The organism is Thermosphaera sp., from assembly GCA_038827615.1.
GTDB lineage: Archaea > Thermoproteota > Thermoprotei_A > Sulfolobales > Desulfurococcaceae > Thermosphaera.
Genome location: JAWBNK010000001.1, coordinates 1,086,530 through 1,143,047 on the forward strand (window position 1 = coordinate 1,086,530; position 56,518 = coordinate 1,143,047).

General features: G+C 47.6%; 69 protein-coding genes and 3 tRNA genes (1 of these 72 only partly in view). 61 read left to right on the forward strand and 11 right to left on the reverse strand.

Annotated elements, in window-relative coordinates:
* From rpsB to rpl7ae, 6 genes are all read left to right on the forward strand, one after another.
* Positions 1–601: the 3' portion of a 30S ribosomal protein S2 gene (gene rpsB, locus QXH45_05970; GenBank protein MEM2078791.1), read on the forward strand. 62 nt of this gene lie to the left of the window's left edge; only the last 601 of its 663 coding nucleotides appear in the window; its start codon lies off the left edge, out of view; the stop codon is at positions 599–601.
* Positions 602–611: 10 nt separating this feature from the next.
* Entirely contained in the window at positions 612–1,472 is an 861-nt protein-coding gene (gene amrB / locus QXH45_05975; protein MEM2078792.1) for an AmmeMemoRadiSam system protein B, read from the forward strand.
* Between the two features lie 81 nt (positions 1,473–1,553).
* Positions 1,554–2,669, forward strand: a complete 1,116-nt coding sequence (gene fni, locus QXH45_05980) for a type 2 isopentenyl-diphosphate Delta-isomerase (protein MEM2078793.1) — start codon at positions 1,554–1,556, stop codon at positions 2,667–2,669.
* Complete coding sequence (locus QXH45_05985; protein MEM2078794.1) at positions 2,666–3,175, forward strand: DUF2118 domain-containing protein; 510 nt, start codon at positions 2,666–2,668, stop codon at positions 3,173–3,175. Before fni ends, QXH45_05985 begins: the two co-directional genes overlap by 4 nt.
* The gene (locus QXH45_05990) at positions 3,135–4,895 is read left to right on the forward strand and encodes a glutamate--tRNA ligase (protein ID MEM2078795.1); all 1,761 of its coding nucleotides are present in this window, start codon (positions 3,135–3,137) and stop codon (positions 4,893–4,895) included. Before QXH45_05985 ends, QXH45_05990 begins: the two co-directional genes overlap by 41 nt.
* 92 nt (positions 4,896–4,987) lie before the next feature.
* On the forward strand, positions 4,988–5,371 hold the full coding sequence (gene rpl7ae / locus QXH45_05995; GenBank protein ID MEM2078796.1) for a 50S ribosomal protein L7Ae: 384 nt from the start codon (positions 4,988–4,990) through the stop codon (positions 5,369–5,371).
* 34 nt (positions 5,372–5,405) lie between these two features.
* Here the strand turns inward: rpl7ae and QXH45_06000 are convergent, their stop codons facing one another.
* On the reverse strand, positions 5,406–5,675 hold the full coding sequence (locus QXH45_06000) for a 30S ribosomal protein S28e (protein MEM2078797.1): 270 nt from the start codon (positions 5,673–5,675) through the stop codon (positions 5,406–5,408).
* 118 nt (positions 5,676–5,793) lie between these two features.
* Here QXH45_06000 and QXH45_06005 point away from each other — a divergent pair, with 118 nt between their 5' ends.
* Positions 5,794–5,979: a 50S ribosomal protein L24e gene (locus QXH45_06005; protein ID MEM2078798.1), complete on the forward strand. Its 186-nt coding sequence runs from the start codon at positions 5,794–5,796 to the stop codon at positions 5,977–5,979.
* Positions 5,980–6,010: 31 nt separating this feature from the next.
* On the opposite strand, the gene infB is transcribed toward QXH45_06005, so the two are convergent.
* The gene (gene infB, locus QXH45_06010) at positions 6,011–7,828 is read right to left on the reverse strand and encodes a translation initiation factor IF-2 (GenBank protein MEM2078799.1); all 1,818 of its coding nucleotides are present in this window, start codon (positions 7,826–7,828) and stop codon (positions 6,011–6,013) included.
* Between the two features lie 94 nt (positions 7,829–7,922).
* Between infB and QXH45_06015 the strand changes: the two genes are divergently transcribed.
* From QXH45_06015 to QXH45_06095, 17 genes are all read left to right on the forward strand, one after another.
* Positions 7,923–8,576: a 30S ribosomal protein S6e gene (locus tag QXH45_06015; protein MEM2078800.1), complete on the forward strand. Its 654-nt coding sequence runs from the start codon at positions 7,923–7,925 to the stop codon at positions 8,574–8,576.
* Between the two features lie 66 nt (positions 8,577–8,642).
* A complete protein-coding gene (locus QXH45_06020) occupies positions 8,643–9,893 on the forward strand; it encodes a translation initiation factor IF-2 subunit gamma (protein MEM2078801.1) in 1,251 nt (416 codons plus the stop codon).
* Between the two features lie 17 nt (positions 9,894–9,910).
* Positions 9,911–10,303: a 30S processome protein Utp24 gene (locus QXH45_06025; protein MEM2078802.1), complete on the forward strand. Its 393-nt coding sequence runs from the start codon at positions 9,911–9,913 to the stop codon at positions 10,301–10,303.
* Positions 10,304–10,389: 86 nt separating this feature from the next.
* A complete protein-coding gene (locus QXH45_06030) occupies positions 10,390–10,941 on the forward strand; it encodes a DNA-directed RNA polymerase (protein ID MEM2078803.1) in 552 nt (183 codons plus the stop codon).
* Positions 10,942–10,953: 12 nt separating this feature from the next.
* Positions 10,954–11,160, forward strand: coding sequence for a transcription elongation factor subunit Spt4 (spt4, locus tag QXH45_06035; protein ID MEM2078804.1), 207 nt, complete (start codon positions 10,954–10,956; stop codon positions 11,158–11,160).
* Entirely contained in the window at positions 11,153–11,641 is a 489-nt protein-coding gene (locus QXH45_06040; GenBank protein MEM2078805.1) for a DUF359 domain-containing protein, read from the forward strand. Before spt4 ends, QXH45_06040 begins: the two co-directional genes overlap by 8 nt.
* 16 nt (positions 11,642–11,657) lie before the next feature.
* Positions 11,658–11,990, forward strand: coding sequence for a 30S ribosomal protein S24e (locus QXH45_06045; GenBank protein MEM2078806.1), 333 nt, complete (start codon positions 11,658–11,660; stop codon positions 11,988–11,990).
* A 10-nt stretch (positions 11,991–12,000) separates the two neighbouring features.
* Positions 12,001–12,165, forward strand: a complete 165-nt coding sequence (locus QXH45_06050; GenBank protein ID MEM2078807.1) for a 30S ribosomal protein S27ae — start codon at positions 12,001–12,003, stop codon at positions 12,163–12,165.
* Between the two features lie 47 nt (positions 12,166–12,212).
* Positions 12,213–13,292, forward strand: coding sequence for a KEOPS complex N(6)-L-threonylcarbamoyladenine synthase Kae1 (kae1, locus tag QXH45_06055; protein ID MEM2078808.1), 1,080 nt, complete (start codon positions 12,213–12,215; stop codon positions 13,290–13,292).
* Positions 13,277–13,957 (forward strand): KEOPS complex kinase/ATPase Bud32, encoded by a 681-nt coding sequence (locus QXH45_06060; protein MEM2078809.1) that lies wholly within the window; start codon positions 13,277–13,279, stop codon positions 13,955–13,957. The genes kae1 and QXH45_06060 overlap by 16 nt, the downstream gene beginning before the upstream one ends.
* A complete protein-coding gene (locus tag QXH45_06065) occupies positions 13,944–14,519 on the forward strand; it encodes an XTP/dITP diphosphatase (protein ID MEM2078810.1) in 576 nt (191 codons plus the stop codon). The genes QXH45_06060 and QXH45_06065 overlap by 14 nt, the downstream gene beginning before the upstream one ends.
* 61 nt (positions 14,520–14,580) lie before the next feature.
* Entirely contained in the window at positions 14,581–15,072 is a 492-nt protein-coding gene (locus tag QXH45_06070) for a 30S ribosomal protein S15 (protein ID MEM2078811.1), read from the forward strand.
* Positions 15,073–15,127: 55 nt separating this feature from the next.
* The gene (locus tag QXH45_06075) at positions 15,128–16,270 is read left to right on the forward strand and encodes a hypothetical protein (GenBank protein ID MEM2078812.1); all 1,143 of its coding nucleotides are present in this window, start codon (positions 15,128–15,130) and stop codon (positions 16,268–16,270) included.
* 7 nt (positions 16,271–16,277) lie between these two features.
* Complete coding sequence (locus QXH45_06080; protein MEM2078813.1) at positions 16,278–16,514, forward strand: hypothetical protein; 237 nt, start codon at positions 16,278–16,280, stop codon at positions 16,512–16,514.
* 47 nt (positions 16,515–16,561) lie between these two features.
* Positions 16,562–17,203, forward strand: coding sequence for a 30S ribosomal protein S3ae (locus QXH45_06085; protein MEM2078814.1), 642 nt, complete (start codon positions 16,562–16,564; stop codon positions 17,201–17,203).
* A 59-nt stretch (positions 17,204–17,262) separates the two neighbouring features.
* Positions 17,263–18,498, forward strand: a complete 1,236-nt coding sequence (locus QXH45_06090) for a sugar phosphate nucleotidyltransferase (GenBank protein ID MEM2078815.1) — start codon at positions 17,263–17,265, stop codon at positions 18,496–18,498.
* A 43-nt stretch (positions 18,499–18,541) separates the two neighbouring features.
* Entirely contained in the window at positions 18,542–18,907 is a 366-nt protein-coding gene (locus QXH45_06095; protein ID MEM2078816.1) for a DUF2095 family protein, read from the forward strand.
* Here QXH45_06095 and QXH45_06100 read toward each other — a convergent pair.
* Positions 18,904–20,124: a redox-regulated ATPase YchF gene (locus QXH45_06100; protein MEM2078817.1), complete on the reverse strand. Its 1,221-nt coding sequence runs from the start codon at positions 20,122–20,124 to the stop codon at positions 18,904–18,906. The genes QXH45_06095 and QXH45_06100 overlap by 4 nt on opposite strands.
* An 88-nt stretch (positions 20,125–20,212) precedes the next feature.
* Here QXH45_06100 and QXH45_06105 point away from each other — a divergent pair, with 88 nt between their 5' ends.
* The 5 genes from QXH45_06105 to QXH45_06125 all read left to right on the forward strand — a co-directional run bounded on the left by QXH45_06105 (position 20,213) and on the right by QXH45_06125 (position 22,642).
* Entirely contained in the window at positions 20,213–20,875 is a 663-nt protein-coding gene (locus tag QXH45_06105) for a 50S ribosomal protein L15e (protein MEM2078818.1), read from the forward strand.
* Positions 20,842–21,309, forward strand: coding sequence for an RNA-binding domain-containing protein (locus tag QXH45_06110; GenBank protein MEM2078819.1), 468 nt, complete (start codon positions 20,842–20,844; stop codon positions 21,307–21,309). The genes QXH45_06105 and QXH45_06110 overlap by 34 nt, the downstream gene beginning before the upstream one ends.
* Positions 21,310–21,360: 51 nt before the next feature.
* Positions 21,361–21,963, forward strand: a complete 603-nt coding sequence (locus QXH45_06115) for a ribonuclease P (GenBank protein ID MEM2078820.1) — start codon at positions 21,361–21,363, stop codon at positions 21,961–21,963.
* Positions 21,956–22,420: an Rpp14/Pop5 family protein gene (locus QXH45_06120; GenBank protein ID MEM2078821.1), complete on the forward strand. Its 465-nt coding sequence runs from the start codon at positions 21,956–21,958 to the stop codon at positions 22,418–22,420. Before QXH45_06115 ends, QXH45_06120 begins: the two co-directional genes overlap by 8 nt.
* Positions 22,421–22,557: 137 nt before the next feature.
* A tRNA-Leu gene (locus tag QXH45_06125) sits at positions 22,558–22,642 on the forward strand.
* A 126-nt stretch (positions 22,643–22,768) separates the two neighbouring features.
* Here QXH45_06125 and QXH45_06130 read toward each other — a convergent pair.
* The 3 genes from QXH45_06130 to QXH45_06140 form a co-directional block, all read right to left on the reverse strand.
* Positions 22,769–23,740, reverse strand: a complete 972-nt coding sequence (locus QXH45_06130; GenBank protein ID MEM2078822.1) for a DNA methyltransferase — start codon at positions 23,738–23,740, stop codon at positions 22,769–22,771.
* 91 nt (positions 23,741–23,831) lie between these two features.
* Positions 23,832–24,020, reverse strand: a complete 189-nt coding sequence (locus QXH45_06135) for a hypothetical protein (GenBank protein MEM2078823.1) — start codon at positions 24,018–24,020, stop codon at positions 23,832–23,834.
* A 52-nt stretch (positions 24,021–24,072) separates the two neighbouring features.
* Positions 24,073–24,975 carry an SDR family oxidoreductase gene (locus QXH45_06140; GenBank protein ID MEM2078824.1) on the reverse strand — a complete coding sequence of 301 codons (903 nt, stop codon included), beginning with the start codon at positions 24,973–24,975 and terminating at the stop codon, positions 24,073–24,075.
* A gap of 129 nt (positions 24,976–25,104) precedes the next feature.
* On the opposite strand from QXH45_06140, the gene psmA reads away from it, so the two are divergent.
* The 11 genes from psmA to QXH45_06195 all read left to right on the forward strand — a co-directional run bounded on the left by psmA (position 25,105) and on the right by QXH45_06195 (position 32,983).
* Positions 25,105–25,857 (forward strand): archaeal proteasome endopeptidase complex subunit alpha, encoded by a 753-nt coding sequence (gene psmA / locus QXH45_06145; GenBank protein ID MEM2078825.1) that lies wholly within the window; start codon positions 25,105–25,107, stop codon positions 25,855–25,857.
* A 66-nt stretch (positions 25,858–25,923) separates the two neighbouring features.
* A complete protein-coding gene (locus QXH45_06150) occupies positions 25,924–26,625 on the forward strand; it encodes a ribosome assembly factor SBDS (GenBank protein MEM2078826.1) in 702 nt (233 codons plus the stop codon).
* Positions 26,622–27,362 carry an exosome complex RNA-binding protein Rrp4 gene (gene rrp4 / locus QXH45_06155; GenBank protein ID MEM2078827.1) on the forward strand — a complete coding sequence of 247 codons (741 nt, stop codon included), beginning with the start codon at positions 26,622–26,624 and terminating at the stop codon, positions 27,360–27,362. The genes QXH45_06150 and rrp4 overlap by 4 nt, the downstream gene beginning before the upstream one ends.
* Positions 27,352–28,083: an exosome complex exonuclease Rrp41 gene (rrp41, locus tag QXH45_06160; GenBank protein ID MEM2078828.1), complete on the forward strand. Its 732-nt coding sequence runs from the start codon at positions 27,352–27,354 to the stop codon at positions 28,081–28,083. Before rrp4 ends, rrp41 begins: the two co-directional genes overlap by 11 nt.
* Positions 28,084–28,950, forward strand: a complete 867-nt coding sequence (rrp42, locus tag QXH45_06165; GenBank protein MEM2078829.1) for an exosome complex protein Rrp42 — start codon at positions 28,084–28,086, stop codon at positions 28,948–28,950.
* A 16-nt stretch (positions 28,951–28,966) separates the two neighbouring features.
* Positions 28,967–29,227, forward strand: coding sequence for a 50S ribosomal protein L37ae (locus tag QXH45_06170; protein MEM2078830.1), 261 nt, complete (start codon positions 28,967–28,969; stop codon positions 29,225–29,227).
* 4 nt (positions 29,228–29,231) lie between these two features.
* On the forward strand, positions 29,232–29,771 hold the full coding sequence (locus QXH45_06175) for a ribosomal biogenesis protein (protein ID MEM2078831.1): 540 nt from the start codon (positions 29,232–29,234) through the stop codon (positions 29,769–29,771).
* Positions 29,758–30,063 (forward strand): hypothetical protein, encoded by a 306-nt coding sequence (locus QXH45_06180; GenBank protein MEM2078832.1) that lies wholly within the window; start codon positions 29,758–29,760, stop codon positions 30,061–30,063. Before QXH45_06175 ends, QXH45_06180 begins: the two co-directional genes overlap by 14 nt.
* A complete protein-coding gene (locus QXH45_06185) occupies positions 30,002–30,373 on the forward strand; it encodes a prefoldin subunit beta (GenBank protein ID MEM2078833.1) in 372 nt (123 codons plus the stop codon). The genes QXH45_06180 and QXH45_06185 overlap by 62 nt, the downstream gene beginning before the upstream one ends.
* The gene (locus tag QXH45_06190) at positions 30,360–30,683 is read left to right on the forward strand and encodes a DUF3194 domain-containing protein (GenBank protein ID MEM2078834.1); all 324 of its coding nucleotides are present in this window, start codon (positions 30,360–30,362) and stop codon (positions 30,681–30,683) included. The genes QXH45_06185 and QXH45_06190 overlap by 14 nt, the downstream gene beginning before the upstream one ends.
* 89 nt (positions 30,684–30,772) lie before the next feature.
* Positions 30,773–32,983, forward strand: a complete 2,211-nt coding sequence (locus QXH45_06195; protein ID MEM2078835.1) for an elongation factor EF-2 — start codon at positions 30,773–30,775, stop codon at positions 32,981–32,983.
* Here the strand turns inward: QXH45_06195 and QXH45_06200 are convergent.
* Positions 32,973–33,200, reverse strand: a complete 228-nt coding sequence (locus QXH45_06200) for a hypothetical protein (GenBank protein ID MEM2078836.1) — start codon at positions 33,198–33,200, stop codon at positions 32,973–32,975. The genes QXH45_06195 and QXH45_06200 overlap by 11 nt on opposite strands.
* A gap of 103 nt (positions 33,201–33,303) precedes the next feature.
* Between QXH45_06200 and QXH45_06205 the strand changes: the two genes are divergently transcribed.
* Positions 33,304–33,435: transfer RNA gene (locus tag QXH45_06205), tRNA-Asn, on the forward strand.
* A gap of 12 nt (positions 33,436–33,447) precedes the next feature.
* On the opposite strand, the gene QXH45_06210 is transcribed toward QXH45_06205, so the two are convergent.
* Positions 33,448–34,719: an MBL fold metallo-hydrolase gene (locus QXH45_06210; GenBank protein ID MEM2078837.1), complete on the reverse strand. Its 1,272-nt coding sequence runs from the start codon at positions 34,717–34,719 to the stop codon at positions 33,448–33,450.
* A 114-nt stretch (positions 34,720–34,833) separates the two neighbouring features.
* Here QXH45_06210 and QXH45_06215 point away from each other — a divergent pair, with 114 nt between their 5' ends.
* The 6 genes from QXH45_06215 (at position 34,834) to QXH45_06240 (ending at position 39,480) form a co-directional block, all read left to right on the forward strand.
* Positions 34,834–35,208, forward strand: coding sequence for a nascent polypeptide-associated complex protein (locus tag QXH45_06215; protein MEM2078838.1), 375 nt, complete (start codon positions 34,834–34,836; stop codon positions 35,206–35,208).
* 4 nt (positions 35,209–35,212) lie between these two features.
* Positions 35,213–37,789 carry a DNA-directed DNA polymerase I gene (locus QXH45_06220; GenBank protein MEM2078839.1) on the forward strand — a complete coding sequence of 859 codons (2,577 nt, stop codon included), beginning with the start codon at positions 35,213–35,215 and terminating at the stop codon, positions 37,787–37,789.
* A 69-nt stretch (positions 37,790–37,858) separates the two neighbouring features.
* Entirely contained in the window at positions 37,859–38,146 is a 288-nt protein-coding gene (locus QXH45_06225; protein ID MEM2078840.1) for a 30S ribosomal protein S26e, read from the forward strand.
* Positions 38,147–38,149: 3 nt separating this feature from the next.
* Positions 38,150–38,605, forward strand: coding sequence for a hypothetical protein (locus QXH45_06230; protein ID MEM2078841.1), 456 nt, complete (start codon positions 38,150–38,152; stop codon positions 38,603–38,605).
* 32 nt (positions 38,606–38,637) lie between these two features.
* Positions 38,638–38,991 (forward strand): hypothetical protein, encoded by a 354-nt coding sequence (locus tag QXH45_06235; protein ID MEM2078842.1) that lies wholly within the window; start codon positions 38,638–38,640, stop codon positions 38,989–38,991.
* 54 nt (positions 38,992–39,045) lie between these two features.
* Complete coding sequence (locus QXH45_06240) at positions 39,046–39,480, forward strand: protein-lysine N-methyltransferase (protein ID MEM2078843.1); 435 nt, start codon at positions 39,046–39,048, stop codon at positions 39,478–39,480.
* Here QXH45_06240 and QXH45_06245 read toward each other — a convergent pair.
* On the reverse strand, positions 39,477–40,253 hold the full coding sequence (locus tag QXH45_06245; protein ID MEM2078844.1) for a tRNA (adenine-N1)-methyltransferase: 777 nt from the start codon (positions 40,251–40,253) through the stop codon (positions 39,477–39,479). The two genes, QXH45_06240 and QXH45_06245, sit on opposite strands and share 4 nt — an antisense overlap.
* 116 nt (positions 40,254–40,369) lie before the next feature.
* Here QXH45_06245 and QXH45_06250 point away from each other — a divergent pair, with 116 nt between their 5' ends.
* Positions 40,370–40,822, forward strand: coding sequence for a DNA-binding protein (locus QXH45_06250; protein ID MEM2078845.1), 453 nt, complete (start codon positions 40,370–40,372; stop codon positions 40,820–40,822).
* Here QXH45_06250 and QXH45_06255 read toward each other — a convergent pair.
* Complete coding sequence (locus QXH45_06255; GenBank protein MEM2078846.1) at positions 40,817–40,996, reverse strand: ribbon-helix-helix domain-containing protein; 180 nt, start codon at positions 40,994–40,996, stop codon at positions 40,817–40,819. The genes QXH45_06250 and QXH45_06255 overlap by 6 nt on opposite strands.
* A gap of 54 nt (positions 40,997–41,050) precedes the next feature.
* A complete protein-coding gene (locus QXH45_06260; GenBank protein MEM2078847.1) occupies positions 41,051–42,493 on the reverse strand; it encodes a phospholipid carrier-dependent glycosyltransferase in 1,443 nt (480 codons plus the stop codon).
* Between the two features lie 63 nt (positions 42,494–42,556).
* On the opposite strand from QXH45_06260, the gene QXH45_06265 reads away from it, so the two are divergent.
* The 13 genes from QXH45_06265 to QXH45_06325 all read left to right on the forward strand — a co-directional run.
* The gene (locus tag QXH45_06265; GenBank protein MEM2078848.1) at positions 42,557–43,825 is read left to right on the forward strand and encodes a hypothetical protein; all 1,269 of its coding nucleotides are present in this window, start codon (positions 42,557–42,559) and stop codon (positions 43,823–43,825) included.
* Positions 43,826–43,856: 31 nt separating this feature from the next.
* Positions 43,857–43,944, forward strand: a tRNA-Ser gene (locus QXH45_06270).
* Between the two features lie 243 nt (positions 43,945–44,187).
* Complete coding sequence (locus QXH45_06275; GenBank protein MEM2078849.1) at positions 44,188–45,120, forward strand: SDR family NAD(P)-dependent oxidoreductase; 933 nt, start codon at positions 44,188–44,190, stop codon at positions 45,118–45,120.
* A 218-nt stretch (positions 45,121–45,338) separates the two neighbouring features.
* The gene (locus QXH45_06280) at positions 45,339–45,551 is read left to right on the forward strand and encodes a hypothetical protein (GenBank protein MEM2078850.1); all 213 of its coding nucleotides are present in this window, start codon (positions 45,339–45,341) and stop codon (positions 45,549–45,551) included.
* Between the two features lie 252 nt (positions 45,552–45,803).
* Positions 45,804–47,009, forward strand: a complete 1,206-nt coding sequence (locus QXH45_06285; GenBank protein ID MEM2078851.1) for a glycosyltransferase family 4 protein — start codon at positions 45,804–45,806, stop codon at positions 47,007–47,009.
* A gap of 10 nt (positions 47,010–47,019) precedes the next feature.
* Positions 47,020–48,267: a glycosyltransferase family 4 protein gene (locus QXH45_06290; protein ID MEM2078852.1), complete on the forward strand. Its 1,248-nt coding sequence runs from the start codon at positions 47,020–47,022 to the stop codon at positions 48,265–48,267.
* An 11-nt stretch (positions 48,268–48,278) separates the two neighbouring features.
* Entirely contained in the window at positions 48,279–48,944 is a 666-nt protein-coding gene (locus QXH45_06295; GenBank protein MEM2078853.1) for a hypothetical protein, read from the forward strand.
* Positions 48,945–49,135: 191 nt separating this feature from the next.
* Entirely contained in the window at positions 49,136–49,918 is a 783-nt protein-coding gene (locus QXH45_06300; protein ID MEM2078854.1) for a hypothetical protein, read from the forward strand.
* Positions 49,919–49,924: 6 nt separating this feature from the next.
* Positions 49,925–51,115 (forward strand): glycosyltransferase family 4 protein, encoded by a 1,191-nt coding sequence (locus tag QXH45_06305; GenBank protein ID MEM2078855.1) that lies wholly within the window; start codon positions 49,925–49,927, stop codon positions 51,113–51,115.
* Positions 51,112–52,428 (forward strand): glycosyltransferase, encoded by a 1,317-nt coding sequence (locus QXH45_06310; protein ID MEM2078856.1) that lies wholly within the window; start codon positions 51,112–51,114, stop codon positions 52,426–52,428. Before QXH45_06305 ends, QXH45_06310 begins: the two co-directional genes overlap by 4 nt.
* Positions 52,429–52,432: 4 nt before the next feature.
* Positions 52,433–53,653 (forward strand): glycosyltransferase family 4 protein, encoded by a 1,221-nt coding sequence (locus tag QXH45_06315; GenBank protein MEM2078857.1) that lies wholly within the window; start codon positions 52,433–52,435, stop codon positions 53,651–53,653.
* 13 nt (positions 53,654–53,666) lie between these two features.
* A complete protein-coding gene (locus QXH45_06320) occupies positions 53,667–55,220 on the forward strand; it encodes a hypothetical protein (GenBank protein MEM2078858.1) in 1,554 nt (517 codons plus the stop codon).
* Between the two features lie 846 nt (positions 55,221–56,066).
* Positions 56,067–56,518, forward strand: a 452-nt coding sequence (locus QXH45_06325) for a helix-turn-helix domain-containing protein (protein ID MEM2078859.1), incomplete at its 3' end; no start/stop codon positions are given.

The following is a 56,518-nucleotide window of genomic DNA, read 5'->3' on the forward strand; positions in this document are numbered from 1 at the left end:
GAAGGTAATTGAACTCCTCGTGCCCGTCGACAAGTACTTGTCGGCAGGAGTTCACATAGGTACCCACATTTGCACTAAATTCATGGAGCCCTTCGTCTACAGGGTTAGAAGCGATGGTTTATTCATACTTGATGTTAGAAAAATAGATGATAGGCTGAGAATAGCGGGGAAATTCCTCGCTAGGTATGAGCCAACTAAGATCGCTGTAGTCTCGGTTAGACAGTACGGGAAGAAGCCCGTCACTAAAATGTGCCAATACATCGGCTGTAAAACCTTCACCGGTAGATTCCTGCCGGGGACATTCACGAACCCCAGCCTTAAATGGTACTACGAACCCGATATCGTGCTACTCACCGACCCGAGAGCTGATGCGCAGGCTTTAAAGGAAGCCGCTGAGATCGGAATCCCGATAATCTCGTTCGCCGATACTGACAATAAAACCGATTTCATAGATTTAGTTATACCTGGGAACAACAAAGGGAGGAAGAGCCTGGCACTGCTCTACTGGATACTCACGAGACAAGTGTTAAGGGAACGCGGCGTCATACCCGCTAACGGCGAATTGCCCGAGCAACCCTCAGAGTTCGAGGCCGAAGTATAGGGGTGGCTTGTTGAAGAAAAGGCTCCCCGTAGTATCAGGATATTTTTACCCCAGTGATAAGAGAGAGCTTGAATCCCTGATCGAATGGTCCTTCACTCATCCAATAGGTCCGGGAACACTTCCAAAGATATCAGCCACGAGAAGGAAGGAAACCATTGGTTACATCTCACCGCACGCAGGCTACATCTACAGCGGCCCTGTTGCCGCCCACACGTATTTTCAAATGGCCATGGACGGGGTCCCCGAGACCGTCATCATACTGGGTACTAATCACACTGGGTATGGCGCATTAGTCTCAATATACCCTGGCGGCACGTGGGAAACCCCTCTCGGCTCCATGGAAGTCGACTCCGAGCTGGGGAAGGCTATTGCCGAGAAAAGCCATATCGCTGAGCTAGACGAGTACGCGCATGTTGAAGAACACTCCATAGAAGTACAACTCCCCTTCATCCAGTACATTTATGGAAACAGGGTGAGGATCCTCCCGGTAGTCCTTGGCCTCCACACTCCTGACACCGCCATGGACCTTGCTAGATCTATCATGGAGGCCGTTTCATCGTTGAAAAGGGACGTTATCCTAGTGGCAAGCAGCGACTTCAACCACTACGATCCACACGAGATAACCGTGAAGAAAGACTCAGACGCCATTTCAATGATACTGAGGCTCGACTCCCTCGGCTTCTACAATACCTTGCTGAGAGAAGATATCTCGGTATGCGGTCCTGGAGGAATCATGGTGTTGATAGAGTATTCTAAACTACTCCTTAAAGAGAAGGCTAGGGCCGAGCTCTTGAAATACGCAACAAGCGGGGATGTCTCAGGGGATAAATCACACGTTGTAGGATACGCGTCAATAAGGTTCTCGTCTTAAGCTCGATTTTTAAATTAGCTTGACATTACTCCTTTATATTGTGCTAAAAAACTTATTCTTCATGGTTGAAGGTGTCAACGGTTGAGTAGTATTTACTCGAGAAAGCTCCAGCACTTAGAGATAGTGGCTTCGAAGGACGTAGATTTCACGGGTAAGTGTTCTGAGTACTTCAACGATATCATCCTAATACATCAAGCAATTCCGGGTTTCAGAATAGATGAAGTCGACACTCGGTTTCCATTCCTAGGGTATGAGCTTAAAGCACCACTTATGATAACAGGTATAACCGGAGGTGCAAAGGAGACTCTCGAGATAAACAGGAAGCTGGCCCAGTTAGCCGCTCAACACGGGATTGCCCTAGGCCTCGGTAGTCAAAGACCGATTTTAACCAGCAACTTCGACCAAGACGTGTTGAAAACCTACCGAGTAGCAAGGGAGGTCGCAGGCAGTGTTCCATTGATAGGGAACATAGGTTTCAACACACTTAAAACAACCAGTATTCAAGACATCAAACACTTGATAGATGCAGTGGGAGTTGATGCTCTGGCAGTACACTTAAACCCAGCACAGGAGGTCATACAGCCCGAGGGAGATACCGACTTCTCGGATGACATAATCTACCGCTTGAGAGACCTTGTTAAGGAAGCAGGCGTTCCCGTGCTCGTTAAAGAAGTTGGGAATGGGTTATCATACGAAGTCGTGAAAAGGCTGTCCTCCGAGGCTGGAATAAGGATCTTTGACGTTGCAGGAGCGTGCGGGACGAGCTGGGTTAAGGTCGAAATGTATAGGAACACTTCAGACTCTATTAAAAAGAATATAGCGCAACTCCTCGGAGACTGGGGCATTCCGACTCCAATATCAATCATCGAGGCTAGATTGGCGAGCAGGGAATCAACCATCATAGCGTCGGGCGGGGTTTGGGACGGCTTAAGAGCTGTTAAATCACTGGCATTGGGGGCTGACATGGCTGGCTTCGCGAAACCGGTTTTGATAAAACTGTTAAGCGAGGGATACGAGGCTGCGTCAAAATACGTTGAAGAATACGTTGAGTCTTTAAAGACCGTCATGTTCCTAATAGGGGCTAGGAGCCTGGGCGACGTTAAGAAGAAACCAGTGGTTCTAGGGGGCTCGATCAAATCCTACATGAGCTCTAGAGGGTTCGACACGGACAAGTACCTGGAGATGCTCAAGAAATGAGCGAGTATTTCTTCCCAGAGGCGTTTGTAGAGAACGGGCTGGGGGAAGGGAGGGTTATCTGCTTAACTGGAACACGGGCTTATGTTTCACCGGCTCGCGGGCTTGCGGGACCAGAGTGCGGCAAAGTTTTCTCAAGCGTTCCCTTCGAAAAACTCGTTGAATTCCTAGATCTTGAAAAATCATGCTTCTTGAAAGACGTAATAATCGTATACATGGATGAGGGTGACCGCTACAGAGGATTCTACGTTCGTAAAGGCGAGAGCGTCCGACTACTAGAGGTCTCGGGATCGATTATTACGATTCACAAGAAGGAGGGTGAGCAAGTCGAAGCTCACGAGAAAATAGGGTTCATAGTAACTAATAAGAGGGAGGTCAGGGTTATTAAATCACCCGTAAAAGGTATATTACTAGCCGTAATAGATCTTACCTGGGAATCACCTGAAAAAGTTATAATGGTGTTGACCAGTGAGCAACCAAGAGAAATCATTGTTGGAAAAAATCCGTGAGGTAGGGTTTAAACACGCATTACTAAACGCTGTAAAGTATAATGGAAAAGCCGACTTGAAGGCTGTTACATCGAAAATTATCGGCGAAATACCTGAGGTGAGAGGTGTTCTCAAAGACTATATTGAAGTAATACGCAGCATCGTCGATGAGGTGAACAAGCTAACCCTTGAAAAACAAATCGAAATAATTAAGAGCAATTGGCCTGAACTACTGGAAGAGAAGAGGGAAGTTAAAGAGAAGGATCTCACTCCATTGCCAAATGCCGTGGAAGGAGCTGTGGTTACCAGGTTTGCCCCCAACCCCGATTACACAATTCACCTAGGCAATGCACGTCCAGCACTGCTCAGCTATTGGTATGCGGAAATGTATAAAGGCAAAATGATTTTAAGGTTTGAAGACACTGATCCAAGGATTAAATCGCCTTATCCTGAAGCATACCAGATGATAAAACGGGATCTCGCATGGCTGGGGGTTAAGTGGAGTCAAGAGTATATTCAGAGCTTGAGGATACCCTTGTTTTACGAAGTAGCTAGGAAAGTCATCGAAAAAAACGGTGCCTACATAGATAAGTGCGGCGAGAAGGAGTTCAAAACCCTCAGAAAGGAGGGGAAGGCCTGCCCGCATAGGAACCTGCCCGTTGAGACCCAGCTTGAAGAATTCGATAAAATGCTATCAGGGTATTATGGAGAAGGAGAAGCTGTTTTAAGAATTAAGACGGATCTTCAACATCCAGATCCAAGTGTTAGAGACTGGGTGGCATTCCGGATCATAGATACTTCGAAGACCCCGCATCCCGTTGTAGGCGAAAGGTATATCGTGTGGCCAACTTATAATTTCGCCGCAGGAGTCGACGATCATCTGATGGGCATTACTCATATTCTACGTGCAAAAGAGCACGTCTCGAACACTGTGAAGCAAAAATTCCTATACGACCTCATGGGGTGGAAGTACCCTGAGACAATCCACTTCGGCAGGCTATCGCTTGAAGGAGTTATCCTAAGCAAATCCAAGATGAGGAAAATGATCAAAGAATCCGGGTTCGAGGCTTACTCAGACCCTAGGCTTGGAACCTTATCGGGCTTGAGGCGTAGGGGGATCACTAGGGACTCCTTATGGAAGATAATAAAAGAGGTCGGGATAAAGCCTGTCGACGCTAAAATCAGCTACGCCAATCTCTCGGCGATCAACAGAATCATCATCGACCAATTAGCGAACAGGTACATGGCTGTCGAAGACCCTGTTGAAATAGTGTTGAGAAACATTCCAAGTGAAATCGAGGCTAAAATACCAGTACATCCATCGCGTAAGACGTATTATTCCTACAAGGTTAGCGACGGATCAGTTGTATACGTGTCCATGAAGGATGTTCCAAGCGAGCAGGGAGGATTATTCAGGCTTATGGGGGTTGGCAACTTTCAAATAACTGGTTCAGCGCTGAGGAACGGGAAGCCCGTCCTGATAGCTCATCTCCACAGTATCTCCCAGGAGGAGGCGAAGAAACATGGCCTCCAAATCATTCAGTGGGTTAAGGAGGATGAGAAAGCCCTGCTGGAGTTATTTGTTCCCGATGGATTGAGACTTGTTAGGAGAACACTTATAGCCGAGAAGCGTATTCTAAGCGAGAAGGCTGACTCCCTCATCCAGCTGTATCGAGTGGGATTTGCGAGGATAGAGGAGGTAAAGGAAACAAGCGTAGTAGCGTTTTTCGCGCACGATTGACACTCGCTAAACTACTCATCCATCCGCAACATTTATAAGATAGGATTCAATTAAAGCCCTTTATGGACGACCAATAGGGAGGAGGATGAAGTATGCCCAAACCATTCTATGTAAAGTTCGAAGTACCGGCTGAACTAGCCGAAAAAGTTTACGAAGCAGTTAAAAAGGTCAAAGAAACAGGTGGAAAGATCAAGAAGGGAACGAACGAGACTACGAAAGCTGTTGAGAGAGGACAAGCAAAGCTCGTAGTGATAGCGGAAGATGTTGACCCGCCTGAGATCGTGGCTCATCTACCGCTGCTATGCGACGAGAAGAAAATACCCTACGTCTATGTTCCAAGCAAGCAGAAGCTTGGAGAGGCTACGGGCATAGAGGTAGCAGCCGCTAGCGCCGCTATCGTTGACGCTGGTGAAGCAAAGTCGTTAATCGATGAAATAGTGAAAGCCGTTCAGGAGCTCAGGGCTAAAAGCGGTTAATAATAGGTTTCTGTTTTTTACAAATAAATTTCAACTACCTCTTCGTGGAAAGCTTTCTAGCCTCCCTCTCAGTTTCTCTCAGGATGACTATGTCTCCTATTCTGACAGGACCCTTGACGTTCCTAGTTATAATTCTGCCCTTATCCCTGCCCTCTAAGACCCTGACTCGTACCTGGATTATCTCCCCGGAGACACCGGTTCTCCCAATGATTTGAATAACTTCTGCTGGAAAACCTATTTCCTCGACAATGTTAACCTTGGGTTGTTCTATCACTACTCTCCCAGGCTTCTGTTGCTCGCTCACACTATCACCTAATTCTCCTTCACATGTAATTAATCCTTATAAGTATTATCGGGGAAAATTTAAAAACCTCGCTAACACATTAACGAGAGTAGGCAATAACGATACCATGGTGGAGAAGATGGCCAGGCTGGCGAAATGTGCGTTTTGCGGGGAAGAACTGGAGCCGGGTACCGGGTTAATGTATGTGTTGAATAACGGCACTATAATGTGGTTTTGCAGTAGAAAGTGCTTCAAGAACTACAACATGAACAGGGATCCTAGAAGGCTGAAGTGGACGTTAAAATATGGTTCCAAGACGAAGTAGCTAGCTCTCGTTCTTCGTCATCAAAGATTATTCAAGTAGGATGAGCCGTAAAACCGTAGAAGGGGTCTTGCTTCCTCTTTATCTCTATTATCTCCTTCAAGACAAGTAGCTCGTCATTGCTCAACTTGTCTTTATGCTTGGTGAGCCAGATATTGACGTGCTCCTTCGGTATGCTAGTGTAGAGAATGTCTCCTTCATCGACATGGCGTCCGATCATTAACCGCCCCTTAATGCTCACGGCTACTTGCTGACCGACTCTAGCCTCCTTGAGAACATTATCCCTATCCCTTATCTGGACCAGCGTGCCAAGCTCAACTCCATCACTCCTCATCAATGTGCATCCTGGCCTCATCACGCCGCCTAAAACCTCAACCCCAACTATGGCTGGATCGCTCCTCCTGAATATGAACCCGGGGAGTATCCTGATTTTCGCCGGCCTCACCAAGGATGAAACTTCTCTCTCAACCTCCCTCTCCTTCAACTCCTTGATCCATTTTCCATAATCCTCGAGCAAACGATATATGATGTTGCTCTGAAACACCGGGATCTCTTCTCTACTGGCCATCTCCTCCGCTTCCGGGAGCAGCTTTACATTGAAAGCTAGGATTACGCCGTACTCGGGGCGAGACTTCTTAACAATGCTTGCCTCTAAGACGTCGTTTCTCGATACATTTCCCACGTCAGCCAGCTTCACTGGTATCTTCTCCCTCCTCATAGCTTCCAGCAGGGCCTCCAGGGAGCCGAGCGTGTCCGCTTTTATAACGACTCCATCGCTCTCGGTCTTAAACCTGAGCTGTGCAACCTCCTCCGAGACGATCTTCAAGTACTCTGGAATTTTCGACTCGTCGGGGATAACGTAGAGGGATGAACCCGCTAGGGCTTCGTCCAGATCCGGGGCTGATATCTTAACGCCCGTCGCGGCGAACACTTCCTCAACCTGGTTGAACCTCCCCTCGTGCATTCTCATGTCCTGGAGGGGTCTGGGCATTAAAAGGGCTCTGACCCGGGTCACGATCGGCTTCGATTTTCCAGCAATGATGAACAAATCGTTTTTCTTCAAGACCCCCTCATAGATTATGACGTCTATAGTCGTCCCCAAGCCCGGCTCCTCCTTAACCTCGAGGACCGCGCCCTTGGCTGGTTCATCACTGGTCACTAGCTTCTTCTTCATGAATTGTTGCACAAGCCCCGTTATCAACGCCAGAAGCTCGCTCACGCCTTCCCCAGTCTTAGCTGATATCGGGATTATCGCCACAGTTCTACGGAAGTCCCGGATCCTGTCGAATCTATCGGCTTCAAACCCGTGGCTGTATAGTTCCCCTACGATCCTGTAAATCTTTTCTTCTAATGCGTTCACAACTCTCTGGGATTGATTCCTTATTGATTCGAGGAATGGCGAGTCAGGGGTCGACTTCCAGCCGTCTATCCTATCGATCTTGTTGGCAGCCACTACGAAGGGTACTTTCTTCTCCTTAAGGATGCTTATGGCTTCAATGGTTTGAGGTTGAAAACCCTCCATGACGTCCACGACAAGGATCGCCATATCCGCTACACTCCCGCCCCTCTTCCTCAAATTAGCGAACAACTCATGACCAGGCGTATCGATGAACAATAGCCCGGGGACCTCGATTTGAAGCTTGGGGAAGTACTTCTTCAAGGGCTCCGCAATCTTCTTTAAGACGCTGGATGGAACGATGCTGGCGCCAACGTGTTGCGTAATCTCTCCAGGTTCCTTCCTGGCAACAGCAGTTCCTCTTATCTTGTCGAGCAAAGTCGTCTTACCGTGGTCCACATGTCCCATGACTACTATGATAGGTTGCCTAATCCACTCTCTCCTCGAACTACTCAAAAAGATCACCAGTTTCAACTTACCCGAATATATAAAAACCTCTTAATAGCTTATTACTGACACAGTCCACCGGGAAACTGGTGGAGGTTGCAACATGCCGGATTTCAAGATAGTAGTAAACGATCCAGAAGCGCCTAAATCCCTGAAAACAATCAAAGTAAAGGTAATGGGAGAAGCTGAAGTCCCCTTCACAGATAAGATGAAGGATAAGTTCGAGCTCCCCGTGCTCAGGGCTAACAGGAAGTTGCTCGAAGAGATTAATCCTGTTCACGGAGTAGTTACGGTTAGAATGAGGCGCCCCGACACAGGCGATAAAATCAAGATAACCGGTAAGCTAGAAGTATCAGACAACGTCCCCGACAACACAGTGCTGGTGAACTCGGAGTTCCTCATCAACTTGTCTGGGAACACCGAGCTGGAGGGAGAAGTGTTCAGGGCAACTTCTTGGCAGGTAAGAGTTAATGATGAGAGGACAGCATCACTAATAGGCTTGAAAATAGGTGACGAGTTCGACGGCACCCTGCTCGGACTGCGCAATGTTAAGTTGAGGATAACAGGCGGAAGCGATATCAGCGGCTTTCCCATGAGACCTGACATCCCAGGTCCCGTGAAGAAGAGAGCATTACTCTCCGGTCCGCCGGGCTTCTACCCGTCGAGGAGCGGTGAGAGAAGGAGGAAAATGGTTAGAGGGAACACTGTAGCTCCAGATACTGTTCAAATAAACACGGTTATTGTTTACTCGAAATAGTTTCTCTAGTATAAAAGCAAGTTCTTGAATAATTCGTAACAGTTAGTAAGATGCTAGGGATACGGCATGCCTTGGGAGAAAAAACAGCCTGAAGTAAATATCGGAGTGGTAGGGCACGTTGACCACGGGAAGACCACCCTCGTTCAAGCACTCACGGGCATATGGACTGCGAGACACAGCGAGGAGCTCAAGAGAGGAATGACGATTAAACTAGGATACGCGGACGGGAACATAGCGATTTGCGAGGACATGAGTCCCCCCGACGCATACACCACCGAGGAGATCTGTCCCAGCGGAAGCGAGTCGAAACTGCTTAGAAGAGTCAGTTATGTGGACGCGCCCGGCCACGAGGCCTTGATGGCGACAATGCTCAGTGGAGCAATGCTGATGGACGGCGCAATCCTCGTGGTAGCCGCCAACGAGCCTTGCCCCCAACCCCAGACAGTGGAGCACTTGATAGCTCTGAACGCAATAGGTATCAGGAACGTTGTGATCGTTCAAAACAAGATCGACGTGGTGACGAGGGAGAGAGCTCTTCAAAACTATAAGGAGATAAAAGAGCTGGTGAAGGGTACTGTAGCGGAGAACGCACCGATTATTCCTGTGAGCGCTTTACATAAGACTAACATAGACGTACTGCTACAGAGCTTCCAGGAGCATATTCCAACTCCCGCGCGCGACCTTAGCAAGCCGCCCTTAATGTTCATCGTTAGAAGCTTCGACGTTAACCGGCCTGGAACAACGTTTGAAGACCTGGTTGGAGGCGTCATAGGCGGGTCATTGATCCAGGGAGAGTTGAAAGTCGGCGATGAAATATCTATACTTCCAGGGGTAAGAGTCCCTGTTGGAGGATCTAAAACCGCTTACAAGTACGAGCCGATCACCACAAGGATCGAGGAGATACGCTTCGGGGAACTACAAACCGATAATGCTAGGCCTGGCGGGCTCGTAGCCATTAGGACCCCTCTAGATCCCTCTCTAACCAAAGCAGACTCCTTAGTGGGCAACGTGGTGTCTCACCCCGACCACCCGCCGCCTATCGCTAGGATCCTCGAAGTCGAGTACAAGGTTTTTGAAAGAGTCGTCGGAGCCAAGGAGATGACAAAGCTCCCGCCGCTTCAACCAAGAGAGAACATTGTGTTAACAATAGGAACTGCAACGAGGATCGGGGTCGTAAACAAGCTGTCGGAGTCACGCATGACCGTCGAGCTCAAGGATCCTGTAGCGGTTTGGGAGAAAGCAAGGATCGCTGTAAGTAGGAGGGTCCTAGGTCGCTGGAGACTTGCCGGCTGGGGTGTTGTTGAATCAGTGAGCTGAGGAAGCCATCCAAGATCGTGTTAGACACTAATATACTGCTCCTTATCGCAGATGGTTTCCCTGTTCTAGAGGAGATCGAGGAACAAGTAGCGTTTAAGCCGGAATACATAGTTCTAGCACAAACCCTGAAAGAGCTGGAAACAATAGGGGGGAGAGAGGGAGGTTTAATGAAGAAGAAATGCGAGCTAGCAATCAAGATTGCAAGGGAGAGGTGCAAGATAGTTGATCATAAGCCGGACGAGTTCCGCGACGCTGACGACGCTATTCTGGACTACGCGACGTCGTACAACGCGGCAATCGCCACTAACGATAGGGAGCTCAGAAGGAGAGCCAGGGAGAAGGGGCTTTCAGAGATATACCTTAGGGAAGAGTCCCAAAGGATTGTGGTTGAAGGATTAATAGAGTATTAAGGATTAGCTTCCAGTATTTATAAAAGGATATTCATAAATAACCATGGTTAGCTTGATTAAAACAATGCCATATAGGTGTTGTGGAATTGTATAATGTAATCAGAGTTAAGGACGTCGTGAGAATACCTCCGTCGAAGTTTGGACGGCCGCTAGAGGAGGTCGCCCTTGAAGAGCTCCGCGAGCTGTACGAGGGAACCGTTGTCGTCTTAAAGAATCCTTTCACAGGAGAGGAGAAGAAAGAGCCCTCGGTGATAGTTACTATCCTCAGGTTGAATGTTGATCCTTCTGGGAAGATAATACCCGGAGATGGTGCGACATACCATAACGTCGAGTTCGAAGCACTAGTGTTCCATCCCCAAGTCAAGGAAGTCGTCGAAGGAGAAGTAGTCACAGTTACGAAGAACGGGCTTTACGTGGATCTCGGAGTACTGGACGGCTTCATCTACATTAATCAGGTAGCCGATGAGAAGGTCTCCTACGACGCTGGCAGGGGCTCCCTGCTCTTAGAGGAGTCTAAGAAGTATATCGAGAAAGGCGATGTCGTCAGAGCCAGAATATTCAATGTCTCCCCAATGCCGGGGAAGGGTTTAAGGGTTCACATGACCATGAGACAACCATCCATGGGAAAGATAGCTTAGGGGGCTGGGATCGTGAGTAAGCGGGGAAAACCCTTCAAGGCGTGCAAAAACTGCAAAACACTTGTCGAGAGAGAAGCTGGGGTGTGCCCGACGTGTGGTTCAAAAAGCTTCACAGACGAGTGGAACGGTGTCATAATAATACTCAATCCCGAGAAGAGCGATTTAGCCAGGAAACTGGACTTAAAGCAGAAGGGAAGATACGTGGTTAAGATTGGGTGAGCCCAGCCATCCTATTCCCTGTTTAAAGCCGCCGGGTTTTCTCAGGAAAACGCTTAGTCTCCCGCAAGGAAAACTGTATGTTTCAGAAAAACCCGTTATTTCCGGGTTAAGCTCGGATGCAACAATAGGGGATGTTGTCTCCTCAAACCATATTTCAAGAGTGAAAATCGTTGATTATAAGACGAAGAGGTTTGAGAAAGTTCGCGGAAACCGCTCAGAGCGCACACCCGTGATCCGCTTGGTCAACCCGGCTGGATGCGTCAGCCTCAATTCATTCGTAATAAACCTCTTAAAGACGCCCTTTACTGCTGAGGTTGTTGGCGAGGAGGACCTGCTCGTCTTTTCGCTGGCTCCCTCGCTCGTTAAATCGGGGAGAGTTCTATACGGGCAACCCAACACGGGGGTCGTAGAGCTTGAAGCTGATGGAGTCAGGATTTTAAAGCTTCTTAAAACTTTTAAGCTAGTTAAAACCGTTATTTAGGTGAAGGTGATTACGAGTGGTTAAGACTATTCAGTTAGACAAATACATGGGCGAGGTCGTCGAAGAACGCTACAACCCGTTGATAAAGAGAGTTGAAGTAGTTATCAAGATTGGCCACCCGGGCGAGGGAACACCGAGCAAGGGGTTGCTGAGAATAGCCTTGTCGAAACACTACGGTAAACCTGTTGAGCAGGTTATAATTAGGAGTTTGGAGACGGAGTTCGGCGTCCAAGTGAGCAGGGTCGAGGCCCATGTTTACGATGACGCCTCTAGGGTTAAACTATTTGAACCCGAATATATAATAAAGCGAAACGATGAATCCCTTCAGAAGATTCAACAATCCCAGTGAGGGTGGTTGAATGCCTTACGTTCACAAACTATATGAGGTTGATTACAAATCCGGTGCGATAAAGAGGAAGAACAAGACCTGTCCGAAGTGCGGGTCCTTCATGGCTTTTCACCAGAAGCCTGTTGCTAGATGGCACTGTGGAAGATGCGGGTACGTTGAGTACGCTCCGAAGTAGCGCGGGATTTTTCAATCAGCTCCCAACTTCAACCAAGAGATGGTTGAATGAACCCCCTCGCCTCCCACAGGATACCCTATGACATCCCGGGGGTCCATGCTCAGGAATTAATTTCCCTCGGCTTTGAGTCAACCAGCCACACATTCGGAGTCGGGATCGTAAGGCTCAGGGGCGGTGCAGTCGAGGTACTGGCAAACGTTAACAGCCAGTATAAGCCGCCAAAGGGGGGTTTACATCCTCGGGAGGCCTCTTATCACCACATGGAGAAAGCATATTCGTTGCTTAAACAAGCCCTGGAGAAGGCTGGGGTGAGCTTGAAAGATGTTTCAGTCGTGAGCTACTCAATGGGTCCAGGTCTGGGTCCATGCCTACGGGTCTCCGCGAGCGTCGCCAGGTTCCTGGCTTCATACTACGATAAGCCTCTTGTCCCAGTTAACCATGCAATCGCTCACATCGAGATAGGCAAGCTCTACAGTGGTTTCACAGACCCGCTCGTAATATACGTCTCCGGCGGGAACACAATGATCGTTGTAGCTAAGGATGGAGCATACAGGGTTCTCGGCGAGACTCTCGACATCCCCCTTGGAAACCTGTTGGATACTTTTGCCCGTGAAATAGGGATAGCCCCTCCCTACGTGGTCGAAGGAAAACACGCCGTAGACTTGTGCTCAGAGTGGAACCCTGATTTCGTCCCACTACCCTACACTGTAAAAGGTAGCGATCTGAGCTTTTCGGGTCTTCTAACAGCCGCATTACAGAGAGCGAGAAATGCTCGAGGAGATAGAAGGACGCTAGGAGCCATCTGCAACAGCTTGAGGGAAACAGCCTTCAACATGCTGGTAGAAGTTGCTGAGAGAAGCCTTATTCTCTCAGGTAAGAAATCTATCCTCCTCGTGGGAGGAGTAGCGTCTAACACGGTGTTGAAATGGAAGCTTGAGAAGCTCTCGGAGATTCACGGCATACCCTACTACGGCACGCCTCCCGATATAGCAGGAGATAATGGATTAATGATCTCCTATACTGGGTTGTTAATGTATCTCAACGGTTTCTCGGTGAAGCCTGAAGAAGCCTTCGTAAGGCAGAGGTTAAGGTTGGACGAGGGGTCTTACCCGTGGCTGGGATTGTAAACTATCATAATAGAGGAGCTGAGGCGGTAATATACCGCGTTAAAATCTTCGGAAAAGACTTCATCGTTAAGAAGAGGCTGGATAAGCCGTATAGGCATGAATTATTCAACAAAGTATTCAAGGAGCATAGGACCAGAGTGGAGGCGAGAATACTCGCTCACTTACGCAGCATAGGTCTCAACGTTCCAGCCCCAATCATCGTTGACGCTAAGAACGGGGTCCTAGTTATCGAATACGTCAAGGGGGTTTCGCTCTCCTCGATAATAGGCTCCCTCAGCGATTCAGAATTGAGTAGGGTAGCCGGGGAGTTGGGGAGACAAGTCGCCATAATGCATTCTAATAAAATCTACCACGGAGATCTAACCTTGTCCAACACCATCTATAGTGGAGAGAAAGTATTCATCATAGACTTCGGGTTGGCCGGGTATAGCGATGACGTGGAGGAATACGCCATAGACCTTCACTTACTAAACCGGAACCTCCTAGCTATGTATCCTTCACTGGCCGATAGATTCATGGCTTCCTTCCTGCACTCGTACAGGGATAATTTCAAGGGTAGCTTCGAAGAAGTTAAGAACAGGTTTCTCGAGATAAGGGTGAGAGGGAGATATGTCGACAGAGAGCTCAGGAAGAGCGTCATGAGGGAGAGGTATGTATCCGAGTGAGGTATTCTTCGCTACTGGAAACAAGCACAAATTTGACGAGGTTAAACCCATAGCATCGAAATACGGGTTTGTTCTCAAGCAGTACCCGGGAGTCAAGTTTGAAGTACAATCAGACGACCTGCGAGTCATAGCCAGAACGGCTGCTATTCAAGCATATGGGGAAGTTGGCAAGCCCATTCTAGTGGAAGACGCCGGCTTGTTCGTGGAGGCTTTAAACGGGTTCCCGGGACCATATAGTAGCTTCGTCTACAAGACGATAGGAGTCGAAGGCCTACTGAAGCTGATGAAGGATATCGCAGACCGAAGAGCATGCTTTAAATCCGTTGCAGTGCTGATTTACGAGCCGTATTTCGTAGTCAAGGAGGGAGAAGTGTGCGGGCACATAGCTCATGAAGCCAGAGGGGACAAGGGCTTCGGTTTCGACCCGGTTTTCATCCCAGACGGCTCCGATAAAACATTCGCTGAGATGAGCATTGAGGAGAAAAACCTGTTCAGCCACAGAGCGAAGGCCGTTGAAGGAGTTTTCTCCTTTCTCAGAGAACACGGGTTACGGACTGAATAAATTTAAAACCCGTTTTTAATATGGATTTCAGTTAGCAGTGCTTTAGAGTCAAGGTGTTCATATGAACAAGAAGAGAGACCGTGGTCAATCACACTCTAACAGGCCGGCGAGAGCTGGTCCGCCGAGATGGCTGAAGCTAGACATGAGCCCTAGCGATGTAGAGCTCTTAGTAGTCGAGCTCGCGAAGAAAGGTTACACTCCATCCATGATCGGCGTCTTACTGAGGGATCAGTATGGAATCCCGCTCGTTAAACAAGTAACGGGGAAGAAGCTTGTAGAGATATTGAGCAAGCACGGCGTCAAAGTCGCTATTCCCGAGGACCTCATGTCTTTAATGCAGAAGGCCGTTAACCTCAGAAGGCATTTAAGCGAGCATCCGAAGGATTACCACAGCAAGAAGGGGTTGATAGAGGTTGAGTCGAAGATCCATAGACTGGTTAAGTATTATAAGAGGATCGGCGTTCTACCATCGGACTGGAAGTACGACCCTGAGAAGGCGAAGCTCCTAATATCCGGCGGTATTTATTCGTTCGCGCAACAGCCCTCTCAATAAGGTTATCCTTATTACTGAATCCCGCCCTTAACTTTTAATCAGCTGGTGTGTTTTCGTGGGTAAGGAGGAGTTCATCAACTTTATCCAGAGAGAACAGAGTTTTAGGATAATTCCAAGCACCGACTTGGACTCCCTCCTGGCCAGCGCTATCATTTTGAAAAACCTGGCTCTCCACGGCTATGATGTTAAAGTGAATTTTGATCCGAAATACATTATTGACGAGCCCGGAGAGCCGCAACTCCTCATCAATCTCAAGCCCGTCCAATCCTCAAAGCAATTTTCACTGGAGCCAATGAGGGATACCAGCATTAGCGGCCTAGTAGTCACTGTACTGGACGAGATGTTCGGTGTTGACAAATGGGATAAGATTCTCGCCTTAATAAGTGGAATATACAGAAACCTTGATACCGGTCAAGATGGTTTCAAAGGCTTAGAACAAAGCATTTCAAACTATCTCTTAGTGAGCAAGGAGATGGGTAAGGAAATAGGCATTAAGCTATGGGGTCATAAAAGAGTCGGCCTCGCAAAGTCTTTTGCGAGAACGTTGATTCCATTCCTTCCCGGTTTCACAGGCCTACGAGACAGGGTAGAGGATTTCCTGAAGAAAGCCACCAAGTCTGCCGATGTAAACAGGCTTCAACCAATAGACATCTCCACAGATGAGGGGCGTTCAACGATAGTTGAGCTTACCAACTTGATCAAAAAATCCATAAACATCCCCCAGGATTATTTGAAAAACTATTTAATGAGGCTAATAGGCTTCAACCACACTATTCTCACAGAAGTGGGGCAGATCGAGCTATTGGAAGTGATGGGTTCCATACTAGTTTTCACTAGTTTAAAGCGCGAAAACGTATTCAAGACCTTGGGCTACGCGCAACAAGCCCTGTTCACTCAAGTACTCTCTATTTATGAGGAGGTCATAGATGAAGTAGCCGCACTTCTCGGCTCAGCGATCCCGGAGCAGTTATTGAACGGCAAGCCGGTCGACGTGGAAGGGTTCATTGAGAGACCGGACTTGATAGTTGATATTGCTAATGAAATGCCGATGCCGAATAGTAAGACCCCTGTATCAATAATATACAACGGAGGGACGTACACGGTTCTTAGAGAACTGTTGAGGATCGGGGTGGAGCCAAGTAAAGCCTATGAATCCTGCGACGAAGTACAAATTTGCGCGGTGACCAGCAACGTTTAGATCAATCGTGAAGATTGCTTCCCCCAGCCAAGTCTTCATTAAATCGGCCTACGGAATGCTACACCCGGATAATGCGATCCCTCCGCGGGATGTCAGCATAGTGGAGAGGTTGGATGACTTGAGCAAGTACGAGATTGTTTTCACAGCTCCGAGAGGACTGAAGGGGTTGAGAACCCTTAAAGGGAGCGTCGATGAGGTTTTAAAGCTCCTTGAAATAGCGGAGAGCTTGGCAATGTTTAAATAACCCCTAAAACGATATAAACCCTACCTAGACGAGAAGAAGTGGTGTTTATGCCGGCGAAGGCAAAGTATACTGCACGCGACAAGTGGAAGATGAAGAAGTGGTTTGAAATACTTGCGCCTAAGGCGTTTGGAGAGATATCCCTGGGGTCTACTCCAGCAGACGAGCCCGAAAAGCTGGTGGGAAGGGTCGTCGAGACGACTCTCTACGATTTAACCGGGGATATATCGCAGGTTCACGTTAAGCTCTACTTCCAAGTCGTCACCGTCGATGGGGGTAAGGCCTACACCAGGTTTAAGGGGCACGAGCTAGCTCGCGACTACATGAAAAGCTTGATCAGGAGGAAGAGCAGTAAGATCCAGGGAATATTCGACGTGACAACTAAGGATGGATTCGTGTTGAGACTTACTATAGTAGCGTTGACGAGTTTCAGGTGCAAAACAAGCCAGAAGAAGTCCATAAGAAAGATAATGAGAGATTACATCATGTCGAAAGCCCCGGAGCTCACAATGGACGAGCTCGTCAACGAGATTTTAAGCGGAAAAATCTCGAACGAAGTAGCAGAGGCGGCTAGAAAGATATATCCGATAAGGAGAGTGGAAGTTTACAAGTCGAAACTACTCATGATCCCCACAGAGGAGGGTCCGAAGCCGGCCGTTGTCATATCCCCTGTTCAATTGAAGTCCAAGTAGCTCGGCAAGTCTTCTTTATAAATCATTCACTTACTCTATTCTATTATTGTGAGTAGTTCATGAAAGCAATTATTCTAGCAGCGGGCAACGGGGTGCGGTTAAGACCGATAACTGAGACAAGGCCGAAGCCATTAATACCCGTCCTATGCAAGCCGCTCATAGGCTGGCACTTAGAATGGCTGAACGCGTTGAACATTGATGAAGCCGTCATCGTCGTTAACTACATGAAGGATAAAATCATAGAGTACGTGAACGGTTTGCCGAAAAAATATAAAGTTAAATACGTTGTGCAGGATCCCCCCATGGGCACTGGGGATGCCGTGATTAAAGCCCTCGAGCACTTGCCCCATGGGGAGGACGTCTTAATAATCTACTCGGATATATTCCTGGAGGACCCGGGTATCTACAAGGAGATTATTGATTCTAGAGAATCGGTCATCCTCGGGGCAATGGTAGACAGCCCGGAGCACTACGGTGTTCTAGAGCTTGAAGGAGGACGTTTGAAAAGCATTATTGAAAAACCAGCCCATCCCCCTTCAAATATCGCTAATGCCGGCGTCTACAAGCTTAACACCAGGGACATTGATGAAAACAAGAACATTGAAGCAAGCATTAGAGGGGAGTTAGAGTTCACTGACATCGTGAATAAGATAGCAGAGAAAAAAGACGTGAGCGTGTTCGTCCTGCCGAGGAATGCTTGGATGGATATCGGCAGACCCTGGCATATAATAGAGGTTAACAAGCTGGCTCTTAAAAACCTGAAGAAAGAGGTGAAAGGAATTATCGAAGAACCTGTTAGAGTGGTTGGAGACGTCTATGTCGGAGAGCGCTCGATAATACACTCTTTCTCGTCGCTGGAGGGCCCGGTCTACATCGACTCGAATGTTGAAATAGGGCCTAACGCTAGGATAAGGCCTTACAGCGTAGTATGCGGGGGCTCTAAGATCGGGTTCAACGTAGAGGTTAAGGAAAGCGTTATATTTGAAAACGTGCGGGCAAGCCACTTGGCGTACGTCGGGGACAGCGTAGTATGCGAGAACGTGAACCTGGGGGCGGGTACTATAACGGCTAACTTGAGGTTTGATGAAAAAACAGTTAAAATGAGGGTAAGGGATGTTGTCGAGGACACGAAGAGGTTGAAGCTGGGCGCGATCATTGGAGGTTATGTGAAAACAGGTGTAAACGTTTCACTCATGCCGGGGGTTAAGATAGGGTCCTACTCGTGGATTCTCCCGGGAACCGTTGTATACGAGGATGTCCCGTCTAAGACTGTTTACCCTGCTAGGCGAGAATAGCGTTATTAGCTTTTAAACATAAGAAATTAATCAGAGGGTAGAGATGAGCTACGAGTTAGATGAGTTCAGGAGGAAGTTCCCCAATCTTTACAGGGAGATCGTGAAAGGCGAGGGCAAGAGTCTCAGCGTGAAGTTTGATCAGAGCTCTCTCGACCCTTGGAGGGGGTACGTGCCCTCAGTAGTCGACTACATTAGAAGATGCAAAACCATCGAAGAAGCCTTCGAAGTCGTGGACTATATGGTGAGGAGGGGGGAGGTCTCTGAGAGCGAGGCTCGCGAACTGAAGAAGATACTGGAGGAGAAGGGGCTGGACTTCTTCGGTGAAAGGAAGGGCGACGACTACTATTATCGTGAGGCGGTCAAGCACTGGGAGAGCCTGAGGAAAACCGCTGAAAAACGCGCTCGTTAAGACTTCGCTGATACTATCTTGACTACGTCGCCGTTCCTTAAGACATGGGTCTCTCCTATCCTCTCCTTCCTCTTAGCCTCAATGGCGTAGAGGAATCCGTCTCCAAGGTCGGTGTGAACCATGTATGCGAGCTCCCGGGCATTCGTGTTCCTCGGGACTAGGTAGGCGTCAGGTAGAACGTTCCCTGAATGATCAGTAAACTTGTTCTGGTCTTCAACCGGGTAGACAACCATTAACCCCAACTTCTCAAACACGGCGTAGTTGAGCAGGTCTTGAACGCCGGTCGACCCATACTTGTCCAACACGTTCGTCTTAATGAGCTCCAACACTTTCGCCTGCTCGCTAGTTATCCTGGACCCTGGTCTAAGGACGAAGCTAGGGTCGCCCGGTAGGTAATCAATGATGTTGGATTGAGCTGCTTTCTTGAGAATCATCTCCGCTAGTCCGCTCACAGGCTTCACGTCGCCACCGTATTTCTTCTTCAACCTCTCGATATTATCGTAAGCGACTGGGTGGTCTATCTTGTTCGCAGCGATAACTATAGGCTTACTTATTTCTCTAAGCCTTACAGCGAACTCCTCGATATCGCTTGCTGACCAGTTTTTGAACGGCTTCGAATCCAGCCCACTGGTTCTCAAGGCTTCGACAACGTGTTGTTTTCTAATGCTGAGCCCTGAGAGGTTCTGGGTTATTAGGTCTAAGGGGTTGGGTGTTGATAATATATTTCTCGATATCTTAGCATCCCATACTCTTTTAATCACGGAGATGAACCATTCATTTATTTCTTTAATAATTAACTCTACCTCCTCCAAGGGGTCTTGAGTCCCGGGTTTCACCGGATTCCCCTCGAGGTCCGTTCCCCCGGATGCGTCGACCACGTGAATTAAGACGTCGGCTTGCCTTAGGTCGTCCATGAACTTGTTCCCTAGCCCCCTCCCCCTACTCGCTCCGGGGATCAACCCGGCAACATCCATTATTTTAACGGGGATAAACCTGTATCCTCTGACGCAGAACCCGCTCCTGGGATTGCACTGTTTCAAGCCCAACTCTACGTGGACGCATGGGGTTCTAACGTATCCTACCCCGATGTTCGGCTCAATTGTTGTAAAGGGGTGGTCTGCTATTTTAACGGGAACCATCGTTAAAGCGCTGAACAGTGTTGACTTGCCGACGTTCGTCTTCCCTACTATGCCAACGATACGCTCCGGTGGAGGCATCCAGGTGCGCACCAGCGTATTATCAGATAACCATACTTTATAAACCCCGTATAAAATCATAATAACCCTTAGTATTGGTGCTTAAGCCATGGCGAAGAGCGTTTACCACTATATCGCAGAGTTTTGGCAGAAGACGTACCAGGGGGAGATGAAGGAGCTACTGAGGCAGAGGCTGATAGAGTGGAGGCGCCAGCCATCCGTAGTGAGGGTTGAAACACCCACGAGGCTGGATAAGGCACATGAACTCGGGTATAAAGCCAAGCCTGGATTCGTAATAGCTAGAGTGAGAGTCAGGAAGGGAGGTCAGAGGAAACCCCGTCCCGTCAGCGGCAGAAGACCTAAGAGAATGGGTGTGTACGGATACGCGCCCGCTAAGAGCATAAGACTGATTGCCGAGGAGAGAGCTGCTAGGAAGTTCCCCGGGCTGGAGGTGTTAAACAGCTATTACGTTGCTGAGGACGGGCGGTACAAGTGGTATGAAGTAATACTCGTAGACCCGCATCACCCATCCATCTGCAGCGACCCTGAGATCAAGTGGATCTGCGAGCCGCAGAACAGGGGAAGGGTCTTCAGAGGGTTAACGAGCCCCGGGAAGAAGATGCGGGGGTTGAGAAAGAGCCGCGGAGTCAGGGGGACGACCAACTATAAGTGGAAGAGGAAGCAGAAGGAAAGGTTATTGAAGAAGAGGCACGAAGCCAGCAGAGGAGCCCGCGACCCATGGCAGGTAGCAGAAAAGATAAACGAGAAGTAGTAGTTAAATCCGTTGAACTCTCCGCTTCATGCCATTCTACTGAAAACTGCGATAAGGTCCGCACTGCCCTTTTTAACCTCATCCCCCCCGAGCTACGCCCGGAAGCTAAGATTGTTGAAGAAGTCCACTACGGCTTCTACGGAAACAAAATCGTGTTGTTGAAAACGGCTTCTAAAGAGGGAAGGGTTTTTCTAAAATATTACTCTGAAAACCTGCCCGCCGTCGAGAAGAGCATTTTATCAGCAAGCTTCAGGCTTAGATACGACGCTAGCACCGGTAGGCTCCACTTGAGGTTCAGCAAGCAGGATGCCTTCATGGGGAGAATGAAGATCCTAGACTCGGACGACATAGTTAAGGTGGTGGTACATTTCTCGAACGCTAAGAGGGAGGAAGACGTTAGAAACGCGCTGAGGGAAATAGGCTTAATATTTTGATAACCCCTGGATCCTAAATAGTGCGGAGTATTTAACACTGGTCGAGCTGTAATGTTCATTGACATCGCCGTTAAGAAATGCGACGAGAAACTAGTTGAAACCGCCAGGATGCTCGGCTACACAATAATAGCCTGTGAAGAATTTAGTAGCGAAAAGGTCGGGATAAACATCGCGAGGAAGAAAACCCTAGCGCCAGGCAATCTCGATAAGCTGAAGAAATCGCTCAAGGAGCTCCCGGGAAATACTATCGTGATCTCCGTAGTCCCCCGCGACACCGCCTCTGCAAGATGGGGCGCACACGATAGTAGAATAGATTCCCTAGTCATGTCTCTAGACAACGTAGAGGTTTTCGATAAGAAACAGTTCTCAGTGATGAAGTACTATGGAAAACCATTGGAGATCTGGCTCAGTGACTTGCGAGAAGCCGATGAAACCACTCTCGCCAAGGTCTACCGCAGAGTTAACCTAGCTCTTAGGAGGAAAATTCCCATCATAGTTGGATCAGGTGCTACTAAATGGAGTGAGCTGGCTCATCCCAGGTCCCTTACAGCATTGTTATCACTCCTCCTCGACTTCCCTGAAGCCGAGGCAATCCTAGCCTTAACAAATCACCCATACCTGATTGTTTCGAGAAAGGTGAGGCGTTTTGGATAGCTTGCTCACAGGCTTACTAACCATCCTATTCCTAGGGCAGATAGTCATCATCATAGTCTTATCTATATATTTGAAGAGGGTTCGCAGAGTATTGCGAGCTTGGAGGAGCCTAGTCGAGAACAGGCAATCCACGGTTTTGAAACCCCGAAAGAGATATGTTGTCTTCTCAATAGTCTGCGAGGGAAAGCCGTCCAAAGAGAGCATCGAAGAACACATTGAACGATTGTTTATTCACTACTACGGGAGAACCGCACACGCTAAAGCATCGCCCCAGCTTATATTCTTCGATGAAGCCTCGAGCAGAGGGGTTTTCAGAGTCAGCCACTTATATGTTAAGCACTTAATCAGCTTGTTCACCGCTCCCTTGGAGAAGGATGAATGCAAATGCTTAATAATCCCCTTGAAGACGACAGGGACGCTTAAGAAAGCTGTTAAGATATTAGAGGGAAAGCATTAAGCTATTTAATAAGAGACTATTGGATTCAAAATAATGGATGATGACGCCGCTCCAAAATGAGGGAATGATTGCTTCGCGACGATCTGATTACTAGCAACGTTTTAAACCCTTGATCACAGATAACTTATTTTGAAAACGCGGGGGTGCCCGAGCTTGGTCAAAGGGGGCGGACTTAAGATCCGCTGGCATAGGCCTGCGTGGGTTCAAATCCCACCCCCCGCATCCCTGATCGCCAGGCTCATCTAGGCCGACGGATCCATTAGCCGCTTCCCGCATATTTCTCATAAGCAACTACTCGTGTGGGGGATTGGTCAGCTCCCCAGGGAAAAGCTGTAGATAATCTTTCTTTCAAACCTCGGATCGCTCATAACCGAGGAACGTGATGTTTGAACTATACTTGTAGGTTTTCCTCTCATCGGGCTTAACGGGTTTCCTAAGTATGTAGAGCTTCTCATGCTTTATCAGCAGGAAATCCCTATCTCTGACCTTCTCCCAAAGCTCTCTCGTCTTCTTCATTCTATGCTGTATCTTGATTACCTCCTCCTTCAGTATGAAGCCGGCATCCAGCAAGGTTCGCAAGACGTGATAGGATATGGGAACGTAGTGCTTGCGAAGCCGCGTATCTCCTATCAAGACAGCCATGAAGCCGCCTGGTTTCAACACCCTGTAAGCCTCCCTGGAAAACTCGCTAAAAACCGTCAGGTAATCCTCCATTCTCCCAGCACAGGATAAATCGCCTGGAGAACATTCAGTTTTCCTATGCTTATACCTGATGATGTTCCAGTAGGGGGGATGAACCATTACCAAGTCTACTTCTCCATCTTTAATCAACGATAGTTCCCTGGAGTCCCCGTGGAAAATCCTGCTCCACGTGCTCCGGGTGTTTCGGGACGCCTCATCATCCCTCCCCTCTAGCTCAACATACTTCTCGAGCCAGTAGAGCCTGTGGAGAGATAATATCGCTGCGGAGTAATTAATGTCGACCCCGATGCAGTTCCTTCCCAGCAGCCTCGCCTCGATACACGTGGTTCCGGATCCAATCATTGGATCGAGAACAAGTTGCCCAGGCCTGCTGAACAATTCGATGACTCTTCTAACTAGTTGGGGTGGCCAATTCCCCCTGTAATCCCCCTTGTGAGACGCCCACTTTCCCCTTCTCGGAAAACTCCACACCGTTGTTGAGACGTCCGATAGTTCAGCATCCAACGGATACAATCTCGTGATCTTAACGGGCTTCAACTCTATGACTGAATCCTCGATCACTATGTGGTTCCTCTCCTCTAGAAACCTCAAGTAGTCACTATAGCTCACTTCTCTCATTACGCAACCATCCACATATAGTGATGTCTACCAAGATGTTAAAAACTCCTTGAAGAGTCTGGGAAAACAGTCGTCTATTTTTGTAGAGCGTTCAGGCTTGTCTTCTTCGACCAATTCTGAAGTAGAACTCGCTCCTCTTTCCAGTCGGAGTCGTGCCAGAGTAGTGGTTCACGCGTCCACGGCAATTGGGGCACTCCAGCATTTCAACGCTATACCATCTCATTCTCCACTGCTTGATTCTCGTGAACTCTCCTTCAAAACCGCAGTAGGGGCATTTCATTTCCAACCCCAATATAATATGTGTTGCAGAAAATATATTTCCTATCCCTTCCCTAGCTCTGAAGAAGCTCCTGCCTCAGCCTATATATTATGCTCTTATCCTTCCTAGCCCTCGAGATAATGGACATTACCACCTCCCCTATCTGGGGGTCGCCGAGTAGTATAGAGATGGAGTTCTTTATCAACTCTTCATCCAAATAAACCATTCTCGACGTAACGCCCCCGTCGATAACGACGTTAACACCAGTCATCCACTCAGCCTCATCGGAGGCTAGGAAAGCAATTAGTGACGCAACATCCTCGGGCTTTCCCACCCTGCCCGCTGGATGCCACGCGTGGTCAAGGGGGGTTAGGCTCGGCTCTTTCGGGGGAACCTGCCACCTGCTCGTGTCAATCCATCCGGGAGAGACTGAGAGGACTCTTATCCTGTACTTTGAGAGCGAGATCGCTAGGGCGTGGGTAAGGGCTATTAACCCTCCCTTCGACGCTGAGTAGGGTTCGGTGTTGGGCTCCGATTGAAACGCCCTCGTAGAAGCTATGTTCACTATTACTCCCCCAGTATTCTTCATATACTTAACGACGTGCTTGCTACACAGCCAAGCCCCCGTCAAGTTAACATCTATAATCCTCCTCCACTCCTCAATGCTCTGCTCCTCAATACTCCTACCGGTGAAGCCTATTCCCGCATTATTAACTAGCACGTCGATTCTGCCGAACCTGGCGAAAACATCTTCTACCGCCCGGGATACATCGTTCTCGCTCGACACGTCTACTCTGTAATACAGGGCTTTAACGCCTCTCTCACTCAACTCCTTAGCTCTCTGGACTCCAGATTGCTCGTCTATATCGAAGATCGCTACGCTGCATCCCTCTAGTCCAAGCCTTGACGAGATGGCTGCCCCGATTCCTCTTGCACCCCCGGTTACAATGCATGTTTTACCCTCAAACCTCGACAATCTCACACCCCTCTCACTCTGTATGTTGGCTGCGAGAGGCTATAATCTTGAATAAGGGATTACTAGTGTAATGGGAAAAGTCTTATTATTCCCTTAAAATGTAGAGTTATTTAAACAGGGTCGATAACTATGGGTCTTTCAATGGCTGCGGCTTACGATAGAGCCATCACGATATTCTCACCCGATGGGAGAATATATCAAGTAGAATACGCGTTTGAAGCTGTTAGAAGGGGCTGGACTACTCTCGGAGTCCGGACGAAAAACGCCTCCGTGGTCGTCGCAGAGAAGCAGAAGATCTCTCCGTTAACTGATGAGAAAGCGATACAGAAGATCTTCAAGGTAGACGACCACATAGGAGTTAGCTTCGCAGGAATGGCGGGGGACGGAAGGATTCTAATAGACTACGCTATCCATCAGGCCCTCATCCACAAGTTCTACTACGATGAGCCAATCCCCGTTGAGTATTTGACGAAGCTGGTCTGCGACGTAAAGCAAGCATACACTCAGCACGCCGGTGTAAGACCATTCGGCGTCTCAATGATCTTTGCGGGAGTTGATGAGAAGGGAACCCAGCTGTTCATGACTGAGCCTAGCGGAAGATACCTCAGCTACTACGGGGTGGCGATAGGCGAGAAGAGCGGCAACGTAACAGAGTTCCTCGAGAAGAACTACAGCTATGAGCTCAGCGCCCCCGAGACCGTGAAACTCGGGTTGTTAGCGATCGCATCTATAGTTGAAGGGAGGCCTCTGCAAGACTACATCGAGGCAGGATACATTGATGTCGAAACGAAGCGTTTCAGAATACTCAGCAAGAAGGAGATAGAGGAGCTAATCGCTGAGTTGGAGAAAGAGGGCCGGTTGAAGCCGGAGAGTAAGAAGTAGTTTTGTTTTTAATAATCGTTTTAATCACGTCTTTTAATATATGGTATTGATGCAATGGTGGTTTTTGTGAAGGACAAGCTAGTTATAGCCAAGTATGAGGCTAAGGGACATCGGTTTGAAATCCTCGTTGACCCCGACTTGGCCCTCAAGATCAAGGAGGGGAAGCAAGTAAGCGTTGACGAAGTCGTCGCCGGAGACTTCATATACAAGGATGCTAGGAAGGGTTTGAAGGCTTCTCCCGAGTCCCTGAAGGCTGTTTTCGGGACAGACGACCCTAGGACCGTGGCGTTGGAGATCATTAAGAAGGGCGAGCTCCAGTTCACGGCGGAACAGAGGAGAAAGCTTCTAGAGGAAAAGAAGAACCAGGTTATCAACCTAATTGCCAAGAACGCTGTCGACCCGAAGACGAAGCTACCTATTCCAGCGAAGAGAATAGAGCTTGCAATGGAGCAGGCGAGAGTCACCATCGACCCTTACAAGCCGGCCGAGCAGCAGGTCGAAGAGATCGTTTCGAAGATAGCCAGGTTCATACCGATAAAGCTTGCTAAAGCATATGTATCGGTGAGAATACCCGCCGAGCACGCCAGCAAGTCCTATAAGACAATCCAGTCTCTCGGAGTGGTGAAGAAGTCGACCTGGGGCAGCGATGGAAGCGTGAGCGTTGAGCTTGAAATCCCAGCTGGAATGCAACAAGAATTCATTGATAAAGTCAACGCATTAACAAAGGGTTCTGCAGAAATAAAAATAGTGAGCGTGGGAGAGAAATGAAGCTCAAGATAATAGTTGCGGATAGGCAGCTCGTCAGGCCCGGTGATACGCTGGCCTATGTCGAGGAAGTGTCAGAACCTATAGGGTTCAGGAAGATACCCGAGAAACACATATACATACTCGGCAACAAAGTATTCAGCGATGTCATCGGAGTGGTCAACGTTAACGGCGAGGATCTACAGGTAATACCGCTCGAGGGCGTCTACATTCCCAAGAAAGATGACTTGGTCATCGGAATCGTGGAAAACGTTGGAGTCACGGCTTGGACCCTGGACATCAGGAGCCCGTATCCGGGAGTGTTAAACGCTAGCGAAGTTATAGAGGGGTTCAATCCCCTGCTCCACAACTTGAGAAACTACCTCGACATAGGGGATTTCGTAGTGGGTAGGATTTCTTTATTCGATAGAACGCGCGATCCAGTTATAACTGTGAAGGGGAAGGGTCTTGGCAAAATCGTTGAAGGCATAGTAGTAGATGTGAAGCCGAGCAAGGTGCCAAGGCTCATAGGGAAGAAGGGGAGCATGCACAACATTCTTACTTCCATGAGCGGCTGCGATATAACGATAGCTCAGAACGGCTTCGTGTGGCTGAAGTGCCCAGATGAGAATAGAGCTAAGGTTTTAATACAGGCGATTAAACTAATTGAGTTAAAAGCCCATGTTCGTGGTTTAACAGAGGAAGTAAAAATGTTTTTGGAGAAGAGGATCGGAGGAGGTGGAAGCAGCGTTGAGCAGTAGGCCTAAGCTGATACGAGATGATGGATTGAGAATAGACGGGAGACGATTCGACGAACTCCGCCCCGTGAGGATCAGGGTTGGAGTCTTGAAGAACGCCAATGGAAGCGCCCTGGTTGAATACGGCGGGACCAAGGTGTTGGCCGCAGTGTTCGGCCCCAGGGAGGCTCTACCTAGACACATAGCGCTCCCCGACAGGGCATCGCTTCGGGTGAGATACCATATGGCGCCCTTCTCGACTAGCGAGAGGAAATCGCCGGCCCCGTCGAGAAGGGAGATAGAATTGTCGAAAGTAATCAGGGAGGCGCTGGAAGCAGTGGTGTTCACCGAGCAGTTCCCCAGGACCTCCATAGATGTCTTCATAGAAGTCCTGCAAGCCGACGGCGGCACCAGGACCGCTGGACTCACCGCGGCTTCAACAGCCCTCGCTGACGCGGGAATACCGATGAAAGACCTGGTAGTCGGGGTGGCAGTGGGCAAGATCGAGGGAAACCTCGTCCTGGATATCAACGAGCTAGAGGATGAGTACGGCGAAGCCGACCTCCCCGTGGGAATAGCACCCAATATAGGGGAGATAATGCTTCTCCAGTTGAACGGCGTGTTAACCCCCGAGGAGTTTAAAGCCGCAGTCGACTTGGCTTGGAAGGGCGCTGAGGCTGTTTACAAAGCCGTGAAGGAAGCCCTTTACGCTAAATACATTAAGGCGTTCGAAGAGGTGAAGTAGATGAGCATTACACCAATTAAAGAACCCATCCTCCCTAGGATGCAGGCTGAGACGATACTCAGACTATTGAAGAAAGGAGAGAGGATCGACGGGAGAGGCCTCCTAGACTACAGGCCTATAAGCGTTTACTTAAACCCGATTGAAAAAGCTGAGGGAAGCGCACACGTTATCCTTGGGACAACACAGGTAGTAACTGGGGTGAAGATAGAGCTGGGAGAACCCTTCCCGGATAGGCCTGACGAAGGAGTGCTACAGGTTCACGCCGAGTTCGTCCCGCTTGCCTCTCAGACGTTCGAGCCCGGTCCCCCCGACGAGAACTCTATCGAGGTCGCGAGGGTTATAGACAGGAGCCTCCGCGAACCAAAGGCGATCGATTTCAAACAACTCGTCGTGGCACCTGGCAGAAAAGTCTGGGTGGTTTTCAACGACATATACTTAATAGATTACGGTGGAAACATTGTTGACGCGAGCATGATATCAAGCATGCTTGCGCTCGCCACGGCGAAGATGCCCTACTATGAGGAGAAAGAGCCGGGAGTCTACGTGGTCGACAACAAGAGGCACACTACGCCTTTACCCGTCAACACGCTTGTGGCTACTGTTACAATGGGTATTCACGACGACGTCATAGTTGTGGATCCATCCGTGGAAGAGGAGCTTGTGTTGAATTCCTTCATAACCATTGCTGTTGACGAGAAAGGGAGGATCTGTGGAATACAGAAGAAAGGAGTGCTGGGGCTTGAAAGAAGATTGCTCGATCAAGCCGTTGAAATAGCGTTCAACCGGGGAAGGGTCATTATAGATTTAATAAGGAAAATATTAAATAATCCCAGTGACTACATGAAACCGTTAGAGAATAATCAGTGATTACGTGGTGGCTGATATGGGGAGAACCAAAGTCGTAAAGATCGCTGGAAGATATGGAACTAGATACGGGTCCACTCTCAGGAAGAAGGTCAGGGACATATTGATGAAACGCTACGCGCCCCACCAGTGCCCGTTCTGCGGGTACCAGGGCAAGGTCGTCAGGGTGTCGACCGGGATATGGATGTGCAGGAAGTGCGGCAACAAGTGGGCTGGCGGCGCATACTTGCCGAAAACCGAGGTGGCAAGATACTTCCCCAATGTTGTGGTTAGGGAGTAAGTTTTTGATCCTAATCACCACGTCTCACAGGTCTTCTCAGAGAACCCGGAGCTTTGTAAAGGATTTGGCCAGCACGATTCCTTTCGCCCTGAGAGTTATCAGGGGTAAGAAGACTCTTCAGGAACTGATTACGCAGACTTATCTACTCAAGTATAAATGGCTGCTGATCGTAGAGGAGAAGAATGGGAATCCGTCGCGGTTGAAATTCTACCACGTTGACCTCGGGGCTTCGCGCCCCGAGGGGAGGGAGGTTGGGTGGGCTACTATTAGAGGCGTTAGATTGTCTCGCGAAAACCCCAGCGCCGTTAAAACGAGCCAAGCCTCGACGATAAGTGTTGACTATGAAGGATGTGTTGGAAACGAGTGCTTCAGCCTAGCAGACCTGCTTCTAATGGTGTTTTCTAGAGCAGTGAGCAGTAATCCAGACATAGTTTTGAGGCTCAGGGAGAACAGGGGGATCGAGGTGAGGTTTTACAGTAGACACAACGTTGAAACAGGCCCCATGTTCAGAGTCGACAAGGTAGTGATCAATGAACGAGTATAGCGTAGAGTATGTCCTGGAAGGCCTCGATGAACGCGTCTGCAAGTCTCTGGAGAAAGCGCTGAAGCCAGAGGCAGCCGGGGCTCCCGAGGAGGTCGTCGTAACGGTCGAGTGCAAGGAGGGCTCACTCCTGCTGGAGATGTCTTCTTCTGAAATAAATATTTTAAGAGCCCTACACAATAGCTTTATAGGATTAATTACCATGTTGCTGGAGATGAGTGAGGGATTCGTGAATGAGCAGGAAAGCGCTTCCGCCCGAGGTTCAACAGTTAATAGTTCAATATCAAACCCTTAAGGAGACCCACGCCAAAATAGATGCTGAGCTTAAGCTGACGGAGGCCGAGTTAACCGACGTCGACACTGTGTTGAACACTGTCAAGGGACTTGAAGACGGAGCTGAGCTCTACAAGGTGGTAGGGCACATCTTGGTGAAGAAGACGAAGAGCGACGTGATAAAGGAGCTGGAGGAGAGGAAGGAGATACTGAGCTTGAAGAGGGATAAGTACAAGAAGCAGATAGACTTCCTGGTGAAGCAGATAAGCGAGCTGGAGGCAAAGCTTAAGGAAGCCCTCGGTAAATACGGGATTCCGGTTGGCCAGGCCTAGGAAGCTCAACCTTAGGATCAACGACATATCTCTCGAAGCAATGGAGGAGATCGCGTCCTCAGTCGAGGATGCCGTCAACGCATACCTTAGAGAACACCTCCCAGTTGACGAGGATTTTTCAATCGTAGTCAGCATCGAGAGAGAAGGAGACTCGTTGAACATTGCCATAGACGTCGGCGTGAGGGGGGCTTTAGGCCACGTTGTCAATTATGAGGAGTTTGTCGAGAACGCGATCCAGTATGCTCGTAAGCAGTTGGAGGAGAAGCTCAAGGATTTCACTGCCCGGGTAAGTAGCGACTCCCCTGAGTAAGGACGGCTTGGTAAATCTTTATAATTCGTTTATAAAATTATTGATTTAAGCATCAAATGCTTATCCATGTGAACATGGGTTGAGGCATCATGGTTAGGTATAAGCAGACTAGCGAAGTACTCAAGATAATGAAGAATGTCGAGCAAGTTAGAAACGTGGGAATAACCGCTCACGTAGACCACGGTAAGACCACGCTCTCAGACTCGCTTCTGGGAGCTGCTGGAATAATCTCCGAGAAGATCGCTGGTCAAGCACTAGCTCTCGACTACTTGGATGTCGAGCAGAAGAGGCAGATGACGGTTAAAGCCGCTAACGTCAGCTTGTACCACGAGTCCAAGGGCAAGCCATACGTTATCAACTTGATCGATACTCCAGGACACGTTGATTTCCAAGCAAAAACCACTCGTGCGCTGAGAGTCATCGATGGAGCAATAGTCGTCGTAGACGCTGTGGAGGGAGTAATGACTCAGACCGAGATGTACCTCCGCGTCGCCCTGGAGGAGAGGGTTCGACCAATCCTATTTGTAAACAAGATTGACAGGTTGATAAAGGAGCTGAGGCTTTCGCCGAACGAGATACAGCAGAGGCTTGTCCAAATAATCAGGGATGTAAACGCCCTCATAGCCAATTACGCTGATAAAGAGTTCCAGCAGGCTTGGCAGCTAGACCCTGCCAAGGGACAAGTAGCATTCGGTTCTGCAAGGGATCGGTGGGGGTTCACAATCCCCATGGCCCAGCAGAGGGGCATCAAGTTCTCGGACGTCGTGGATGTCTACACTAGGGGCAAGGACGCTGTACCCGAGCTACAGAAGGCTGCGCCGCTTCACGAGGCAATCCTCGACATGGTTGTAAAGTTCGTTCCCAACCCGAGGGACGCGCAGAAGTACAGAATCCCGAAGATATGGCATGGAGACCCTAACAGCGAGCTCGCAAAGTATATGATGGAGGCCGATCCAAACGGTCCCTTAGTGATGCTCGTCAACGACGTGAGAGTCGACCCTCACGCCGGGTTAGTGGCGACTGGGAGAGTCTACTCTGGTACAGTGAGACCTGGAGAAGAAGTCTGGCTCGTAAACGCGCGCATCCCGCAGAAGGTCCTCCAGGTAAGCCTCTACATGGGATTGTACAGGGAGCTCGCCGACGAGATCACCGCCGGCAACATAGCCGCGATACTGGGCGCCGACAAGGCTCGCTCCGGTGAAACCGTAGTCTCCATGGCCTACAAAGACTTCATGACGCCTTTCGAGAAGCTTAGAATGATTACCGAGTCCGTGGTGACAGTCGCGATAGAGCCTAAGAACCCCTCGCAGCTTACGAAGCTCATCGACTCGCTACACAAGCTCAGCATTGAGGACCCAAGCCTCATAATCAAGATCAACGAGGAAACGGGCGAGTACTTGCTCAGCGGAGTTGGCACCCTACACATTGAGATAGCTCTGACGCTCCTCAAGGACTTGTACGGGTTAGACGTTGTCTCCTCGCAACCAGTTATCGTGTACAGGGAGACTGTTAGAGACAGGAGCCAGGTTTACGAGGGCAAGTCGCCCAACAAGCACAACAGGTTCTACATCAGCGTTTCACCGCTGAACGAGGAGACGATAAGGTTGATACAAGACGGGATCATCACGGAGGATATGGACGCTAGGGAGAGAGCTAAGATCCTCAGGGATCAAGCCGGATGGGACGCTGATGAAGCCAGGAGGATATGGGCTATAGATGAAAACATCAACCTGCTCGTCGACATGACATCGGGTGTTCAGCACTTGCGCGAGATTAAGGACACGATAGTTCAGGGCTTCAGGCTCGCCATGAAGGAGGGGCCTCTGGCGAACGAGCCGGTCAGGGGAGTGAAGGTAGTGCTGCACGATGCCATAGTGCACGAAGACCCTGCCCACAGGGGTCCAGCCCAGATATTCCCTGCTGTGAGGAACGCGATATTCCTGGGCTTCCTGACTTCGAAGCCCACGCTACTGGAGCCGATAATGAAGCTCGACATCAGAAGCCCCATGGAGTTCATCGGCAACATCACGACGGTGCTGACCAAGAAGCGTGGAAAACTCATCGACGTGCAACAATCCGGTGCGCTTGCTAGGGTGTTGGCTGAGATACCCGTGGCGGAGTCGTTCGACCTCGCAGAACTCCTCAGGAGCGTTACAGCCGGCAAAGCCATATGGGGTCAGGAGTTCAGCAGGTGGTCCTACGTCCCCGACAGCATGCTGAGCGACTTGATCGCGAAGATCAGGCAGAGGAAGGGGTTGAAGCCCGAGCCGCCTAGGCCGGAAGACTTCGTCAGCGTTTAAAATCCTTAAAGCTCTTTTCCATTCTCAAAACATAAACGCTTCCTCCCCACTTCTCGAGAAACCCCTGCCTAGCCATCGTGGCGAGCAGTCTGCCCGCGCTTTTCTCGGAGATGCACAGTATGCCCGCGATCTCTTCGACTTTCACGAACATCTTACCGCGTTCGACAAGCCTCTCGTAGAGTTTTTCAACGTTTACGGAGACCGTGAACTTCTTCATGAACCCCTTTTCAACGAATCCTAGAGATTAAAGTGGGGGAGAGGTAAAACTATTGTTTTCGTATAGAGTTTATAAACCCGCTAAGGATTTATTCAATAATAGCGCCGGGGTAGCTCAGCACGGTAGAGCGCCGGGCTGTTAAAGGGGTTGACGGTACGCCCCTGCAGAAACCCGCGTTAGAAAGCCTGGTATGGCGGATACCCGGTGGTCCGGGGTTCGAGTCCCCGCCCCGGCGCTGAATAAATTCTCACTGGGTTAGGACTAATTCATCCCCCGTCTTAGGGGTTGCGATGTTTACATCGTTGCCTAGTTTCTCGGAGATAGTTTTCCTGAGGACCTCCTGGTCTTCGTCGCCGCCGTGGACGAGGATTACGTTTTTAACGCTGCTCTTGTACCTCGAGATAATCTCTACCAACCCGTCTCTTCCAGCGTGGCTCGAGAAGTCGAACCATTCAACCCTAGCCCTGACCTCCTCGAGATTAAGCTCTGGTATCTTACCGTTCTCGAGGAGCTTGTGACCGTTGCTGGCGGGGGCTTGATAGCTGACGAGAACTACTGCGTTGCGAGGGTCGTCTCCAATCTTCTTGAGATAGTAAACGCTTGGACCTCCCTTGAGCATCCCGGCCGACGCGATTATCACGCAGGGCTTCTTGATGATCTTCTTCCTCTCGCTCGCCTTGACTACGAAGTTTACGTTTTCAACAGTTTTTGTGAACAACGAGGGATCTCTCAGAAACCTCCTGTGCTTCAAATAGATTTCGCTCACGTCTTTAACCATGCCGTCTATGTAGACATCAACGTATGGGAGCTCGCTCGAGAGGAGGGTCATTAGCTCCTGGCTCCTGCCCACGCTGAACGCGGGGATTAACACGGTGCCTCCTTTGTCCACGACCTCCTCTATTGTCTCGACGAACTTTTTCTCAACGATGTGCCTCTTGGGGTGGTTTCTGCCCCCGTATGTCGACTCGATTATTATGGTGTCCACGCTCATAGGGAGGAAGTCCGCGCCTGAGAGTGTCCATGTTGAAATATTGTTCACATCACCCGTGTAGAGGATCCTCTCACCGGTCGAGGTCTCCAGGAACACCATCGTGCTCCCGAGGATGTGCCCGGCGTTTGTGAAGACTAGTTTAAACCCTGATTCAACGGACTCCTGGTAGTCTACGAACCTAGTGCTCGAGTACATTTTCTCGAACTCAAGCATATCGTACTCTATGACGGCGGCGTTGAGCTTTAGGAAGTCGATGGTTAAGAGCCTAGCTATGTCTAGGGTTGGCTGTGTTGAATAAATCCTCGGCCTCCCCGTTATGAACAAGTAGGGAGCGGCCCCCACGTGATCCAAGTGGGCGTGGGAGATGGCTATGGCGTCGATATCGATGGGGCGCACGTGGAGGGGGAGCTGGGGGTTGTCCTTCTCGTCGAAGTTGACGCCGTAGTCCAGCAGTATCTTTTCCTTCCCCTCGATGAGATATGCTGCTCTCCCAACCTCTCTTCCGCCGCCTAAAACCCTGAGCTTCACGGTCAAAACATATCACTCACTAAACAATGCTTGAAAACCCTGTTGATTAAGATATATATCACATCTATTATATGTTTGTTTAAGCGTTGGAGCAGGTGTTTAACTGTGTTTTCCATGAGCCCTCGGGAGCTTAAGCGAATGCTCAAGAAAATGGGGATCGACGTTCAAGAGTACGAGGATGTCGAGAGGGTTGAAATATTTCTGAAAGATAAGAAGCTCGTCATAACAAGCCCCCAGGTCGTTGCCTTTAAGACAGGGGGTCAGGTGGCTTTCCAGGTATCAGGGGTAGTTAGAGAGGAGGCGAAGGAGGCCCCTGTCCAGCCGCAAGGACCCGTTGCTTCTGTCGAGGAAGTGAAGATCTCTGAAGACGATGTAAAGTTCGTCATGGAGCAGACGGGGGCATCCTACGAAGAGGCTCGCAGAGCCCTCGTCAACTCCAAGGGGGATATAATCCAGGCAATACTCTCCATTAAGTCGGGAAAGGGTTAGCTTGATGAAAATAAGTAGGATCGGGTACATAACGTCCCTGCCCTCGGAGACTTATGAGAAGGTTTTGACGAAGCCGCACTACCTTCTCGGAGTATACTATGATGGGAAGATAGAGAAGGCTATTCTCGAATTCGTCGACGAGAGGGGCGAGAAGCTCGTTAAAATGATTGATCCAACCCGGCACAAGCCCTATTTTCTCACACTAGATGATCCCGAGTCGATAAAGGAGAGGATCGAAAACCTAGAGAGAGCGGGCATCGACTCCCTCGAGGAAGTATACAAGATTAATCCCCTCACAATGGAGAAGATCCGTTTCATTAAGGTAGTTACTAGAGACCCGCTGGTCGTGAGGAAAATCAGGAGCAAGTTCAACACGGCTTGGGAGGCTAAGATAAAGTACCATGCAAACTACATCTACGACAATCAGCTCATACCTGGAATGAGGTATGTTGTCGAGGTTTCCAACGGCTTTCAGAAGCTCGTGATGGTGAAGCCGGAAGTACCTGCTACGCTGGTCGAGAAGGTCCGCGAACTATTCAAGAACGAGCCTCGTGAAACCGTATCCCTCGCCGAGGAGCTCCTGCTCATCTTCGAGGAAGCTCCCCCCAGGGTTAAGCGAGTAGCAGTCGACATTGAGGTTTTCACCCCGTTCAAGGGCAGGGTTCCGAGCCCTAAGCTAGCCGAATACCCGGTTATCAGCGTCGCCCTAGTTGGGAACGACGGGTTCAGCAAAATACTCCTGCTCGCTAGAGACTACAAGCACGATTTCGACTACATGATGGAGAATTATCCCAGCAACGCTGAGATAGAGGTCTTCGACTCCGAGAGGGAGATGATCCTGGAGGTCTTCAGGATCATCGGGCAGTACCCAGTGGTTCTAACCTACAACGGGGACAACTTCGACCTCCAGTACCTCTACATGAGGGCGATTAAGCTCGGAATACCGAGGGTCAACATCCCGTTGAAGATTGGAGAAGACATGGTGAGGATCGATACGAGCATCCACCTAGACCTTTACAAGTTCTTCTCCAACAGAGCGGTTAAGAACTACGCTTTCGGGGGCAAGTACCAGGAGGAGAAGCTGGACGCTGTCTCAAGCGCCCTGCTGGGGGTTTCGAAAATAGGTTTCGAGGAGACGATCGGCGACATATCCGCTTCTCTCCTAATAGCTTACAACTACAGGGATGCAGAGATAACGTTGAACCTGACGTTGTTCAGCAACGAGCTCGTATGGAAGCTGATGATCCTCCTGGCCCGCGTGTCGAAGACCAGCATCGAGGACATATGCCGGAGGCAGATTTCAAACTGGATTCAAAACCTCTTCTTCTGGGAGCACCGAAGCCTCGGATTCCTCATACCCAATAAAGAGGATATTCTCAAGCACGTTAGGAGCACGAGCACTAAAGCCATCATAGAGGGGAAGAAGTACGCGGGAGCCCTGGTCGTCGAACCCCCGAAGGGGGCTTTCTTCAACGTAGTCGTGCTAGACATTGCTTCACTATACCCGAGCATCATCAAGCGGTACAACCTAAGCTATGAGACAGTCGACATGAAGTGGTGTAAGAAGACCATAGACATCGTGGATGAAACAGGTAGGAAGCTACACGAAGTATGCGTCGACAAGCCGGGGTTGACCGCTCAGCTCACCGGGATACTCAGGGATTTCAGAGTCGGAATATACAAGAAGAGGTCGAAGGACAAGAACCTGCCCCCCGAACTCCTCGCCTGGTATGAGGTCGTTCAAAGAGCGATCAAGGTCTTCATAAACGCGAGCTACGGGGTCTTCGGGGACGAGAAGTTCTCGCTATACTCTCCCGCTGTCGCCGAGAGCGTTACTGCAATGGGCAGGAAGTCCTTCTACACTATCGTGAGGAAGGCGGCGGATTTAGGGGTTAAAACACTCTACGGGGACACCGACTCGATATTCGTTTGGGCCCCCACTCAGGACCAGTTGAAGAGGCTTCAAACCTGGATCCTCGACCGGCTGGGCCTCGAGATAGAGATCGACAAGGTCTTCACCTACGTTGTTTTCACCGGGCTCAAGAAGAACTACCTGGGGAGGACGGTTGACGGCGGCATCGAGATAAAGGGGCTGGTTGCTAAGAAGAGGAACACGCCGGAGTTCCTCAAGGACTTGTTCGAAGACATCCTGGAGAGGTTGAAGAGCGTTGAAAACCCGCACGACTTCGTCGAATTCGTGGAGTGGCTTGAACGCCAGGTGAAGACGATCCACCACGATATCAAGAGGAGGGAGATCACTCTCGACAGGCTCGCGATAAGAGTGGCCTTGACTAAGACGCCATCGCTCTACACTAAGACTAAGCCTCCCCACGTCAAAGCCGCTTTGCAGCTAATGAACTACGGGTACAGCGTTGAAGAAGGCGACATAATAACGTTCGTCAAGGTGAAGAGCAAGGAGGGTTATAAGGCGATACAGCTCACCAAGCTGCAGGAGGTCGACCCGGACAAGTATATAGATTTGGTTAAGAGCGGTCTCGAGCAATTCCTATCGGCGTTCGGGATCAAATGGGAGGATATCATTGGCTCCGGCGGCTTGGGCGACTTGTTGAGGAGTCGTTGAACACACCAATAAGTTTTATAACACTATTATCCTATAGATTGAGCAAGATTGTTTTCAAGGTGTTTACACATGCCGAAGAAGAGGGAGAGCAGAGGTAGGCATAAAGGGGATAAGGGAAAGGTTGAAATAATTCAATGCGACAACTGCGGCAGGAGGGTTCCAGCCGACAAGGCAGTGTGCGTTACGAGAATGTACAGCCCGGTTCCACCCCAGCTCGCCGAGGAGCTCGAGAAGAAGGGGGCCGTCATTCAGAGATACCCCGTCACCAAGTGCTACTGTGTATCGTGCGCCATCCACTACGGTATTATCAAAGTGAGAGCAGAGGAAGAGAGGAAGCCCAAGTCTACGCCAGTGTAGCGAATGAGGCTCCTATACGTAGAGCTGTCCCCTGGGTTGAAGCGCAAGGATATTTTTGACAGGATCGAATCGGTACACCGTAGTCTATCCTACCGGGATGTCGAAATCGGATTGCTCACGGCTAGGGGAGCAACCTACTTACTTAAAACGCTCAGGTACGACTCACTGGAGGTTCACGCCTCAGCATCCCTCGGGGAACTGCTGAGGGTTTTCTTCAGGGATTGCAAGCGAGTATATGTTTTAAGGGAGGGGGGTGAAGCGTTAAAGCCCGTTGAACCGTGCTACGTGTCTGGAGTCTACTCCGACCCGCCCGACCATCTCGAAGGCGTTCTCGAGTCGGTCGACTACTCGCCCGCGAAGCTGTCACTTGGCCCAACCCCCTACCTCGCCAGCTCGCTCATACCAATCCTGTACCGGCTGAATGAGCTGGAGCATATATTTAATACGTTTGCGAAATAATTAGAATATTAGCGAGGTTGAGGTTGGACCGTATGGTTAAGGTTAAGAAGGTTGTACTAGTCACGGCTCAACACCACCCTTATCATAAGATGTGGTTGAAAATGGCAGAGTCCTTGAGCAAGGCGGTAGGCGCTGAGCTGGAGGTGAGGGAGGAGGATTACGTCTACCTGGTTGAGCATGGAGATAAGGACGAGTTTGGAATGGCTTGGGCTCCCCAAATACTCGCAGAGCTTGATGATGGAAGAGTAGAGTGGCTTCTCTCGCAGCTCCCGTTGAACGAATCCCTCCAGCCCGACGAGTCGAAGGCTCAGGAGGTAATGCTGGAGAAGCTGAAGAATCTGGGCGTGGAGCCCGCTGGGGTAGCAACGGAGCATGAGGGAACTTGAGTTTTGACCCCCTACGTCCCGTACGTACCCACTCCCTACCCCGTGGTCAGGGAGATGCTTAAGATCTCTAGCGCTGGGCCAGACGATATCCTGTATGATCTTGGATGCGGGGACGGGAGGATACTGATCACAGCCGTCAAGGAGTTCCACGTAAAGAAGGCCGTTGGGATCGAGAAGGATTCCGAGAGGGTTAAGGAGGCGTCGGCTAAGATTAAGGAGGCAGGCGTCTCCGACAGGGCGGTGGTGCTGCATGCCGACTTCTTCGACGTGAGCATCGAGGAAGCATCCATAGTGACGCTGTTCCTGCTCACCTCGGTCAACGAGGCTTTGAAGCCGAAGTTTGAGAAGGAGCTGAGGGATGGGTCAAGGATAGTGAGCCACGAGTTCCGAATACCGGGGTGGAGGGAGGAGAGGATCGTGGACGTCAGGGACGATAACGGTTTAACCCACACTATTTACTTCTACGTTAAAGGCAGGCACAGGTTTTAGGAGACGATTATTTTTCGCGCGAAAACGATGAAGCCCGTGTGCCCCACCATGAGGGTTTGAGGCCTAGTGGCTCCCTCCTCGACGCTGTACTCCCTCAGCATCACCTCGTATGCGTGAATATCTGCGAACCCTCCGTGGCTCCTAAGGGATAGAATGGTTTTCTCGACCTGGTTCACCGTGGGCACGTAGGCTATGAGTGTGCCCGAGGGCTTTAGGGCTTCGTAAACGCTTCTCAACGCGTTCCAGGGATCGGGGATGTCCAGGAAGAACGAGTCCAGGCCGCTCACCCCGACCGGCTCCCTCACGTCGCGCCTCGCCAGCCTGACCCTGTGACCCAGGCCGTAGAGCTCCAGGTGGAGCCTAACGTTCTCCAAAGCCTTCTCGTTTATGTCGAAACCATAGACTACTCCCTGGTCGCCGACCAGCTCCGCCAGCGACAACGTTATGACTCCTGTTCCAACCCCCGCCTCCCCAACTGTGCTGCCCGGCTTCACCCCGGAGTAGTATATCATTAGGGAAGCGTCCTTGGGGTATATTATCTGAGTGATCCTCTTCACGGTCGACATGTAGTCGAGCCTCAAGGGGTGGAGGAGCAATGCTTTAACGCCGAGGCTTGTCTCGACTAATCCGCCATAGGGTTTCCCGACTAGTTCATCGTGTCTAATGAAGCCTTTGTCCGTTCCAAGGATCTTGCCGGGCGAGACTTTCACGACGAACTTCCTGGATTCATCGATGAAGACTAAGACCGTGTCTCCTGGTTTCACCGTGCTCATTTCAATCATCTTCAGCACTGGTGTCAATCATCACTGATCAGATATACCAACCTTCAACATCAAGGATTAAATAATTCCCAACCCGCTTATTAAGATACTCGTTGAAAGGTGGTTGAGTGGCAACCTACCTCTTCAGCATAAGACCTGTTTACGCATACAGGATTTTCACGGGAGTCAAGAAGTACGAGTTGAGGAGGTACCTGGGCTTCCAGATAGAGAGGGGGGATGAGATAGTCCTCTACGTGAGCGGCAGGGTTAAATCGATAATGGGGGAGTTCACAGCGGGCAGGGTGATAAGGGGTTCTCCCGAGGAGGTCTGGAGGAGGCTTTCAAGGATACCTGACGCCGGGGTCGGCGAGGGGGATTACAAGTACATAAAGGGTTCGAGGCAGGCGATGGCGATAGAGGTGTTGAACCCGCTGGTCTATCCATCCCCAGTGGACCTTACTACTCTTAGGAGAATAATTCCCGACTTCAACCCTCCGCTGAGCATGAAGATGCTCGATGAAAACGACCCATTGATAGAGTTAATAGTTAGGAGAGTGAGAAGGCTAGCTGAAAAATTATGACAACTCGCCTTCACTGATCCAGAGCTCCTTCTTCAACAAATCCCTGATGGCTACTCTGATGACCTCGCTCCTGCTGCTGTACCTCCCTATTTTGACTAGCTCATCCAATCCTTCAACATATATTTCAGGCATCTTAACGGTTATCAAGCGCATCCTCGATATAACACCAGCCATGATAAGCCCCGTTAGAGAATCGTGCGTCATTGATTTAAAAACCCGGGGATGGGGCTAAGCGATCAGCAGTTTCACCATTGCCTCCTTCAACCGCCCCCAGTAGCCGAGTGTGTCGATCAGCAGATCCCTGTTGAAGACTATGAAGGCTGCCTCGTAGACCAGGGTAGAGTAGACCAGGGGGGCTAGGTGAATGCTGTAGAAGCTGTACTGGCTCCTGCCCCCTATGATCCAGAGGGAGACGTAGCCTGCGAGGACGCCGAGGTAAGTCAGCCACAGCAGTCCAAACCTCCTCTCCCGCAGGCAAGCGGGGGTTAGGATCAGCGCTAGGATCAGGGATGGAGCCCAGAGGATCCAGGAGCCCGTTGCCCTCAGCGCCGAGCCGTCCGGATATATGTAGAGCGGAAACGCGTTCGCCCCCGTGAACCACTCCCACGGCGCCGACGCAACCGGGCATGAGGGCCCAGTGCACTTGACGCTCGCGTGCCACGCGAACGAGCCTATGAGGGAGTGTTTAACCCAGTTTGAAAACCCCATGTAGGAGGCTATTGGGATTGATGCGGCAGTCGTCAACGCCGTGAACAATCCTGCCGCGAGGAGGGCGGTGGTTGCCACTGAGTAGACCAGGGTTGAGAGCGAGGGATTCTTCTTCAAATCCCTCCTAGCGATCAAGAGTGCAACGGGCAGGAGGATGAATAGTGCTGAGAACTTGAACAATCCCCCCACGACGCCGGCGACTAAGGCCTGCTTAAGCCTCCCCCTCACCAAGAGCGCCAGCGACAGGACGGTGGAGAATGCCACGTAGATGTCGAGGAGCATTATGCTGGACATCGCCCTCGTCAAGGGGTCGAGCATTAGGAGGATTGCAACGGCCAGCGATACAGCTTGGTTTCTAGTGAGGCTGAGCACGGCAAGATATGTGAGGACCACAGTTAAAGCCCCTGCGACTATCGCGGGGAGCCTCCAGTGCAACGGGTAGTCTCCGAGACCCCATATGCTCAGCGCGACGAGGTATTTGACGACCGGGGGGTGCTCCCAGTTGATGTACTGGTTGACCCCGCTCGCGTCGGGGAGCATCCAGCCGGGGACTACGTCGACGACGTTGACGTACTCCTTGATCCTGGACAAGTATGATTCGAAAACCTGCTTGGACGGGGCGAGCACGTAGAACCCTTTGAGCTTCGAATAGTCCGCTCTCACAGACACGTTGAAAACTGCTGCATCGCCGCGAAGCCTTGCGTAGTCCACGAATCCGTCGTACACGATGGTGGCGCCGTACGAGGAGTTGGCGAGCCTGGGCTCTACGCGGAATATCTTGTACAGTATGTTCCTCGCAGAGGACACGTACCAGACTTCGTCCGATACGTATCCTCTCCCGCCCCGTTGGATCTCGAGGCTCGTGAACTCGGAGGCACTAGTGTAGAACAGTGCGAAGGATACAGTGAATAGCAAGGTGATGACCAGTATGTTGAAAACTTTTCCCCCGCCCAGCTTCTCCAAGCTTATACGCCACCGATAGTATAATTAACGATTAACCAATATAAACGAGTATTGGTGGCCTTATTGGAGGGTTATTGGAGGATTTATGCGGTCGTCGCCGCCGCGTTGATCGCTTCAATCATTATTCACATGCCCGTCGAGGTTCAGGAACAGGTTTTCCGCGCAGTCGTGAACCCCAGCCCAGTCTACAACGACGTGTACAGTTCTTACTACAAGGGTGTTTTGGCAAGCCCCTGCACCAGTGCAGTGCAGTGGGTTAACCAGGACGCCAGGGCTATGCTTTGCCTGGGCAGGAGGGTCTTCCCGGTCCCGTACCTGGACTACAAGCTGCCCGAGGCGCCGCTGGCGGGTCTCGCCTGGCTTGGGCTGACCGGGCTCGCATACTTGCTCGCCGGAGACGTTCTATCCCCCTCCTACGCTGCCGCCTTGTATATTGTTCAATCCCTGGCCTCCTCGCTCTCGGTTCTCACGGCGCTGGTGCTCCTCCATCGCTGGGCCAGGGGCCGCGACCTGGGCGGGCAGCTCCCAATCGGCCTCGCCAGCGTAATCGTTTACGGAGTATACGGGTTCGACTCAATAGCCCTCCCCCTCTACATCCTGTTCGTCTCAAGCCTCCTCGACAAGAAGTATTCGAGAGCCCTCTTGTTATCGAGCGTTTTAACGGCCTGGAACCCTTTCTTCACCGTCCTCCTGGGGCTCACCATAGCCTACATGGCTTTTGAAGCCGGCTCCCTGAAGGATTACGCTGGGCTCGCCGCGGCTCCCGCAGCCTACGCCGCGCTTTACCTAGCCAGCCCTCCCTCCTTCGAAAACCTCGTCTCCAAGTACGTCAGCCCCGTGTTCAACAGCAGCATATACTGGTTGTTCACGGGCGCGGCGAGCCCTCAGGCACTATACGCTGCAGCGTGGGGGGTTGCATCCTCGCTGATCCTAATCCTCTACGGCCTCCGCTCGACAAACGGGGGCTTAGCCGACCACGCGGCTTCAATAGTGGCTGCAGCGTGGATCCTGAACCCTGTAGCCGTCCCCCAGACGGTCTTGTTCATCATCCCCCTGCTCCACCTCCGCGGAGCCGACCGGAGGGTCCAAGCCTCCGCACTGGCCTCCGAGCTGTTGAACGCCCTAGTGATAATCACCTGGTTCCACGACGCAGCAATAAGGAGTGCTTTAAACCACTATATGGGGCTCGGCCTCCCGGTGGAGAACAATCCAGCCTCAGCGTCTTCACCAGTATTCTGGATCATACAAGCGAGGAACGCCCTAGTGATAGCTCTAACGGCTAGGCTCATCGCAGACTACTGGGAGGGGCTGAAAAACCAGGGGAAACATTAATAAGTACAAGAGAGGTAATATGAAAACCGAAGCCGGGGTCGCCTAGCCTGGTAGGGCGCCGGCCTGCTAAGCCGGTGGGGGAACACCCCGCGCGGGTTCAAATCCCGCCCCCGGCGCCACCCCTCATAAACACCCACGATATCCTCCACAGGACCAACGTACTTATCCCCATGGTACAGGTAGAACCTACCCTTCACAACTTTAACCCTCCAAGTGGAAGGCAAAACGGTTACCCCCGCGATGTGGATACACCTTCGAGGTATAAAAAGTATATTGAGAGACTTGATGAAGGGGTAACTCTATGCTAACTCTAGGACTTCGTAGAGCGTTAAGGGCTGGATCTACTCACTAGGGTGGAGTCCGTGAGAGTCTTGATCACCGGGGGCGCAGGTTTTATCGGTCATAACGTAGCGCGCTACCTAGCTAAGAGGGGGTACGATGTTGTAGTTGTTGACACTATGGAGAGGTCGAGTGCTTTTGCTTTGAGGAGGCTTGAAGAGCTTGGGGTGCCTATCGTAAGAGCTGATGTTAGGGAGTACGGTGGTTACGGTGGTGTCGATGTAGTGGTGCACGCTGCGGCTTACGTAAGTGTAGAGGAATCAGTTAGAGAGCCCATCAAGTACTTCGAGAACAACGTCTTGGGTACCGCTAGGGTTGGCTACGAGTGCGGGAAGAGGGGTATAAGGCTAGTGTACCTAAGTTCAGCAGCAGTCTACGGAGAGCCGCTGAAGCTACCCATAGGTGAGGATCACCCAGTGAGACCTCTATCGCCCTACGGGTTGAGCAAGCTTCAGGGAGAGGAAGTGCTGAAGGTCTTCGCATCTATATATGGCTTAAAGTACGTAACTCTGAGGCTATTCAACGTGTATGGACCTGGTCAGAGCTCTTCGTACGCCGGTGTCGTAACGGTCTTCTTGGAGAAAGCCTCGAGGGGTGAACCACTAGTAATCTACGGCGAAGGAACTCAGACTAGAGACTTCGTGTGCGTTGAAGACGTAGCTAAAGTGATCGAACACATAGTTAGGGAGGAGGTCTTCGACAACGAAGTCTACAACATCGGCTCTGGAAAGCCTACCACGATCGAGGAGCTCGCTAGAACCATCATGAAGCTATTGGGTAGGGAGCTACCGATAGTGCGTATGCCACCGAGACCTGGAGACATAACGCATAGTGTAGCCGACATCAGCAAGATAGTGAGGCTTACCCAACTTAAGCCAACACCACTCGAAGAAGGGCTTAAGAAGACCATAAGCGAGCTAAAAACATACGGTACCCAGAATCCCAGCTCTAGGTAGCCCAGAAGTCGAGAGAATACTAACGGCATCAACTTTCTCGCCTCTCGGGAGAAAGCCGATGCGGATACTAGACGAAGTTAAACTTCGCATAGAAGTATGTCAAAACAGCCCAAATCTGCCGAAACAAAGCACTAGTTTAGTCATCTATAGCCAGCAGGATACAGACTATCAAGACATATATGGAGGACAACAGTATTAGTTACAGTGGGGCTGTGACAATGAAGAGGAGCAAGGAAGACGACACGGAGTTATACGTGATTGCATTCAAAGAACTGATCAACGAGGTTGTGAGTAGCCTCAGTAGAGAAGAAGCAATAAACTACATAACGAGAGAAGTCCTCCCAAACATAAAAGCAGCATTCAAACCGGAGAGGTACCAGGAAGTAAAGAGATACGCCGAAGAAAAGCTCGGAACAAGACTACCTGACTAGCAACTAGAGGCAGACACCTTGAGAGAGACTCTCACAAAGAAGCTGACAGAAAGCATCAAGCTATGGCTAGCCCGAAGAAGACTTATAGTCGTAGCTGAAGCGATAAACCAGGAGAAGAAAATATACAGAGTATACTGCCCAAAGTGTAAGGCATGGCATACCACACACCTAAGCGGGTATCCAGAAAACGAACACTTCCACCTACCATGTAACGAGGTGCTACAAAAGTAAGAATGAGAGCCGGTATACATTATGAGAGGTGATAAAGCACTGCACGTCGCAATGCTGTGCTCATATTTCAACTTCAAAACCGGAGGGCTCGAAAAACATGTATATTACTTAACTCGTGGTTTAATTAAACATGGTATTAAAGTAACATTAGTTACCGCATATAGAGACCCTTATACTAATGCAACTATACCGCCCTACAAAGGTGACAATCTGACTATAATTCCTCTCAGGTATTGTATAGCCCCACTTAATAATCCACTTTTACACAGTTTACCCAAGGTTCTCTCTACAATAAATTCAGATGTTATACATGTTCATGACCACTATTTTTATGGTTCTGCGATTTTATCATTCTTAAAAAAGATAATCAGGCGTCCAATGGTTCTAACTATACACACATCTAAGTTACACTATGATAACTTCTGGAAAAACCTAGTTTCGGATATATATGACATATCAGTAAGTAGAACGATATTTAAAGCATCAGATAAAATAATAACAGTTACACGTACTACGGCTTACGAGTTGATTAATCATGGAGTCCCTGAAGATAAACTAGTATACATTCCCAATTTTCTTACAGTAGATTCTCTAGAAGAGTATGATGAAAAAACATATAGTGATATTAAGAATGGTGAGAGATTCAAGATACTATACGTTGGGAGGCTCGTCTACCGAAAAGGTCTTCACATTCTTTTAGACGCATTTAATATAGCGTTAAGAGACAGCATAATTCCTCAGAATTCTCTTCTTATGATTGTAGGTAAAGGACCTCTTGAAGTCAAACTAAGAAGAAGCGTTGAACTTAACCCTAACCTTAAGGGGAGGATAATGTTTTGGGGGGCAGTAACGGATAGTGTGCTTGGAGCTCTCTATAGGGCATGTGATGTTGTGATTTTACCATCCTTAAGCGGAGAGACTACATCTCTAGTCCTTCAGGAAGCGATACTTTTAGAGAAGCCATTTATAACATCACTAGTTGGTGGTGTGTATGATTACTTACTCGATGGTTTCTGGGGCTTTTATGTACCTCCTGGAGATGTTCGAGCTCTTGTTGAAAGTTTAGGTAAGGCATACAAGTTACTAGCGGAGAATCAAAAGTTTATTCGTAGAAAAGTTCGTGAAAATAAAGAAAAACTCCTCAAGACGCGTTCCTCGGAACATATTATTCTTAGGACGATACAGACTTATTATGAAGCAATAAATAATTACTACGCTGAGAAATAGAGATGAGATTATGCTTTCTATTGGAGTAATCGGTACAGACTTAAACCCTCCCTTAAATGAAGGAATTAAAAACACTGTCCATGAAATATACAGACGCATGGCTAGGAAAGGTATTGAAGTTCTCTTGATCACAAAGGGATGGTCCCGTGAGGAACAATCTACCTGTTTGAATGATATGGAATCAACGGAATATGGAGGGTTAAAAATATGTTCCATCCCCGTAGTTAAACATCGTTCAGCTTACTCGCATTTAACCGGCGCTCCTAGCTTCATTACGGTGCTACCCCTGTACTTAAAAAGTATATATGCCCGCTTACCTATTGACATATTTCACATCCACACATCATTTGCGACTCTTAATTCTCTCATAGCTTTTCAAATCAAATCTCTCTTTGAGTTTAAAGATTCTAGAATCGTAGTTACACAGTATTCAAGTACGTTTAGTCCATATGTATTTGGGGAGTTTGATTTGAAGTCTCTAATCGTTCCATTACTTTCGAGCCACGTATCTCTTGAATACGCACCAGCAGATCTCATTATCACCTTAAGCAAGAGAGTTCGTAATGCTTTAAAGAGGCATTTTGCTAAAAGAGTTATATGGTTTCCACACATAGCTATAGACACTGAAAAGTTCAAGCCTGATAAGAAATGTAGAAATAAAATTAGAGACGAGCTCTCAATAGATGATGAGACCATTGTATTATTATATGCAGGCGACTTGACCCCCACACGCGGCATAGAGTTCTTTATAGATGTAATTAGGTATGCTATAAGAAGTTATCGTTATCCTATTAAAGGCTTGATACCATTGAAAGACATCAATACAAGACTGGATAAGTATAACTACATCATGGGCTTACTAAGGAGTAATGGAATTGATAGACATGTAGAAATACTAGGTTACAGAGAGGATATTAACTGCGTTATAAATTCAAGCGACATAGTTCTCATGCCACTGAGGAAAAATTATGGTTTCATGGATTTGCCGAGATTTCTGCTTGAGGCTATGTCATGCGGTAAGCCAGTCGTAACAACTACGGTTGGGGCTATTGCCGAATCGTTAAATAGTTGGATAAATAGTGTGTTGTGCAAACCAGACGACTTGAAATGTTTTATTTTGACTGTAAGAAATCTGATTGAAAACCATACTTTGAGAAATGAGATAGGTATGAATGCGAGAAGAACTATTATGGAGGTCTACAATGCCGAGAAAGTAAGTGATAGACTGTATCGAATATATAATATGCTATTAATGTAAAAAGTGAGACTATGTTGTTATGTCTTGATGGCATTGATGGTGCTGGCAAAACCACCCAGGCAGCGCTTCTTCAAGTATATCTCTTAAGTAAAGGTCATAGTGTAGTAATATTGAAACCATTCCACTTCGTGGGATGGGGTCTTAAGAGATTTAATGATAAGATGCGGAAACTAACTAGCTTATTTAAACAGGCACAAATACGCAGTTATAGAACAGGTCTGAGCACTCATATAAAAACTCCTCCCGTTACAGTATACGTAACAAATCTCGCCTTATTGTTATTGGTAATAATTAACTTAAAATTTGAAATTATTATAAGTAGAATCGTTTATGGAGCAGATGTGATTATTATTTACGATAGATTCTATTTCGATAAATTGATTCCTGTAAATAAAATCCAGTACAGACTATTTTATGCTATCTTAAAGCACGTTATTAACAATCGTTGCGTTATTCTTGACATCCCTACCTCAATCGCATATAAAAGAATGAAAGATGTGCACGACAAGCTTATGCCAAGGAAGCATTACGATACTTTGAGAAAATGGTACAAAATATACGCAAAGTTACTTGGCTTTCCTATCATAAACGCATCTCACCTCTCTCTATTAGAAACTCACGCTCTTATAATATCCACCTTTGAAAATATAATTTACAAAAGAGGAAATGATACATGATCAGCAATAGTAGAGAAATCTGTAAAGAGCTGGATTTATTGATTGAAAGCGTCTCTCCACGTGAAGCTTGCCGCAGTTTACTGTTAAATCAACTAGACTTTTATTACGTTACTCATTGTACAAAAGACATTCCCTTAAGAATAACGCGGGTATGTGGAGCGTACCTTAGAGATTCGATAAGAGGTGTTAGGTTGGCCGCTCGCACGATTACATTTTTGGACGATTTATTAAAAAAGGAAGGTGTAGAGTATATTTACGTAAAAACCTACAGACCCATACCTTATGCACCAAACGATATTGACATATTAATACATGAAGAGGATTTTGAGTACTTTACAAGGTTGTTAAACACTTACGGATTTAAGATTATGCGACGGGGTGTCGAGGTAAGATGTCTTAGAGAAGATATGACTAGGATAGATGTTTATTCCTCAATAATCTATGCTGGCGTTAAATTCGATATTAAACACCAATTATTTTCAAAGAGAACACACGTCAATTTTCTCGGTATCCATAATTTTTCAATTCCTTCCCCCGAACTAGATGCATTAATAGTATTGCTACATGACGTACTTGGACATAGAACAATCAATTACTTGGATTATTATTACATTAAGCATTACTTACTCAGGAACCTTACTAGCAATACTGTTTTAAGGTTCTTATATGATGTAACGAAGGGCGCTCATCTGGTTAAGAGGTGTATTGCATTACTTCTCTCGCTAGAACATGAGGGGGACCTTAAAAATATTAAGAACTTTCCCATAGCATTTGCCCCGTCTCTCATGCTCAGTATGATGTTAGGCATTAGCCTTCAAAAGAAGATTCTGTATAGTAGTTCTCTTCTAGTTGATATTTTTCTACGTCTTTACAACAGTTATAAAAACGCTATACCAGAGGAACTTAGGAAAGCTATACAAGCAGCTCTTTTCTATCACAGGTTAATTGTAGGAGATAGACATACTGCATGGTGACCATGGATGACAATGGTAATTACTCATATATGTGGAAAATACAGACCTTCCATTGATGGATTATCAAACTATGTTTACAACTTAACCATTAGGCTGAAAAATAATTACAAAATATTTATAGTGACTACTGATGTCATAAAGCACGTGAATGTTCTTCGAGCTCTAACTTATAGCAAATCTATCGAATTACTAGATAAGAATCTTCATGTTATAAGACTGTCTACACATCCACCGTACATGCCTTACTTCTGGAGTTATGGAGTCACCTTGGAGTTAATCAAGCGAAAAAGTTTGCTAGCTGATAGTGATGTCATACATATTCATTCATACATGCAGTGGCACTCAGACCTCTCAGTAATTCTAAGTAAATACTTGAATAAGCCATGTATTTTAACTATTCATGCGTATGGCTACTACAAGGGAAAGTTGCTTGGTATGTTATCAAAATTTTATCACAGCTCAACGACTAAATATCTCCTATCTAAGCCTGATTTAATAGTAGTCTTAGATCCAATAGCATATAAGTTCTTTACTAAATTAATTCCAGAGAGTAAAGTTAGAATGATTCCAAACGGCATAGACTACGACCGGTTTAATATAGCTATTCCACAAGAAATCCTGCAATATATAAAGTCGTCGTTGAGATTAAAGCAACATGTTATTCTATACGTGGGTCAACTTATACCACGTAAAGACGTAGAAACATTAGTACGAGCATTCAAATTACTTGTCAAAAAGGGGTATAGCAACATTAGCCTGCTGATTGTTGGTGACGGTCCAGATTATAGCAAGTTACTAAAACTGGTTAGCTCTCTGCAGTTAACAGAAAGCATCAGAATATTAAGGAGAGTAAATGATGACTTTCTTGTGTATATCTACAAAGTTGCTGACCTATTTGTACTACCTTCATATTACGAAGGCTTGCCTACAGTGATTCTAGAGGCTTTCGCATCAGGATTACCGGTCATAGCAACAAAGGTTGGCGGAGTTCCATGGCTTATAAAGTCAAGTAAAGCTGGAATACTTATTAAACCAGGAGATTATGTTGCTCTGGCTGAAGCTATAGAGAACATATTCACTAACGACTATGTTAAAAGGTACATGTCCATGAACGCAACACTATATGCTAAGAACTTCGACTGGAACATCATAGCTTCTTTAGTTGAAAAATTATATAAAGAGGTTGTATCGAGTTGAAGAATACTACAACAAGTATGTTTAAGCCTCTTCGTCTGTTTACACTGCTCACTTTAGCGCCAATAATTAATGTAGTTGTTTCAGGTGATAAAGTATATGTAGATAAAGAAAAGAAATGTGTAACAATACTATTTAGTGGGAACATTACGAGTCGTCGTGCGGCGCATATTATGAAATTCCTCGAGATATTATCGCCTTGGATGAATTGTATAAACATTGTGGCAACACGCATTGAGAAAGAAGCAGTAATAGATTTCTCTTCATATCGTCGAGAACGATTTTCGGGAGGTCCTCAAGTAAGATTCGTAATACTAGAACCCCAATTTAACTCTATTGAAAAGAAAAAGTCGTTATTAAAGGATATTGTTATTAGTCTAGCTCAGCTCCCAAGAATACGTGAATACCTAAAGTGTGATGGTATTCTAATTACTGGCACAATAAACATAGCCAATGTTATGCTGTCACGTCTCTCTTCCTCGAAAAGCAGACTACTGGTCTTTGCAGGAGGTTTCAGCTATATGGGGATAGAAGCGAACTCGCTGAAGAATGCCGCAAAGAGATGTCTCATATATCTGATCGAATTCGTTCATACCTTACTAGCCGATTATTTACTTATTGAGGCTCCTACAATGAGGAGGCATGTACCTTTTTCAAAAGTAACTAATGCTTTACTTAAAAATAAATTAATAGATTTCGCAAACCTATGTGTCGAAGATTATTTCTTTCAAGACTGCGAAAAGTTTGAATCGAGAATATATGACATAGGATATGTTGGTGCACTAGAAGAGCGAAGATATATTAAAGAGCTCCTGTTAACTATGAAATATCTACCTAGGTTTCTCAATAAAAAAGTAAGAGTGCTGATAATAGGTGATGGACCTTTAAGGCATGTGGTAGAAAGTTTCGCAAAAAAATACAGAGACCCCGAAAGTGCTATATTTGTTGACTACATTCCGTCAGTTCCACGTTATCGATTACAAAACTATTATCGAAAAATAAAGATATTGGTCTTGCCCACTAGGAGCGACGGGCTTCCGAATACTATCATTGAAGCTATGGCAAGTTGTTGTACAGTTATTTCGACGGACATAGGTGGTATACCAAGCGTAATTGATAATAACGTTACCGGATTTATCATACAAAATGGGAACATCGTTTTAGAATTACTTAAACTAATAAAACAATTGTTCAGCAATGACTATAAAATAGCTAAAATTGGAACCAATGCTAGACAAAGAGTTTTAAAATCCTTTAGTAAAGTTCCAGTACAAATTAAATGGAAACATATACTAGATCTTGCTAGGAGGGCGTAGCGCTTTGAGGATAGTAGAAGTATCCACGAATCTTATTCCTTCTCCTCCCCTTAAGGGCGGAGCAATTGAAAGATTTGTTTTTAATATCTCAAAATCACTAGTAGCCTTAGGTTTAGAGGTTCACTTGATCTCTGTGAATAAGAAGCGCGGCATCAATAAAATAGATGGGATAATTAGGCACACTTATCCAAGAGAGATCTCTATTTTCGACGAAATAATAGATAAATCCATGTACAAGTTTAACCCTCATGCTAAGAAATTGAATACCAAGACGACGTTATACATCTATAACATTATGTCATTCATTAAGGAGACATATGGTTCGATCGATGTGATCCACAACCATTCGTTAACAACAGCTGTCTCACCCATACTCTTTCAGAAGACTCGCTCTAAAAATACGCTGTTAATTATGCACCACCACAATGTTTCTCAACCAAATATGATTAACAAAGTAATTCTCAAACAATACGATTTACATTTAGCTGTAAGCAAGTACGTAAAGAATGAGATCATGAAAAGATTTAAGATACCTGCTGAAAAAGTTCTCGTTGTCTATAATGCCATCAACGTCAACAAGTATAAATGCTCAGACACAAAACAGTCTAAGTTAAGAGACTTATTTGGAATAGATGGAGATGGGGTTGTCCTATTATACGTTGGCAGAATAACACCTGAAAAAGGACTACATCATTTAATAGAAGCTTTCAAAATAGTTCGTCGAAAGCTGTCTTCTACAAAAGTAAAGCTCTTTATTGTGGGACCCGTGGGCCAGTTTCATTCATCAAGTATGAGGGATGTAGCTTATTTTCAATTCATCGAAAAACTTGTGTATTCATATGGACTGTATAACGATATAAAATACTTAGGACATTATGATGAAAATTCAATACTAGACGCCTATACAGCCGCAGACGTAGTGATTGTCCCCTCCATATGCCAAGAAGCGTTTGGGCTTGTAATAATTGAGGCTCTTGCATCCTGTAAGCCGGTGGTTGCATACCCCGTAGGAGGGGTACCTGAAATACTTGAACCTTTGAACTACGGCTTTCTTGCTAAGTCGGTTTCGCCTATTGAGCTTGCGGAGGCTATCATTAAGATTATTTCTAACTATGATAACGTGAACCTAGGGTATTTAAGAGAATACGTGGAAAAAAGATTTTCAATAGAATCCGTAGCAAAGAGATTAAAAACGATATTTGAAATGTATGTTAAAAATAAATAGTGAGGAACGCTAAATGCTTAAAGGTCACACTTTAGCGATACTCTGGACATCGATCCTCTTACCAACATTAATAGTGTGTTTCTATGAAATAACAGACAATTTTAACTATCGAACAGTAGCCTTCGTCAAATATTATCAAGATGCACTTTCTCTTCCTATTTATGAAGAGACCTCATTTAAAACCTCCATAGGTAGTGGTGTAAGGGTGCATCCTCTTCACGAACTTCACTTCTTAATAATTGAACGAATCTTGGGTTTGGACGCGAAAGTATATCAAAACTTTCCGCTGGGCATTGTATTGATAATTTTACTATATACTATGATACTGGCACTATGTAATCCATCTTCGTATACGATTAGAGCTCTCTATCTAGTTCCATTTATATCGTTTGTTTACACGTCTCCTCTTATAGGCACGTATATTCCTACCTATGGTTATATTTTGTTCCTATCACTGCTAATAGTTTTGTATAAACACTCTTACTACCAAAAATATAAGCAAAGTGATCTAATCGCTGGAGTAACATTAGTTATTGCCTTGAATTTTATCTATTACACGGCCTATATGTCTTTGATCTCCATTCTAGCCCTAAAGCTCGTGCTAAGCTTACTGTTAAGGAATAAATCTAGAGAGATCAGTCGTGATGCTATGATTTTGTCTATCCTTGTAATTCTTTTTTCTTTCAACGAGATACTATATGAGACAATAGAGAAGATTACATTGGGCCAGGGATGGGATTTTAGCCTTTATTTAGCTATTTCAAGGGTTTTAGGTAAGATGATGGGTAATATCGAGATAGAACAGGATCCTTATGTTTTTATAATGCGCATGAGTTGGTATTATTCCATTCTCAACATTGCCAGAGTCATATTTGTAGCTTTAATCACGACAGCATTTTTGCTCGTAGTTACTTTTAAACTTCTTGTAGACAAAAGGATGCTGTCTATCAATCAGGCTCTAGTATTTGTTACAGCGATTTCAATGATGCCTATTGTTGTCATGATTATATACATCATTTATGGAGGTTATCCAAGGTACGATCTATTCTTCTTTGTTTACCCAATAGTTGCATCGATAATACTGGCTAACTTTAAATTTAACAAACTCCGCAAAATCTTCATGGTATTGGTTATTTTAGCATCGATGGTATCTGCCTTAACCTATACGTTTTTTATAATGGAGGATAAAGTGGTACTTCTTCCCTATTCGTACAAAGATGCCAGTTATGTCTATCAATACCTTTCTCTATGTGATAGGACAAGCAAGATTAGAATTCTATCTGATTTTCGTACTCTTGGCATATTCACGGTATTATTGGCAGAAAACGGTGTAACTTTGCACCCGGTTTTCTTCAGCTCTGATGTTTATGATGCGCTGCTAAAAGGCGACATTACCAGTAAGGACGTAGATTTCATAATTATAAATAAGAGATTAGCAGATAGGCCTGTTACTAGTGTGTTTTGGAATTACTATCATCCCTTAGAACCCTTTATGGATAATATTACCCAAGCATACGAACTTGTATATAACGATAATTATCTCTATATAGTCTACCCATCTCGTTGAAGTTAAAGTATAATTGATTCGTAATGAGAAAACGTATCAAGATACCCCACATATCAATATATCATATCTTCTCATATTCTCGTATTATAATCGGTAATTCATTCTTCTCTACCTACATATCAGAACAAGTTTTCCAACCTAATCTCTACGTAGAAGTATGCTTTCGCGTTTATTTTATTCAGGTCTAAATCTAAATATGTATTTCATAGAGGTTTTCGCTTGGTTATTTCTACGTTTTTCGATCTCGTGATACTGTATACGTGACCACGCCATCTTACACAATATTAAAAATTAAAACTGTATATACCTCTACGTTGCGGCGTGCAGTCTGAATGTCTACCAACGTGAAGTATTGGCGAGAATAGATGTGATTAATGTGGCAAAATTATCCTACGACCTGAGTGAAAGCCGTCCGCTAACTAGACATTTTCGCTCTCCACGGATTCTGGTGCTATATCAATATCTCTTCTAACGCGTTAGATGACTCGTTAGCGGATTTCCTGATACTGGGCTAGAAATATTCCTAATAGACCTATGGAGTATTACACTTTACTACTCTAAAACCTTCAAAAACCTTATGAAAAGCTAAATTAAACATCAAAAGCTGGCGGACTAGAACCAACTTCCTACATCAAAACTCATTAAAACCTCAAGAAGACTTGAATTAAAACCTTATGAAGGTAGTTCGGAAAGCTTGACCACAGGATCACTCACCAGGACCGAGAACTGCTAACGCACCACACAACTACCTCTCCGCTGTTTCACTCCTGCGGATAGTGCTATGTGTGATGGGTGTTTTATAATAATTTTTATATAACGTATGCGTCTGTGTTATTGGGTGGTTGTGTGCCTAGGAGGAGGTACGACGATGCTGTGTTGAGGGAGAAAGCTGTTGAGTTAAGGGAGAAAGGGTATACGTATAGGCAGATTGCTGAAGTTCTTGGCTGTAGTACGTATAAGGTTTGGGAGCTTCTCTCCGGGTACTCAGAGGTTAGGTCTAGGGTAAAGCAGTTTGCTGACTTGTTTGGTCGGGTCGATAGGCTCTTAGCTCAAGTTAAGGAGCTAGAGGATCGGTTGGGCAGTATTAAGAGGTTAGGCCACGGGAACTTGCAGGATGCTGTGTTAGAGCTCCATAGGAGGGTTTCTGCTATAGAGCGTGAGATTGACACTCTCAGAAAGTTTGCTAAGATGAGGGTTAAGGGAAAGTACTCCTGTGTTCACGTGAATGAGAAGGGTTTGTGTGGGGTAATGAGGCTGAGTGAAGAGATATCTCAGCTGAGTGTTGAGGAGGTAGGTGG

Coding starts and splice junctions, on each gene's coding strand:
- QXH45_06105 (MEM2078818.1), top strand. CDS start 20,213: ATGGCGAAGAGCGTTTACCACTATATCGCAGAGTTTTGGCAGAAGACG.
- QXH45_06180 (MEM2078832.1), top strand. CDS start 29,758: ATGAACGAGTATAGCGTAGAGTATGTCCTGGAAGGCCTCGATGAACGC.
- QXH45_06245 (MEM2078844.1), bottom strand. CDS start 40,253: ATGAGCACGGTGAAACCAGGAGACACGGTCTTAGTCTTCATCGATGAA.
- QXH45_06020 (MEM2078801.1), top strand. CDS start 8,643: ATGCCTTGGGAGAAAAAACAGCCTGAAGTAAATATCGGAGTGGTAGGG.
- QXH45_06005 (MEM2078798.1), top strand. CDS start 5,794: ATGGCCAGGCTGGCGAAATGTGCGTTTTGCGGGGAAGAACTGGAGCCG.
- QXH45_06135 (MEM2078823.1), bottom strand. CDS start 24,020: ATGAAATGCCCCTACTGCGGTTTTGAAGGAGAGTTCACGAGAATCAAG.
- rpl7ae (MEM2078796.1), top strand. CDS start 4,988: ATGCCCAAACCATTCTATGTAAAGTTCGAAGTACCGGCTGAACTAGCC.
- QXH45_06305 (MEM2078855.1), top strand. CDS start 49,925: ATGACAATGGTAATTACTCATATATGTGGAAAATACAGACCTTCCATT.
- QXH45_06100 (MEM2078817.1), bottom strand. CDS start 20,124: ATGCCTCCACCGGAGCGTATCGTTGGCATAGTAGGGAAGACGAACGTC.
- QXH45_06170 (MEM2078830.1), top strand. CDS start 28,967: ATGGGGAGAACCAAAGTCGTAAAGATCGCTGGAAGATATGGAACTAGA.
- QXH45_06230 (MEM2078841.1), top strand. CDS start 38,150: ATGAGGCTCCTATACGTAGAGCTGTCCCCTGGGTTGAAGCGCAAGGAT.
- QXH45_06110 (MEM2078819.1), top strand. CDS start 20,842: ATGGCAGGTAGCAGAAAAGATAAACGAGAAGTAGTAGTTAAATCCGTT.
- QXH45_05985 (MEM2078794.1), top strand. CDS start 2,666: ATGAGCGAGTATTTCTTCCCAGAGGCGTTTGTAGAGAACGGGCTGGGG.
- QXH45_06215 (MEM2078838.1), top strand. CDS start 34,834: ATGAGCCCTCGGGAGCTTAAGCGAATGCTCAAGAAAATGGGGATCGAC.
- QXH45_06050 (MEM2078807.1), top strand. CDS start 12,001: ATGCCTTACGTTCACAAACTATATGAGGTTGATTACAAATCCGGTGCG.
- QXH45_06130 (MEM2078822.1), bottom strand. CDS start 23,740: ATGAGAGAAGTGAGCTATAGTGACTACTTGAGGTTTCTAGAGGAGAGG.
- psmA (MEM2078825.1), top strand. CDS start 25,105: ATGGGTCTTTCAATGGCTGCGGCTTACGATAGAGCCATCACGATATTC.
- QXH45_06220 (MEM2078839.1), top strand. CDS start 35,213: ATGAAAATAAGTAGGATCGGGTACATAACGTCCCTGCCCTCGGAGACT.
- QXH45_06225 (MEM2078840.1), top strand. CDS start 37,859: ATGCCGAAGAAGAGGGAGAGCAGAGGTAGGCATAAAGGGGATAAGGGA.
- QXH45_06085 (MEM2078814.1), top strand. CDS start 16,562: ATGCCGGCGAAGGCAAAGTATACTGCACGCGACAAGTGGAAGATGAAG.
- QXH45_06235 (MEM2078842.1), top strand. CDS start 38,638: ATGGTTAAGGTTAAGAAGGTTGTACTAGTCACGGCTCAACACCACCCT.
- QXH45_06255 (MEM2078846.1), bottom strand. CDS start 40,996: ATGGCTGGTGTTATATCGAGGATGCGCTTGATAACCGTTAAGATGCCT.
- QXH45_06285 (MEM2078851.1), top strand. CDS start 45,804: ATGAGAGGTGATAAAGCACTGCACGTCGCAATGCTGTGCTCATATTTC.
- QXH45_06185 (MEM2078833.1), top strand. CDS start 30,002: ATGAGCAGGAAAGCGCTTCCGCCCGAGGTTCAACAGTTAATAGTTCAA.
- QXH45_06095 (MEM2078816.1), top strand. CDS start 18,542: ATGAGCTACGAGTTAGATGAGTTCAGGAGGAAGTTCCCCAATCTTTAC.
- QXH45_06015 (MEM2078800.1), top strand. CDS start 7,923: ATGCCGGATTTCAAGATAGTAGTAAACGATCCAGAAGCGCCTAAATCC.
- QXH45_06070 (MEM2078811.1), top strand. CDS start 14,581: ATGAACAAGAAGAGAGACCGTGGTCAATCACACTCTAACAGGCCGGCG.
- kae1 (MEM2078808.1), top strand. CDS start 12,213: ATGAACCCCCTCGCCTCCCACAGGATACCCTATGACATCCCGGGGGTC.
- QXH45_06090 (MEM2078815.1), top strand. CDS start 17,263: ATGAAAGCAATTATTCTAGCAGCGGGCAACGGGGTGCGGTTAAGACCG.
- QXH45_06290 (MEM2078852.1), top strand. CDS start 47,020: ATGCTTTCTATTGGAGTAATCGGTACAGACTTAAACCCTCCCTTAAAT.
- QXH45_06280 (MEM2078850.1), top strand. CDS start 45,339: ATGAAGAGGAGCAAGGAAGACGACACGGAGTTATACGTGATTGCATTC.
- QXH45_06295 (MEM2078853.1), top strand. CDS start 48,279: ATGTTGTTATGTCTTGATGGCATTGATGGTGCTGGCAAAACCACCCAG.
- QXH45_06320 (MEM2078858.1), top strand. CDS start 53,667: ATGCTTAAAGGTCACACTTTAGCGATACTCTGGACATCGATCCTCTTA.
- QXH45_06065 (MEM2078810.1), top strand. CDS start 13,944: ATGTATCCGAGTGAGGTATTCTTCGCTACTGGAAACAAGCACAAATTT.
- rrp4 (MEM2078827.1), top strand. CDS start 26,622: ATGAAGCTCAAGATAATAGTTGCGGATAGGCAGCTCGTCAGGCCCGGT.
- QXH45_06240 (MEM2078843.1), top strand. CDS start 39,046: ATGCTTAAGATCTCTAGCGCTGGGCCAGACGATATCCTGTATGATCTT.
- QXH45_06115 (MEM2078820.1), top strand. CDS start 21,361: ATGTTCATTGACATCGCCGTTAAGAAATGCGACGAGAAACTAGTTGAA.
- rrp42 (MEM2078829.1), top strand. CDS start 28,084: ATGAGCATTACACCAATTAAAGAACCCATCCTCCCTAGGATGCAGGCT.
- QXH45_06195 (MEM2078835.1), top strand. CDS start 30,773: ATGGTTAGGTATAAGCAGACTAGCGAAGTACTCAAGATAATGAAGAAT.
- QXH45_06200 (MEM2078836.1), bottom strand. CDS start 33,200: ATGAAGAAGTTCACGGTCTCCGTAAACGTTGAAAAACTCTACGAGAGG.